At 57.3% G+C, this 57,110-nt stretch carries 52 protein-coding genes, 2 tRNA genes, 3 rRNA genes and 6 pseudogenes (2 of these 63 cut by a window edge); 17 read left to right on the top strand and 46 right to left on the bottom strand.

Annotated features, from left to right (window positions below; genetic code table 11):
• Positions 1-332, bottom strand: the 5' portion of a protein-coding gene (locus MUN79_RS30775) for a penicillin-binding transpeptidase domain-containing protein (RefSeq protein WP_311136692.1). The gene continues 139 nt to the left of window position 1, outside the view; only the first 332 of its 471 coding nucleotides appear in the window; it begins with the start codon at positions 330-332; the stop codon falls past the left edge of the window.
• Entirely contained in the window at positions 221-1,693 is a 1,473-nt protein-coding gene (locus tag MUN79_RS08560; RefSeq protein ID WP_311136691.1) for a penicillin-binding transpeptidase domain-containing protein, read from the bottom strand. The genes MUN79_RS30775 and MUN79_RS08560 overlap by 112 nt, the downstream gene beginning before the upstream one ends.
• A gap of 401 nt (positions 1,694-2,094) precedes the next feature.
• Here MUN79_RS08560 and MUN79_RS08555 point away from each other — a divergent pair, with 401 nt between their 5' ends.
• From MUN79_RS08555 to MUN79_RS08525, 7 genes are all read left to right on the top strand, one after another.
• Positions 2,095-2,262, top strand: a complete 168-nt coding sequence (locus MUN79_RS08555; RefSeq protein ID WP_244677279.1) for a hypothetical protein — start codon at positions 2,095-2,097, stop codon at positions 2,260-2,262.
• The gene (locus tag MUN79_RS08550; protein ID WP_244677278.1) at positions 2,235-2,510 is read left to right on the top strand and encodes a carboxypeptidase-like regulatory domain-containing protein; all 276 of its coding nucleotides are present in this window, start codon (positions 2,235-2,237) and stop codon (positions 2,508-2,510) included. The genes MUN79_RS08555 and MUN79_RS08550 overlap by 28 nt, the downstream gene beginning before the upstream one ends.
• A 352-nt stretch (positions 2,511-2,862) precedes the next feature.
• Complete coding sequence (locus MUN79_RS08545; protein WP_244677277.1) at positions 2,863-3,252, top strand: c-type cytochrome; 390 nt, start codon at positions 2,863-2,865, stop codon at positions 3,250-3,252.
• Between the two features lie 77 nt (positions 3,253-3,329).
• Positions 3,330-3,929 carry a YceI family protein gene (locus MUN79_RS08540; protein ID WP_244677276.1) on the top strand — a complete coding sequence of 200 codons (600 nt, stop codon included), beginning with the start codon at positions 3,330-3,332 and terminating at the stop codon, positions 3,927-3,929.
• 22 nt (positions 3,930-3,951) lie between these two features.
• Positions 3,952-4,860 carry a DUF5777 family beta-barrel protein gene (locus MUN79_RS08535; RefSeq protein WP_244677275.1) on the top strand — a complete coding sequence of 303 codons (909 nt, stop codon included), beginning with the start codon at positions 3,952-3,954 and terminating at the stop codon, positions 4,858-4,860.
• A gap of 12 nt (positions 4,861-4,872) precedes the next feature.
• Positions 4,873-5,304 carry a hypothetical protein gene (locus MUN79_RS08530; RefSeq protein ID WP_244677274.1) on the top strand — a complete coding sequence of 144 codons (432 nt, stop codon included), beginning with the start codon at positions 4,873-4,875 and terminating at the stop codon, positions 5,302-5,304.
• A 43-nt stretch (positions 5,305-5,347) separates the two neighbouring features.
• Positions 5,348-5,854, top strand: coding sequence for a truncated hemoglobin (locus MUN79_RS08525; protein WP_244677273.1), 507 nt, complete (start codon positions 5,348-5,350; stop codon positions 5,852-5,854).
• Positions 5,855-6,010: 156 nt separating this feature from the next.
• On the opposite strand, the gene MUN79_RS08520 is transcribed toward MUN79_RS08525, so the two are convergent.
• The 21 genes from MUN79_RS08520 to MUN79_RS08425 all read right to left on the bottom strand — a co-directional run bounded on the left by MUN79_RS08520 (position 6,011) and on the right by MUN79_RS08425 (position 23,270).
• Entirely contained in the window at positions 6,011-6,544 is a 534-nt protein-coding gene (locus tag MUN79_RS08520) for a hypothetical protein (protein WP_244677272.1), read from the bottom strand.
• Positions 6,541-7,467, bottom strand: a complete 927-nt coding sequence (gene mreC / locus MUN79_RS08515; RefSeq protein ID WP_244677271.1) for a rod shape-determining protein MreC — start codon at positions 7,465-7,467, stop codon at positions 6,541-6,543. Before mreC ends, MUN79_RS08520 begins: the two co-directional genes overlap by 4 nt.
• A gap of 96 nt (positions 7,468-7,563) precedes the next feature.
• Entirely contained in the window at positions 7,564-8,589 is a 1,026-nt protein-coding gene (locus MUN79_RS08510) for a rod shape-determining protein (RefSeq protein WP_244677270.1), read from the bottom strand.
• 444 nt (positions 8,590-9,033) lie between these two features.
• Positions 9,034-10,566, bottom strand: a complete 1,533-nt coding sequence (gene purH, locus MUN79_RS08505) for a bifunctional phosphoribosylaminoimidazolecarboxamide formyltransferase/IMP cyclohydrolase (protein WP_244677269.1) — start codon at positions 10,564-10,566, stop codon at positions 9,034-9,036.
• A gap of 202 nt (positions 10,567-10,768) precedes the next feature.
• Positions 10,769-11,248, bottom strand: coding sequence for a DUF4890 domain-containing protein (locus MUN79_RS08500; protein ID WP_244677268.1), 480 nt, complete (start codon positions 11,246-11,248; stop codon positions 10,769-10,771).
• A gap of 72 nt (positions 11,249-11,320) precedes the next feature.
• Positions 11,321-11,764, bottom strand: coding sequence for a hypothetical protein (locus MUN79_RS08495; RefSeq protein WP_244677267.1), 444 nt, complete (start codon positions 11,762-11,764; stop codon positions 11,321-11,323).
• Between the two features lie 321 nt (positions 11,765-12,085).
• Positions 12,086-13,405, bottom strand: a complete 1,320-nt coding sequence (locus MUN79_RS08490) for a DUF4270 family protein (RefSeq protein WP_244677266.1) — start codon at positions 13,403-13,405, stop codon at positions 12,086-12,088.
• Positions 13,398-14,402 carry a Kelch repeat-containing protein gene (locus MUN79_RS08485; protein ID WP_244677265.1) on the bottom strand — a complete coding sequence of 335 codons (1,005 nt, stop codon included), beginning with the start codon at positions 14,400-14,402 and terminating at the stop codon, positions 13,398-13,400. Before MUN79_RS08485 ends, MUN79_RS08490 begins: the two co-directional genes overlap by 8 nt.
• Before the next feature lie 309 nt (positions 14,403-14,711).
• Entirely contained in the window at positions 14,712-15,455 is a 744-nt protein-coding gene (locus MUN79_RS08480; protein WP_244678294.1) for a LytR/AlgR family response regulator transcription factor, read from the bottom strand.
• The gene (locus MUN79_RS08475; RefSeq protein ID WP_244677264.1) at positions 15,455-16,564 is read right to left on the bottom strand and encodes a sensor histidine kinase; all 1,110 of its coding nucleotides are present in this window, start codon (positions 16,562-16,564) and stop codon (positions 15,455-15,457) included. The genes MUN79_RS08480 and MUN79_RS08475 overlap by 1 nt, the downstream gene beginning before the upstream one ends.
• A 123-nt stretch (positions 16,565-16,687) precedes the next feature.
• Positions 16,688-17,077, bottom strand: coding sequence for a DoxX family protein (locus MUN79_RS08470; RefSeq protein ID WP_244677263.1), 390 nt, complete (start codon positions 17,075-17,077; stop codon positions 16,688-16,690).
• Positions 17,078-17,140: 63 nt separating this feature from the next.
• Positions 17,141-18,304: a BamA/TamA family outer membrane protein gene (locus tag MUN79_RS08465; protein ID WP_244677262.1), complete on the bottom strand. Its 1,164-nt coding sequence runs from the start codon at positions 18,302-18,304 to the stop codon at positions 17,141-17,143.
• Positions 18,305-18,485: 181 nt separating this feature from the next.
• Entirely contained in the window at positions 18,486-19,688 is a 1,203-nt protein-coding gene (locus tag MUN79_RS08460) for a BamA/TamA family outer membrane protein (protein ID WP_244677261.1), read from the bottom strand.
• Positions 19,689-19,783: 95 nt separating this feature from the next.
• Positions 19,784-20,695 carry a geranylgeranylglycerol-phosphate geranylgeranyltransferase gene (locus MUN79_RS08455; RefSeq protein WP_244677260.1) on the bottom strand — a complete coding sequence of 304 codons (912 nt, stop codon included), beginning with the start codon at positions 20,693-20,695 and terminating at the stop codon, positions 19,784-19,786.
• Between the two features lie 143 nt (positions 20,696-20,838).
• A complete protein-coding gene (locus MUN79_RS08450; protein WP_044511773.1) occupies positions 20,839-21,033 on the bottom strand; it encodes a cold-shock protein in 195 nt (64 codons plus the stop codon).
• 129 nt (positions 21,034-21,162) lie between these two features.
• Complete coding sequence (locus MUN79_RS30770; RefSeq protein ID WP_311136690.1) at positions 21,163-21,462, bottom strand: HAD hydrolase family protein; 300 nt, start codon at positions 21,460-21,462, stop codon at positions 21,163-21,165.
• Positions 21,399-21,668, bottom strand: coding sequence for a hypothetical protein (locus MUN79_RS30765; protein ID WP_311136689.1), 270 nt, complete (start codon positions 21,666-21,668; stop codon positions 21,399-21,401). The genes MUN79_RS30770 and MUN79_RS30765 overlap by 64 nt, the downstream gene beginning before the upstream one ends.
• A gap of 46 nt (positions 21,669-21,714) precedes the next feature.
• Positions 21,715-21,954, bottom strand: a complete 240-nt coding sequence (gene iscX, locus MUN79_RS08440; protein ID WP_244677259.1) for a Fe-S cluster assembly protein IscX — start codon at positions 21,952-21,954, stop codon at positions 21,715-21,717.
• Between the two features lie 96 nt (positions 21,955-22,050).
• Positions 22,051-22,380, bottom strand: coding sequence for a 2Fe-2S iron-sulfur cluster-binding protein (locus MUN79_RS08435; RefSeq protein ID WP_244677258.1), 330 nt, complete (start codon positions 22,378-22,380; stop codon positions 22,051-22,053).
• 100 nt (positions 22,381-22,480) lie between these two features.
• A complete protein-coding gene (locus MUN79_RS08430; RefSeq protein ID WP_244677257.1) occupies positions 22,481-23,053 on the bottom strand; it encodes a Rossmann-like and DUF2520 domain-containing protein in 573 nt (190 codons plus the stop codon).
• A complete protein-coding gene (locus tag MUN79_RS08425; protein ID WP_244677256.1) occupies positions 23,031-23,270 on the bottom strand; it encodes a hypothetical protein in 240 nt (79 codons plus the stop codon). The genes MUN79_RS08430 and MUN79_RS08425 overlap by 23 nt, the downstream gene beginning before the upstream one ends.
• 182 nt (positions 23,271-23,452) lie before the next feature.
• On the opposite strand from MUN79_RS08425, the gene MUN79_RS08420 reads away from it, so the two are divergent.
• Together MUN79_RS08420 and MUN79_RS08415 are read left to right on the top strand one after the other, a co-directional pair.
• On the top strand, positions 23,453-25,342 hold the full coding sequence (locus MUN79_RS08420) for an NIDO-like domain-containing protein (RefSeq protein WP_244677255.1): 1,890 nt from the start codon (positions 23,453-23,455) through the stop codon (positions 25,340-25,342).
• 96 nt (positions 25,343-25,438) lie between these two features.
• The gene (locus MUN79_RS08415) at positions 25,439-26,065 is read left to right on the top strand and encodes a hypothetical protein (RefSeq protein WP_244677254.1); all 627 of its coding nucleotides are present in this window, start codon (positions 25,439-25,441) and stop codon (positions 26,063-26,065) included.
• Between the two features lie 110 nt (positions 26,066-26,175).
• Here MUN79_RS08415 and MUN79_RS30760 read toward each other — a convergent pair whose 3' ends face one another.
• From MUN79_RS30760 to MUN79_RS08365, 12 genes and pseudogenes are all read right to left on the bottom strand, one after another.
• Entirely contained in the window at positions 26,176-26,778 is a 603-nt protein-coding gene (locus MUN79_RS30760; RefSeq protein WP_311136688.1) for a heme lyase CcmF/NrfE family subunit, read from the bottom strand.
• The gene (ccsA, locus tag MUN79_RS08410) at positions 26,667-28,769 is read right to left on the bottom strand and encodes a cytochrome c biogenesis protein CcsA (protein WP_311136687.1); all 2,103 of its coding nucleotides are present in this window, start codon (positions 28,767-28,769) and stop codon (positions 26,667-26,669) included. Before ccsA ends, MUN79_RS30760 begins: the two co-directional genes overlap by 112 nt.
• A gap of 84 nt (positions 28,770-28,853) precedes the next feature.
• Positions 28,854-28,949, bottom strand: a complete 96-nt coding sequence (locus MUN79_RS30755) for a hypothetical protein (protein WP_311136686.1) — start codon at positions 28,947-28,949, stop codon at positions 28,854-28,856.
• Positions 28,910-29,278, bottom strand: coding sequence for a hypothetical protein (locus tag MUN79_RS08405; RefSeq protein ID WP_311136685.1), 369 nt, complete (start codon positions 29,276-29,278; stop codon positions 28,910-28,912). Before MUN79_RS08405 ends, MUN79_RS30755 begins: the two co-directional genes overlap by 40 nt.
• Before the next feature lie 135 nt (positions 29,279-29,413).
• The gene (locus MUN79_RS08400) at positions 29,414-29,659 is read right to left on the bottom strand and encodes a CcmD family protein (protein WP_244677253.1); all 246 of its coding nucleotides are present in this window, start codon (positions 29,657-29,659) and stop codon (positions 29,414-29,416) included.
• Positions 29,640-30,310: pseudogene (locus MUN79_RS08395) on the bottom strand (cytochrome c biogenesis protein). The gene MUN79_RS08400 and the pseudogene MUN79_RS08395 overlap by 20 nt, the downstream one beginning before the upstream one ends.
• A 120-nt stretch (positions 30,311-30,430) precedes the next feature.
• A pseudogene (locus MUN79_RS08390) lies at positions 30,431-31,071 on the bottom strand (heme exporter protein CcmB).
• Between the two features lie 193 nt (positions 31,072-31,264).
• Entirely contained in the window at positions 31,265-32,647 is a 1,383-nt protein-coding gene (locus MUN79_RS08385; RefSeq protein WP_244677252.1) for a T9SS type A sorting domain-containing protein, read from the bottom strand.
• A gap of 262 nt (positions 32,648-32,909) precedes the next feature.
• Complete coding sequence (locus tag MUN79_RS08380) at positions 32,910-33,101, bottom strand: hypothetical protein (protein ID WP_244677251.1); 192 nt, start codon at positions 33,099-33,101, stop codon at positions 32,910-32,912.
• Entirely contained in the window at positions 33,059-33,412 is a 354-nt protein-coding gene (locus MUN79_RS08375; RefSeq protein WP_244677250.1) for a hypothetical protein, read from the bottom strand. Before MUN79_RS08375 ends, MUN79_RS08380 begins: the two co-directional genes overlap by 43 nt.
• Entirely contained in the window at positions 33,397-36,120 is a 2,724-nt protein-coding gene (locus MUN79_RS08370) for a TolB-like translocation protein (protein WP_244677249.1), read from the bottom strand. Before MUN79_RS08370 ends, MUN79_RS08375 begins: the two co-directional genes overlap by 16 nt.
• A gap of 23 nt (positions 36,121-36,143) precedes the next feature.
• A pseudogene (locus MUN79_RS08365) lies at positions 36,144-37,237 on the bottom strand (NAD(P)/FAD-dependent oxidoreductase).
• 154 nt (positions 37,238-37,391) lie between these two features.
• Between MUN79_RS08365 and MUN79_RS08360 the strand changes: the two are divergent.
• The 8 genes and pseudogenes from MUN79_RS08360 to MUN79_RS08330 all read left to right on the top strand — a co-directional run bounded on the left by MUN79_RS08360 (position 37,392) and on the right by MUN79_RS08330 (position 45,472).
• Positions 37,392-38,027, top strand: coding sequence for an MBL fold metallo-hydrolase (locus MUN79_RS08360; RefSeq protein WP_244677247.1), 636 nt, complete (start codon positions 37,392-37,394; stop codon positions 38,025-38,027).
• A gap of 70 nt (positions 38,028-38,097) precedes the next feature.
• Positions 38,098-38,832, top strand: coding sequence for a CDP-alcohol phosphatidyltransferase family protein (locus tag MUN79_RS08355; RefSeq protein WP_244677246.1), 735 nt, complete (start codon positions 38,098-38,100; stop codon positions 38,830-38,832).
• Positions 38,833-38,968: 136 nt separating this feature from the next.
• The gene (gene porU / locus MUN79_RS08350; RefSeq protein WP_244677245.1) at positions 38,969-40,075 is read left to right on the top strand and encodes a type IX secretion system sortase PorU, long form; all 1,107 of its coding nucleotides are present in this window, start codon (positions 38,969-38,971) and stop codon (positions 40,073-40,075) included.
• A gap of 468 nt (positions 40,076-40,543) precedes the next feature.
• Positions 40,544-40,951: pseudogene (locus MUN79_RS29950) on the top strand (C25 family cysteine peptidase); the annotation flags it as partial.
• An 80-nt stretch (positions 40,952-41,031) separates the two neighbouring features.
• On the top strand, positions 41,032-41,982 hold the full coding sequence (locus tag MUN79_RS08345) for a C25 family cysteine peptidase (RefSeq protein WP_262923052.1): 951 nt from the start codon (positions 41,032-41,034) through the stop codon (positions 41,980-41,982).
• A gap of 211 nt (positions 41,983-42,193) precedes the next feature.
• Complete coding sequence (locus tag MUN79_RS08340; RefSeq protein ID WP_244677244.1) at positions 42,194-42,403, top strand: hypothetical protein; 210 nt, start codon at positions 42,194-42,196, stop codon at positions 42,401-42,403.
• Between the two features lie 587 nt (positions 42,404-42,990).
• Positions 42,991-44,186: pseudogene (gene porV / locus MUN79_RS31750) on the top strand (type IX secretion system outer membrane channel protein PorV).
• A gap of 9 nt (positions 44,187-44,195) precedes the next feature.
• Positions 44,196-45,472, top strand: a pseudogene (locus tag MUN79_RS08330) (M16 family metallopeptidase).
• A gap of 282 nt (positions 45,473-45,754) precedes the next feature.
• On the opposite strand, the gene rrf reads toward MUN79_RS08330, so the two are convergent.
• The 11 genes from rrf to tsaB form a co-directional block, all read right to left on the bottom strand.
• Positions 45,755-45,866, bottom strand: a 5S ribosomal RNA gene (gene rrf, locus MUN79_RS08325).
• Positions 45,867-45,954: 88 nt separating this feature from the next.
• A 23S ribosomal RNA gene (locus tag MUN79_RS08320) occupies positions 45,955-48,858 on the bottom strand.
• Positions 48,859-49,064: 206 nt separating this feature from the next.
• Positions 49,065-49,141: transfer RNA gene (locus tag MUN79_RS08315), tRNA-Ala, on the bottom strand.
• Between the two features lie 36 nt (positions 49,142-49,177).
• Positions 49,178-49,251 (bottom strand) — tRNA-Ile (locus tag MUN79_RS08310).
• Positions 49,252-49,371: 120 nt separating this feature from the next.
• Positions 49,372-50,885, bottom strand: a 16S ribosomal RNA gene (locus MUN79_RS08305).
• The 16S, 23S and 5S rRNA genes sit together here with 2 tRNA genes alongside, the layout of an rRNA operon.
• 704 nt (positions 50,886-51,589) lie before the next feature.
• Positions 51,590-52,477 carry a serine hydrolase gene (locus MUN79_RS08300; protein ID WP_244677243.1) on the bottom strand — a complete coding sequence of 296 codons (888 nt, stop codon included), beginning with the start codon at positions 52,475-52,477 and terminating at the stop codon, positions 51,590-51,592.
• On the bottom strand, positions 52,420-52,893 hold the full coding sequence (locus MUN79_RS08295) for a hypothetical protein (RefSeq protein WP_244677242.1): 474 nt from the start codon (positions 52,891-52,893) through the stop codon (positions 52,420-52,422). Before MUN79_RS08295 ends, MUN79_RS08300 begins: the two co-directional genes overlap by 58 nt.
• 103 nt (positions 52,894-52,996) lie before the next feature.
• Positions 52,997-54,289, bottom strand: coding sequence for a hypothetical protein (locus tag MUN79_RS08290; protein ID WP_244677241.1), 1,293 nt, complete (start codon positions 54,287-54,289; stop codon positions 52,997-52,999).
• Between the two features lie 81 nt (positions 54,290-54,370).
• Positions 54,371-55,687 (bottom strand): APC family permease, encoded by a 1,317-nt coding sequence (locus tag MUN79_RS08285; protein WP_244677240.1) that lies wholly within the window; start codon positions 55,685-55,687, stop codon positions 54,371-54,373.
• A 128-nt stretch (positions 55,688-55,815) separates the two neighbouring features.
• A complete protein-coding gene (locus tag MUN79_RS08280) occupies positions 55,816-56,331 on the bottom strand; it encodes a DUF2480 family protein (RefSeq protein WP_244677239.1) in 516 nt (171 codons plus the stop codon).
• An 87-nt stretch (positions 56,332-56,418) separates the two neighbouring features.
• Positions 56,419-57,110, bottom strand: the 3' portion of a protein-coding gene (gene tsaB / locus MUN79_RS08275; RefSeq protein WP_244677238.1) for a tRNA (adenosine(37)-N6)-threonylcarbamoyltransferase complex dimerization subunit type 1 TsaB. It continues 1 nt past the right edge of the window; only the last 692 of its 693 coding nucleotides appear in the window; the start codon is cut by the window's right edge — 2 of its three bases fall inside, at positions 57,109-57,110; its stop codon occupies positions 56,419-56,421.

Below are 57,110 nucleotides of genomic sequence, written 5' to 3'. Positions count from 1 at the left end.
TCAATAAACACGGCAATGGCAATCTTAGGGTCCTCGGCCGGGGCAAAGGCGGCAAACGTGGCGTGGTCGTCGCCGTGGGGGTTCTGCACGGTGCCGGTTTTGCCCGCCACCGAAATACCAAACTGGGCCAGGCTGGCGAAGTTGCCGGTGCCCCCGCGCCCGTCTACCACGGCCTGCATGCCCGGAATCACCGATTCGAAGTACTTCGGGTCGACGGTGGTCACGTGGCGCTGGGTGTACTCGGGCAGCGGCCCGCCCTGCCCGATGCCGCGCACGAAATGCGGGGTGTAATAGTAGCCGCGGTTGGCAATGGTGGCCATAATGTTAGCCATCTGCAAGCCGGTAATACCAATTTCCCCTGCCCGATGCTAAGCGAATACACCGTTTTATAGCCCCAGCGGTGGTAGCCATAGGCCTTGTCGTAGAACTCGGGCGAGGGTATCATACCTTTCTTTTCACTGGCCATGTCCACACCCAGCTTCGAACCCAGCCCGAACGACATCACCTGCCGCCGCCATTCGCCCAGGCCCAGGCGGGCATCCTCGAAGCGGTTGGTGGAGCGGCCCCGCAGCACGCTGGCCTTCATCACCTGGTAGAAATACGGGTTACAGCTTTGCTTGATGGCAATGGTCAGATTGCGGGGCGGCTCGTGCCGGTGCGTGCAGCGTACCAGCCGCCAGTTGCAGTCGAAGCCGGTTTCGGGCGTTACCACGCCCATTTGCAGGGCCACCAGCTCGTTCACCATCTTAAACACCGAGCCGGGCGGATAGGTGGCCATCAGGGGGCGGTTGAACAGGGGCCGCTCGGGGTTATTGAGCAGCTCCATGTAGCGGTTGCCCATGCCCTTGCCGGTCAGAATGGAAGGCTCGTACATGGGGGCCGACACCAGGGCCAGAATTTCGCCGGTCTTGGGGTCCAGGGCCACGATGGAGCCCCGCTTGCCCTGCATCAGCATCTCACCGTATTTCTGCAGCTCAATATCAATGCTGGTGTGCAGATCCTGCCCCGCCACCGAAAGCGTATCGAACTCGCCGTTGCGAAAGGCGCCCTTCTCGATGCCGCGCACGTTGACCATGCGGTACTGCACCCCGCGCCGTCCCATCAGCACCGATTCGTAGAACGACTCCAGACCGGTAATGCCCAGGTTGTCGCCGGGCAGGTACTTGGCGTATTTGGGCTTTTCCAGAAAAGCGGGCGTAATGGCCCCCACGTAGCCCAGGGCGTGGGCCATGTTTTCCGTTTTGTAGGAGCGCGCCATCCGGGCCTTGATGCTGAAGCCGGGAAAGTCAATCAGGTTGTCCTGAATAGCGGCCAGTTCGGGCGTACTCAGGTTTTGCACCAGCGGCGAGGCCTTTACCCGCGAGTATTTGCGGGCGGCCTTCAGGCTCTCGCGCACCTCTTCCAGCGGCAGCTGCAAAAGCTGGCAGAAGCGGGCCGTATCAAGCTGCTTTACCTCCCGCGGCACCACCACCAGGTCGTACACGGGTATATTCTGCACCAGCAGCTGTCCGTTGCGGTCATAAATCAGACCACGGTAGGGCACCTGCACGATGCGCTGCAGCGTGTTGCGGTCGGCGGCCAGCTTGTAGCTGCCGTCCAGGACCTGGATGTAGAAGAGTCGGGCCCCAAATACCAGCGCCACGACCAGGAATAAGGCCTGAACGACGTATTTGCGGCCTTCAAGGTATTGCAAAGCGAAAGAAACTGAGGGTACACATTGGCCGACTTACCGGTCGGATTCACAAAGATACGATGGTAGGCTGGGGATTCCCTGAAATGATAAAACCACCGGTAAGGTTCAGTTGCAATGCCTGACAGCGCGGTTCTTATTATGAAGAACGGATGAAGAAATAGGAACCTTAAGCTCAACAGCAGGAACTTTTTCAACTAGTCATATTTGCAGTTCAAATAGCAAATTGCTATCTACACCGTGCAATTATCCCATTCGTTCCATTTTTAGTTAAACCTTACCCCTCAATTAGCAGTTAAAAGGCGTCACTAGATTTTTCTCTTCGACTACTCCCCAAGCCTGAGGCGGCATGTAACCGTCGTGTGCGCTTGCCTGACTTCTATCCCACCCTTTACCCGCTACCTATGCGTAACTTTACTTTCCTTCTCTTTTTCGCTTTCATGACCAGCCTGCAGGCATTTGCCCAGGATCCGCAGCAACGTCTGGCTCTGGCAGAAGACGAAAGCAGCCGGGCTGAAACGCCGGTAAATCCCGTCCGCCTGTCGTGCGCCCCTTGGTCGGCTATGTTGTAGATGCTGAAGGTCAGCCTTTGTCCAGCGCCATGCTGCTGGTGAAGGGCACCCAAAACGTGTATATCACTGACAGCGAAGGCCGCTTTCAGCTTACTTCTCCCGTGTACCAAAAGCAGGTGCTGACGGTAGAGTCGGCGGGCTACATCACCCGCCTGGTACCCTCAACGACTGCAAGATTCCTACCGTGGTACTGGAACGGGACCCGAACGCTAAAATCAAGCGTACGGGCAAGCGGGCCGGGCAGGTGACCCGGTACGGCAATGCTTTCATGCAATAAGGATTATACCTGTAATTTCTTAGCCTGTCTGCCTAGCAGTCAGGCTTTTTACCTGTTGGTGTGGTATAATTATTCTGTTATCTATGATTGACCATGGCTGATAGTACAATTATGCCTAAATTCGACTACAAATATGACATGCCATAAACGTGTCAGAATTCCCACAGAGAGCAACAGTACCTATACCGAGTGTTTTGGGACCTTCAACGAATATCACTATAGATAGCGCCCTTTTCACTCTACCTTTTCACACCCAAAGAGCTTTGTTCTGTCATATTACTATAGAATAGTATAGGCTCTTTCTTCAGCCCATTTCCCGTCTAATGCATAAATTTTTACGCTTGTTTCCGACTCGGGCTTTGGCCGGAGCCGCAGTTTCCCTACTAGCTTTTGTCTCGGCCTGTACCTATTCCAAAGGTCCTGAGCCTAGCCCTTGCAATGACCCTACCCCGGCAACCTACGCGGCGGTCATTTCTCCCATTTTCGATGCCAACTGCCGAGCCTGCCACGGCGCTACGGTGTACCAGACGCTGGGTGGTGGCAACGACTACAGCACCTATGAGGGCATAAAACGGCAGTCGAGCCGCCTGATTATCGGGTGCATCTCGCACGAGGCCGGCTACAACCCTATGCCTAAAGGAGGAGCCAAGATATCAGAGTGCGACATTGCTCAAATCAAGGCCTGGATTGCCGCCGGGCAGCCTAATAACTAGGCGCTACAGCCCAACTATTCCGGTTGCCGGCAGGGCCAGCAACTTTCCGTCCTACTCTCACCTTACGCACCCCTTTCATGAAGAGGCTGTTGTCCTTATTGTTTATACCCTTGCTGCTGGCGACTACCCAGTCGGGCTGGGCGCAGGGTAAATTCATGACCAAAACGGGTCGCGTCACGTTCTTTTCGACTAGTATCCTCGAAGACATTGAAGCCCGCAACACGGCGGCGGCGGCCGTGCTCGACCTAAGCTCCGGACAATTGGCTTTCAGTGTACCCATTAAGGAGTTCATGTTTAAGCGCACCCTGATGCAGGAGCACTTCAACGAGAACTACATGGAATCGGTCAAATTCCCCAAAGCCACGTTTAGCGGGCATTTCATCGGCCTGGATGTGGCCAAGCTAAGTGAGCCAGGAACCCACAACTGCAAAGTGGAAGGCGACTTAACGATTCACGGCGTAACGCACCACATGACGGTGCCGTGCTCCCTGGAAATGAAGAATGGGCAGCTCACGGCCTTTGCCCTTTTCAGCGTGGCTCCGGCCGACTACAACATTGAAATCCCACTGCTGGTACGCGAGAATATTGCCAAGATTGTGAGTATCCGCGTGGGCCTGGCCTGTGACCCGGTCGAGGGCGGAAACACTCCGGTAACGCGCTCAACTTCCCCCAACTAAGTTTTTACGAAGAGTTTCTTATATGAATACACCTCGACACGCTGTTCCTTTTCTGTTCAGCTTAGCCCTGGGCCTGTTGGCTTTTGCGCCCATGGCCCAGGCCCAGACCGACCTGTTGGGTCAGCTGGAAAAAGAAACCGAAGACTCTGCCAAACGCGAAGTGGTAGCTGCCACTTTCAAAGGCACCCACATCATCAACTCCCAGTCGGTAGAAACGCCGGGCAAAGGCACCTTGGCCTTTTTAATTCAGCACCGGTTTGGCACGCTCAACAGCGGCGCCTACAACTTCTTTGGCCTCGATCAGGCCGTGCTGCGTCTGAGCTTTGAGTATGGCCTGACCAGCCGCCTTACCGTGGGCCTGGGTCGCAGCTCCCAGGAAAAGACGTTCGACGGCTTCGCCAAATACCGCGCTATCCGGCAAACCACCGGCGTGCGTCCCATGCCGGTTTCGGTAACGCTGTTTGCTTCCTCGTCTATTACCACCCTTCGGTTCAACGAGCCTGTAGAACGTACCACGGCCTCACGCGTGACCTACGCCTACCAGGCCCTGATTGCCCGCAAGTTCAGCCCGGCCCTGTCGGTACAGCTGATGCCCACCCTGATTCACCGCAACTACGTGGCCACGGCTCCCGAGGAAAATGACGTGTACGCGCTGGGCGGCGCGCTGCGGCAGAAGATTACCAAGCGCACAGCTTTGACGGCCGACTATTACTACCTGTTTTCCAACCACACGGCCAGCAACTTCCGCAATGCCCTGGGTCTGGGCCTCGACATTGAAACCGGCGGCCACGTGTTTCAACTGCACGTGACCAACTCGCTGGGCATGACGGAGAAATTCTTCGTGCCCGAAACCACCGGTAACTTCTTTAGCGGCGACCTGTATTTCGGCTTTACAGTAGCCCGCAATTTCACGCTGAAGCCTCAGATTTAATCGTTTACCCAAGTGTCTCGTCCGTCAATTCTCCGTTTCCGTCCCTGGAAAGCGGGTCTGCTTGCCCTTGTAGTAGCCATACTGGTGTGGAGCAGCTGGGAAGAGCCCAGTTTGCATGAGTACGCCCCTCCTTCGGCTTTTCTGATTCTTAGTGCGCCGGGCTTGCAACCCGGCCCAGGTGCCCAGCAGTTGCAGAACCAAGCTACGGCCTTGCCCGGCGTTACGGCCTGTGCCGTCCGGCCCGAGAAGCAGCTGCTGACCCTGGCGTATAACCCCGACGAGCTTACTGCCGAGCAGGTATGCCAGAAGCTGGCCTTACAGCCCTTGTCTATGCCGGCACCCGACCCTTTGGCGCGGCAGTGCCCGGTGCCGGCCGGCTACATACTGGCCCTGGAGAAGGTGCGCTTTGCCCTGAACCTGCGCCGGCTGCTCGTAAATATTTAGTGTCACCTTCCTTTTTCATTAACCTCTATTACCCTTCACACCTTTGAAGAACTCCGTACTCTTTACAGCCCTTATGCTGGCTGGTGGCCTGTTTGTTAGCTCCTGCGGCAAAGAAGAAGCCGAGGCTACTCCCCCCACCCTGTATGACCGCCTGGGCAAGACCGAAGGCGTAGCCAAAATCGTGGACGGCCTGATTGCCAACGTAGGTGCCGAAACGGCCACGCCTAATTCCGTTATGCTGCGCTCCCACAAGCCCATGCTTGACGCTATAAATGGTGTAAACGGTCAGGCCCCCACCGACCCGACCCGCCTGCAGCGCCTGCGCAACCACGTGGTGGACCAGCTAGGGGAAGCTACCGGCGGCCCGCTGACCTACAAAGGCAAGAGCATGCTGGCCGCTCATACTGGCATGGCAGTTACCAACAACGAATTTGCCGTGTGGCGCACGCAGCTGGAGAAGTCCCTGAACGATAATAAGGTGTCGGAGGCTGATAAGGCCGCGCTGTACGTCATCATCGACAAAATGCACGACGACGTGGTAAACCACTAATTCGGCTGCGCTGGGCAACCAGCTAAAAACTGCCGGCTCAGGCTTTTTTGACTTCTACTGGGTAGAACGAGAAAAGCCTGAGCCGGCGGTTTCGTTTTGGGCTGCTTACAGCACGTATATACTCTGGTGGGCGGCCCGACCTGTCTGCAGCGGCTGCTACCGGCTGCGGCGGCGCGTGGGGAAGAACACCAGTTGGCTGATGAGCAACGTAAGGCTGGTGTAGAGCGTGCTGAGCAGGATTTTGGCTAGCGTGAGGCCAAAGAAGTGGAAGCTGCCCAGCTCCAGCAGGAAAAAGGCGGTGTGGTGAATAAACACCAGCAAGCTCAGGTACACCACAAACCACTGCCAACCCATCTGGTGGATGCTGGCCGAGTCGGCCGAGTCGTAGCCGTCACGCGGGGTGAGCAGGCGCAGCACCCAGGGACGCACGTAGGCCAGCAGCACGGAGGCGGCGGCGTGCAGGCCGCCGGTGTCGAAGAACAGGTCGACGACGAAGCCGACGATGAAGCCCAGCAGCAGCTGCACCACGATGGGCGTGCTGATGGGTAGGAACAGCAGAAACCCGATGTAAAGAATGCACCAGCCCAAGTCGAACAGCACGAAATCGGTGCCGCTGATCAGGAACACATACAGGCCCACGTAGAGCAGGAACCGCAGCAGCTGAATGATGATGTCGCCTACTCCTCTCACGGCTTTTCCTCCTCTTCAGGCTTAATTCCCGTGCGGGTTTCCACCGTGTCGCGCTCCGCCTTAGGCCGGCTGCTGACCACGTACACGTAGGTAAGCTTGGTAAAATCGACAGCCAGGCGCACCCGCACTGTCCAGAAGTTCTTATCGGGCTCCTTTACAAACGACTGCACCGTGCCAATCATGACGCCCTCGGGGAAAATGGCGTTGTAGCCCGACGTAACGACTGTGTCGCCGCGCACCAGCTTGTTCTGGCGCGGAATGTAATCGAGCAGTACCTGGGTGGGGTCGTCGCCGAGCCACTTTATGGTGCCGAAGGTCCCATCACGCTGCAGCTTGGCTGAAATCGAGGTTTTGGAGTGCAGCACGGAGGTCACGGTGGCGTAATGCTCACTGGCTACTTTCACCCGGCCTACCACGCCAGCAGCGGCCAGCACCCCCATGCCCGGCTTTAGCCCATCAACCGAGCCAACGTTCAAGGTGAGGTAGTTATCCACTTTTCGGAGCGAATTGTTGATAACTCGGGCCGGAATCAGTGGATAATCCGGGTCGCGGGCCGGAATCTGGCGCAACCCGAGCAGCAGAGAGTCTGGGTGGGCCAGCGTGCGCAGGCGGGCCTGGCTCAGGCTGTCCTGGGCCACGGGCAGCGTGTCGGCTTCCCGGCCGGCTATATCGGGCCGGTAAAGCTGCTGCCGGAGCATGGCGTTTTCGGCAACCAGGTTCCGGTTTACTTCAAATAGCCGGAAATAGTCATACACCCGGGTCCGGGCGGCCAGCACTTCGCCGGTGTAGGCGTTGGCCGAGTTGAAAAACGCTGCTTTCTGGTACGAGCTGTTGCGCACGTACAAATACAAGCTCAGCACCTCCAATAGTCCGAACACCAGGATGCCCCGGTAGCGGAAAAGGAAGTTGAGCAGGTTATTCATGCGTAAGTTAGTCGGGAAACAGAGAATGCAGAAGGAGGAATGAAGATGTCGGACCAGGTCCCTTCTTCATTCCTCCTTCCACAGTCCGCCTTGTTGTTAGGTCAGCAGTACGCCTTTAAACGCCTGAATGTCCTTGATGGCCTTACCAGTGCCGCGCACCACAGCGCGCAGCGGGTCTTCGGCAATGTGAATCGGCAGCTTGGTTTTCACCGCGAGGCGCTTGTCGAGGCCGCGCAGCAGGGCCCCGCCGCCGGTCAGGTGAATGCCGTTTTCATAGATATCGGCCGAGAGTTCGGGCGGCGAAATCTCCAGGGCCTTCAGTACGGCTTCCTCGATTTTGGCTACCGATTTGTCCAGGGCAATGGCAATTTCGGACGAGGTTACCTTGATAACCTTCGGAATCCCGGTCATCAGGTCCCGGCCGCGCACTTCGAAGTCGGGCGGGGTGATGTCGAGCTCGGTTAGGGCCGCGCCTACTTCAATCTTGATGCGCTCGGCGCTCCGCTCTCCGATCAACAGGTTGTGCTGGCGCCGCATGTAGTCCAGAATATCCTGGTTGAATACGTCCCCGGCAGTCTTAATGGACTGGTCGCAGACGATACCCGACAGGGCAATAACAGCAATTTCGGTGGTCCCGCCCCCGATGTCGATGATCATCGAGCCGATGGGCTGTTCCACGTCGATGCCGATACCGATGGCGGCGGCCATGGGCTCCTGAATCATCCACACTTCCTTGGCCCCGGCGTGCTCGGCGGAGTCGCGCACGGCGCGCTTCTCTACCTCCGTAATGCCCGAAGGAATGCAGATAACCATGCGGTGCGAGGGCTGAAACAGACGACGACGCGTGTCAATCATCTTGATCATGCCCTTGATCATTTCCTCGGCGGCGTGGAAGTCGGCAATTACGCCGTCTTTCAGGGGCCGGATTGTTTTGATGTTGTCGTGGGTCTTTTCGTGCATTTGCTGCGCTTGCCGGCCCACGGCAATTACTTTATTGGTTGTACGGTCTTTGGCGATGATGCTCGGCTCATCCACGACGATAATATCGTTGTGAATAATGAGCGTATTGGCCGTCCCCAGGTCAATGGCGATGTCGCTGGTAAGGAAGTTGAAGAAACCCATTGAGTAGCGGCAATTAAAAGAGAATGCACAGTTTAGCTCCGTGCAAAGTGGGCGCAAAAGTACACAAGTTTCAGCGAAGCACCACCGGTATAATCATGGCATGCTGGCAACAGCGGCACCAAGGTGAAGGCCGAGCTACGACCCGCCGCGAAGCAGTGCCACCGCTGAAACGCACCAAACGCTGATTCCGCTACAGCATTGCCCGCCGAGCTTGTTTTTCGTTGGAAAACCCCGTGTCATGGCGAGCGAAGCGCGGCTATCCGTCCTCTGAAATGTGCGGATTTCTTTAAAGTAAAAAGCCCTGACGTTACGCTAACGTCAGGACTTTCTGGTTATAGGAAGTTGGTCACTAGTAGAGGACGGATTGCTTCGGCTTACGCCTCGCAATGACACAATCCCGCATTTCTCATATTGCCCACATTAGCACATCAGCACATTAAAGACCTAGTGCTTGAAGTGACGCACGCCGGTCATGACCATGGCCATGCCGAGCTGGTCGCAGGCGGCAATGCTGTCGGCGTCCTTGATGGAACCGCCGGGCTGCACCACGGCGCGGATACCGGCGGCACCGGCAATTTCCACGCAGTCGGGGAAGGGGAAGAAGGCGTCGGAGGCCATAACGGCGCCTTGCAAATCGAAGCCGAAGGACTTGGCTTTCTCAATGGCCTGGCGCAGGGCATCGACGCGGGAGGTCTGGCCCACACCCGAAGCCAGCAGTTGCCCGGCCCGGGCCAGCACGATGGTATTGCTCTTGGTATGCTTGCAAACCTTGGCCGCGAAGACCAAGGCCTCCGTTTCCTCAGCCGTAGGCGCCGACTGCGTTACCACTTTGAAATCCTCAGCCGTTTCGGTCTGCCGGTCGAAGTCCTGCTCAATCACGCCGTTGAGCAAAGTTTTCACCTGCTTCTTGGGGAATTCTACCGGCTTCTGACGCAGCAGAATGCGGTTTTTCTTGCTTTGCAGAATGGGCAGAGCCTCGGCTTCGAATTCGGGCGCAATCAGCACTTCGAAAAACAGCTTGTTGAGATCCTGGGCCGTAGCCTCATCCACGGGCTTATTGACGATGATAACGCCGCCAAAAGCCGATACCGGGTCACAGGCCAGGGCATTGAGGTAAGCTGCGTGCAGGGTTTCGGCCTGGGCCACGCCGCAGGCATTGGTGTGCTTCAGGATGGCGCAGGCCGGCTGGCCGTCCTGAAATTCCTGCATCAGCAGCACCGCCGCGTCCACGTCGACGAGGTTGTTGTAGCTGAGCTGCTTGCCGTGAAGCTGGTCGAACAGGGCCGACAGGTCGCCGTAGAAGGTGCCCGCCTGGTGGGGATTTTCGCCGTAGCGCAGGCTGGTGGCGGGCTTCTGGCTTACTTTCAGGGCCGTGCCATCCACAGTGGTGCCTTGGCTGAGGTAGTTGAAGATGTGGGTGTCGTAGTGGGAAGTGGCTTCGAAGGCGGCGGCGGCATAGTGGCGGCGGTCCTCCAGGTCGGTGGCCCCGTTCTTTTCGCGCAGCAGTTCGGTTACGGCCTCGTACTGGTTGCGGCTGCTGACCACGAGTACGTCGCGGTAGTTTTTGGCCGCGGCTCGCAGCAGGGAAATGCCGCCGATGTCAATTTTCTCGATGACGTCGGCTTCGTCGGCACCGGAAGCTACGGTTTCTTCGAAGGGGTACAGGTCCACAATTACCAGGTCGATGGGCGGAATGTCGTGCTGCTCGGCCTGCTCCAGGTCAGAGGCCTCGTGGCGGCGGTGCAGAATGCCGCCGAATACCTTGGGGTGCAGGGTTTTGACGCGGCCACCAAATACTTCCGGGAAGCCGGTCAGGCTTTCCACGGCCGTCACCTCGGCGCCCAGCTCCTGGATGAACTTCAGGGTGCCGCCCGTGGAATACAGCTGCACGCCGTGTTCTTTCAAAAGCGCCACCAGCGGCTCCAGACGGTCTTTGTAATAGACGGAAACGAGGGCGGAGCGAATGGGCTGCGACATAGCAAGAAAGGTTTTTGGTCTGAACGATTGACGGCGCGAAGGTAACCTGCCCGCCGCCGCGGAGCCAACCAGCCATATTACCGAATTGTTATGCTGACATAACCGCTCCGGCACCCTCGGGCCGGGCACGGACGCGGGCATAGACAAAAAAGCCCCGACCACAAATGGGTCGGGGCTTTCTGTTAGGCACTAAGGAGGCGGTTTAGCTTTCGGTGGACTTCACCTTTACTTTGCCTTTTCTGGCTTTTACCTTACCAACCTGGGCGCCATCTTTGCCTTGGCCACCGCGCTGCTTACGGTCCTGCTGCAGCTGGGTGAACTTGGCGTACTGGTCAGCCGTCAGCACTTCTTTAAACTGAGCCTCGTACTTGTCGCGGTTGGCCTTCATCTGGGCTCCCATTTGTTCGCGGGTGGCACCTTCGGGGCGGCCCTGACCACGCAGAGCCTGACGCTCCTGCTCACGGGTCAGCAGAATCTGCTTGATTCGGCTGGTCTGATCGGCGCTGAGGCCCAGCTGTTTGGTCATTTGTTCGCTCTGGCGGGTGGCGCGCTCATCGGGCGAGGCCTGCTGGCGCATTTCACCGCGGCCTCTAGTGGCCGGAGCAGAGGTGGTAGTTTGGGCAGCAGCGCTACCAATGGTCAGGGCGAAAGCGGCCAGGAGAGAAAGCAGGGGAAGTTTCATCGGAGAAGAAGGAAATTAAAAGGGATTATGAGACTTTGATGGCAGGGTAAGGGAAAGGTTTAAAGCAGGCGACTAGCGGCGGCCATCGTAGCGGTTATCGTTACGGTGCTGGGCTTCCCAGCGGGCCCGCTCGGCGGCTGTCACGCGGTGGCTACGGTCATAGCCGTAGTTGAAGTCCCCGTCGTTGCGGTCGTTGCGGCGGCGCTCCTCTTCCTGGCGGCGCTGGGCTTCGAAACGCTCCCGCTCCAGGCGGGCCCGGTCGGCCGAGCTGATGTTGTTTGAGCGGTTGTTATCGTTGCGGCGGTAAGCGGCTTCCCAGCGGGCCCGCTCGGCGGGGGTTACACGGTGGCTGCGGTCGTAGCCGTAGTTGAAGTCTTTATCGTTACGGTCGTTGCGGCGGTCATCTTCGCGGCGGTCGTTTTTCCAGTCGGGGCCGGCGGTGGGAGCAGCGGCAAAGGAGTTGGTCGAAGCCAGAAGGGCAAAAGCGGCGGCCAGGGAAAGCAGGGACGTTTTCATGTTCGGGGAAGGAAAGTAGCAGTGAAAAGAAAGGACTGCCGCGCCTGGTCAGGTGGAGGGCAAGCCGGTGAAAAGTTTGTTTCAAGCGCTTGATTCCCTCTTTGCAAGCCAAGTGCCACCTCCTGCCCAGCCGCCGGGCCGAGCCGCTTTCATCGGCAGAAGCCTTACTTCCATCGGCCGCCCCCGCGATTCACCCGACCAGAACCAGCCGTTTATTCCCCGAATTCCGCCGCTTTTCAAGCTTTACAGCCCCTATTACACGAAACGGGCACCACCTCTCGCTTGAAAAGTGGTGCCCGCCGAGTATATCAGATTAGCCGCCTAAAGCACGACACGGGTGTAATAAATGCGCAAACGCAGCGAGTGAGCCGTATTCCGGGCGCTACCCAAGACGACCTGCTCGGTCGTGGCCTGGCTTTCACTGCCCAGCAGAATGCCTTGGTTCACCAAGGTGCCGCGCAGCACGTTCTGCACGTAGGCCGTCATGCCCAGCGTATAGCGGCCCTGATCGAGGCCGGTACGCTCCGACACGCTCCGCTGGTAGCTCATGGCCGCTACCGACCCGTCGCTGGCCAGAAAGAAGGCTCCGTTGCGGTTAGCCCGGTCCGTGAGGCGGGCATACAGGGCGCCGGGGGGCGGCCAGAACCGGTTTTCGGCGCTACTCACCGTTTCAAGCATGAGCTGGGCCGAGTTGATGACGATGGTGCCGCCCAGTTCCTTGAGGTGGGTCAGGTAGGGAAACTCCAGCTTGGTTTTAAGCCCCAGACCGGCCTGAATGAAGGCTTCTTCCTCGGTAGCGGCGCTGCTCACACTCTGCCGAATGTCCGTTAGCGCGGCCAGCTTGGTGCCCGTGCGGTCGGCCTGCAGCTGGAAAAAGTGGGTAAAGTCGCCGCCCAGCACAATCGGGTAGCTCAGCGCTTCGGTAGGCGCGACCGGGTCGTGGTAATAGAGGAGCATTGTGGCACCGGCGCTCCAGCGCAGCAAGGCAGCGTCATCGGTTTCGGCGGGCGTGAGTGCCAAGCCCGGCAAGCGGCTTTGCAGTTCGCCGAGAGTGGTCAACTGGTTGTTTTGCCCGGCCTGCCACAACTCCTGGCCCAAGCTGTTTTCCAAGCGCACCCGCAGCGTGCCCAGGCCGGCTCGGGCTCGAAACGAGCGGCGGCCCAGCGCCGGGGCGGCGTACGGCAGGGCGTCGTTGGCAAAGTAGGTTTTGTTGGCCTGAAAACCCTGCTGCAGCCGATGGACCTCCACTTGCTGGGTGCGGGTGGTGTCGCCGTAGCGGTAGGTATCGGCCGTGAGTACCAGCACCAGGGAATCATAGCGCAGAACGGGGTCGGGCGTGAAAGCCGCCGTGATGCCCGCCTGCAGGTAGCTGCGCCCCGTGATGGTGCCCAGGCGCGCATCGTGGTAGCGGCCCAGCAGCAGGTAGCTCGTAGTTGCCGAGGGCACCGAGTCGGTGAGCACCGTGCTGGCCCGCACCGTAACGGTATCGGTATAGGTGGCGTCCAGGGCTACCGAAGCAGGGCTGGGCAACTCTTCGCCCAGGTCTTCGGGGTCGGTGCAGGCTCCCAGCAGCACCAGCAGCAAAGGCAGGGCCCGGCTCTGCAACCAGCTCAGAGCAGCGTAGCAGCGCAGCTTATTCATTTTCCGCGTCGGGGGCCAGCTCCCAGGTATCATCGAGGCGGGTGCTGCCCGAGTTGCCCAGGGCCACGTAGCCCCGGTCGCCGAGGGCAAAGCCCACCGGATACGTGCGGCCCGCGCCGGCAAAGGCCGTTTTCACCGTCCAGGTATCGGCGGCGGGGTTGTATTCCCAGCAGTCGGTTTTGTTGCCGCTGTTGGCTCCCAGGGCCACGTAGCCTTTCTCACCAATCACAAAGCTGGCGGCATTTTGCCGGGGCAAGGCGCTATAGTCATAGTCCAGGTCGTCGTTGCTGTCGTCGTGGTACACGAGGTCCTTGTGCTGGGTCCAGAGCTCCGTGGCGGGGTCGTACGACCAGATATCGGTCTGGGCAATGCCGTTGTCGGCGCCCAACAGCAGGTAGCCGGTGCTGCCGATGCTGAAGGCCGTGGCGCCCATGCGCTTGTTGCCGCCGAAGCTGGGCTTCTGGGTCCAGGTGTCGGTAGCAGGGTCGTACTGCCAGAAGTCTTTCTTGGAGTTGCCGTCGTAGCCGGTACCCACGTAGCCTTTGCCGTTGATGGTCATGGCCGCAGCGTTGTAGCGGGCCGAGCCGCCAAAATCGGCCTTGCGGGTCCACTGGTCGGTGCTAGGGTCGTACTGCCAGAAGTCCTTGAGCCGGTTTACCCCGTCGTAGCCCGTGCCCACGTAGCCTTTACCATCGGCCGCGAAACCCACGGCCAGGTAGCGGCCCACGCCGGGAAAGTCGGCCCGCTGCCGCCAGGTGTTGGTCGTGCGGTTGTACTCCCAGAAGTCGGTAAACTTGTCGATGCCGTCGGTGCCCAAACCCACGTAGGCTTTGTCGCCGATGGTAAAGCTGACGGCCGAGTTGCGGGCCAGGCCTTCAAACTGGGAGCGGCTGGTCCAGACGCCCCGCACTTCCACGGTGGCGTCGTCATCTTTCGAGCAGGAACCCAGGCCCAGCGCCAGAGTCAGCAGCAGGGCCAGCGAGAGTAATTTTTTCATAAAAATGAACAGCAAACAGTTAGTTGATTTGTAGCAGGAGGAGCCGCCAGAAGGCCGTAGCGTTGCAGCGCCCGGCCTTCTTTCCGCTTTTATTCACTCACTGAGACAAACCTAGCGGCTGCCCGGGCGGGTGGCTACCGCACTCGGCCACCGGCCCGACTTCCTAGACCAACCGCCCGATTGTATCGGTTGAGCTTTGCGCCTTTTGGCGGCTTGCGCGCCGTTTTTACCGAACTAGTTGGGCAATAAAAAAGCCCGGCCGCGCCTAAAGTGCAACCGGGCTTTTAAGCCAAAAAGTAGGATTCAAAATCAGGTCCAGCGGCTCAGAAACTGCATAAAGGCTTCCTTGTACTGGTCACTGACGGCCAGCGTGGCCGGGCCAATTTGCACCGTGTTGCGGCGCACCGCCTCAATCTTGTCGAGGGCCACGATAAAGGAGCGGTGAATGCGCAAAAACCGGCGGGCGGGCAGCTTTTCCTCCATGGCTTTGAGGCTCATCAGGGAGAGCAGCGGCCGGGGCGCGCTGCGCAGGTGCACTTTCACGTAATCCTTAAGCCCTTCCACGTAGAGAATGTCGTCGAGGGACACCCGAATCAGTTCATATTCTACTTTCAGAAAGATAAAATCGTCCTCGGCGGCAGCTGGCGCGAGCGGTGCCGCAGCCGGCACCTGGTGGTGCTCGGCGTAGGCTTTGGCCTTGGTGGCGGCCCGCAAAAATTCCTCGTAGCTGAAGGGCTTGACCAGGTAGTCCAAGGCATCGACGCGGTAGCCGTCGAGGGCGTACTGGTTGAAGGCGGTGGTAAAAATGATGCGCGGACCGGTACCAGGCGCCCCCCGGTCCAGTACCCGGGCCAGCTCCAGGCCGGTCAGCTCGGGCATCTGAATATCGAGGAAGAGCAGGTCCAGATCGGGGTGCTCGTGCAGGCTGCGCAGGGCTTCCACTCCGCTCGAATACTTGCCTACCAGCTGCAAAAAGGGCGTTTGCTCGATAAAGGCGGCCACCATGCCCAGGGCCAGGGGCTCATCATCGACGGCAATGCATTTGAGGGTAATCATACGGTGTGCAGGGTTAGGGTAACGCAGAATTCGCCCTCGGGCGTGGCTTCCTCTACCTGCAGCACGTAGCGGCCGGGGTAGAGCAAATCGAGGCGGCGCTGGGTGTTGGCAAGCCCGATGCCGCTGCCTTCGTCGAGGCTGGTAGCCGGGGCGGCAAAGCGGGTGTTGCGCACTTCCAGCTCCAGCACGTTGGCCGAAGGCTGGCGCACGGCCACCCGAATCCGGCTGGGCTGGGTGGCACTCACGCCGTGCTTGAAGGCATTTTCGACGTAGGGCAGCAGCAGCATGGGAGCCACGGGCACGTCGCGCACGGGCTCGGGCCACTCCAGCTCCACCCGCACCCGCTCGGTCAGGCGCAGCTTCATCAGGGCCACGTAGTCCTGCACAAAAGCCAGCTCCTTGGCCAGGGACGTTGTATCGGCCGGGGTTTCGTAGAGCACGTAGCGCATCATGCGCGACAGGGTATGAATGGCCTGCCGGGCCGCGGCGGCATCTACCACCGTCAGGGCGTAGATGTTGTTGAGCGTATTGAAGAAAAAGTGCGGGTTGATCTGGGCTTTCAGAAAGCTCAGCTCGGAATGCACTTTCTGCTGCTCCAGCTCCTGACGGCGCTGGGTGTCGGTTTGCCACTTCTGCACCGCCGCAATGCTGGTGCTGATGCCCAGTACCAGCAGCGTGGTGAGCATGCCCACCATGTCGAAGCGCCGGGGCCGGGGGCGGAAAGCACCGGGACCAGGTCCCCGGCCCGGGCCTGGGCGGAAGCCGCCATTGGGTGGCCGCAGGTGCTGGTCCATGAGCGTCTGCAGGTTCAGCGCCGATTCGGCCAGTTGAGACAAGCCCATGACCACGGCAGCCGTGAGCAGAATGACGAGCACAAACCAGCCCACGTGCCCGCGAAACAGCAGGCGCGGCACGCTCACGTAGGCCGTCAGGTAAAAGGCGGCTACCCACAAGGCAAACACCAAAGCCTGCTTGGCCCAGAACTGCCACGGCAGCTCGAAGCGCCCCAGCAGCGGGTTGAGCAGCACCAGGCTTAGGCCAAAGAGGCCCCACATCAACACGTGAATCAAGGGCGTCAGATAACGCCGGATTGGAAATGCAGCCATGCAGGTCAGCCCAAGTTAGAAAAGCTCAAACTTACTACGCCGCCGGCCCTTCGGGGCGAGTAATGGACTGCCGCGCGCATTGCCTCGACTGGCCCGCCGCTTTCATCGACCAGCCGACAGGGGCTAAGCTGCCGTGCGATTGGTGCGCAGGCTGTCCAGGCTCCAGATGCCGGACCCGTAGGCCGCTATAAACAGGAACACAAAACAGTACACCACAGCCAGTTCGCCCTCGTTGATGATGGGCAGCGGATGCTTGGGGAAGTGGGCCATAAAGTAAGCAACTGCCATGGTGCCGCTGGCTATAAAAGCCGCTACGCGAGTAAACAAGCCCAGCATGATAAGCAGGCCGCCTACCAGCTCGATAATACCAGCCACACCCATCAGGGACGCCAGCGGCATACTGGCCCCGTCGCCGGGAAAGCCCAGCAGCTTCTGGCTGCCGTGCATGGCGAAAAGCAAGCCGACTACGATGCGGAGCAGGGCGTAGGCATAGGAAGCGTAGGAGGAGTTCATAAGACGCAGAAAAAGTGAAGTCTTTTCTACGCGGCCTCTCCCCTGCTAGTTAATCCCCAGCTGCTAGAAGGCCTCCCCGATGCTGAAGTAAAAGCCCGTCGAGCCGTCGCGGGCCACGCCGTAGTCGAAGCGGATGTTGAGCCGGTCGCGCCGGTTATACTTAAAGCGAATACCGGCCCCGGTGGTGGCTTTCAGCGAATTGCGGCCCAGGTCGCTCACCGTGTTGCCCACCTGGCCCAGGCTGCCGAAAATGGCTCCGTTGAAGCGCCAGAACAAGAGCCGACGCAGCTCAGCCTGCAGGGCCACCAGCTGCCGGTCACGGTAGCGACCTTCGTAATAGCCGCGCAACGTTTTGTCGCCGCCCAGGTTGGCCAGCTCCCGAAATGGCACGTGCCCGCTCTGAAACTGCCCCAGCAGCTGGGTAGCCAGAATCGTTTTGCTGTTGGCTCCCAAGGGCTGGTAGTGGCGGGCATCGAGCAGGTAGCGGCTGAAGCGAAAGTCGCTGCCCAGGGCGCGGCCGTTGAACAAAGCCGACAGCTCCAGATAATTGCCGCGGTAGGCGCTCAGGATATTGTCGCGGCCATCGTAGAGAAAGGCCGGCCCCACGCCCGACGACACGGTACTGGCTTGCAGCTCCTCGGCGGGCCGCTGCAGGAGCAGGCTGGGGCGCTGCTGCGGGGTGCCTTCGTCAATATTTTTGCGCACCTGCACGTCACGCAGGTTGGTCAGGCGGTATTGCAGACCTGCAAACACGTTGCGCTTTACCTGGCGCAGCACCCGTTGGTTGACAATGACCAGCTTGTACTCAATGGTCGATTCGTCGTCGCGGCTCGTGCGGGGACCAAAGCCGTAGTAGTTGATGGGGTATTTGTAGAAGTAACTTAGCTCGCCATTAACCAGGAATTTCTCGCCGGGCGTGAAGACGTTGTGGGTCAGCTGCACCAGGCTCTGGTTATTCTGGGTGCGCCACACTACCAGGCGGGCATTGGACTTACGTACGGTGGTATCCTGCCCGAAGCGCCAGACCGGCAGCATTGCCAGCCCATAGCCGACGCCGGTTTCGGGTTGGGAAAACACAATCGGGAAAGGCAGAAAGCTGGGCTTGGCCGGTTTGGGAGCCGCCACCGCCGGCGTGACGGCCTTAGGTACGGCAGCAGAATCCGGTGTTTGCGAATAGGCCCGGGTAGCCAGCAGACTACCCAGTAGTAAGGAGTAAAAAAGACGCATGCAGGAGAATAGAGCGGTGGGGCTTATTGCCAAATAAGCAACAAATTATCCTATTTTATGCACGCCTTACCGAACTTACTATCCCGCATTTACTACCACAGCAAACCAGGCTCAAAAAGCCAGCAGCCCCGCCGAGAAACTCAGCGGGGCTGCCCAAAGTTAGCGCTGACTATAAGCCGGCTTAGAAAGCTTCGCCCACGGCGAAATAAATGCTGGGAGCCGTGTCGGTGCCGCCGGCGTAATCAAGGCGGATGTTGAGCCGGTCGCGGCGGTTGAAGCGGAAGCGTAGGCCGGCCCCGCCCGCCAGCTTGGTGTCGCCGAAGCTATACTGCCCTACTGTATTACCGACCTGCCCCGCACCCAGGAAGGCAGCGCCGTCGAGGCGCCAGAACAGGTGCTGACGAATTTCGGCCTGGGCCGTCATCATCTGCCGGCCCCGGAACCGGGCTTCGTAGAGGCCCCGCATCAGAGCAGCGTTGTTGTACTGGGAGCCGCCCAGGTTAGCGCCCAGGCCGCCCAGCTCCCGGAAGGGTACGCTGCCGGAGTGAAACTGCCCCAGGTACTGGAGGGCCAGAATGGTGTTGTTAGAGCCCAGCAGCGGACGGAAATACCGCAAATCGAGCTGGTAGCGCTGAAACGTGTAGTCGCTGCCCAGGCCTTTGCCCGTGAACAGCGCATGCGCATCAATGTAAATACCGCGGTAGGTGGCCAGCACATTGTCGCGGCCTTCGTAGAGCAACGAAGGGCCAAGGCCAGAAACTACACCGCCTTCCTGCTCTTTCTGGGGCAGGGTGCGAAACAAACTGGGCTGAGTTTCGCTGATATCCTCAATCACGCGCACCTTGCTGGTATTGGTCAGGCGGTAGCGCAGCCCGCCGTAGAGGTTATGGGCCGTGATGCGCCGCATGAACTTCTCGTCGAACACAAACAGCTTGTAGCCAATAGTGGACTCGTCGCTGGATTTGGTGTCGTTGCCCAGGCCGTAGTAGAAAAACGACAGGTCGTACTGGCTTAGCTCGCCGGCAAAGTAGAACTTCTCGTTGGGCGTGAAAACCGTGTGGGTAAGCTGAATGGTGCTTTGCTTTTTCTGGGTGTACCAGGCAATCAGGCGGGCGTTGGATTTACGCACGGTGCTGTCCTGCCCAAAGCGCCACACGGGCAAAATGGCCCCGCCATAACCAAAGCCGGTTTCCTGCTGATAGAACAGCACCGGCACGGGAATAAAGTTGGGTTTATCGGCCGGGGTGGCAATGGCGGGCGCGGCGGTGGCTCCTACTGAGGTGGGCGCTTCCGGCACGGCGATATCCGGAATAACGGGAGCAGTCTGGGCGCGGGCGGCAGCAGCAAGCAACTGCAGGCCCAGCAGCGGGTATAAGAAACGCATAGTATACGATTGAGGCAGAAATGGATAGCAGGTAAGCTGAACACTTACCGTTCAGCTACTCTAGCTACCCTAACGCAACCTCGTCCCCTACGGTTTTAGTAGAGCCGCACTAGTAGCATCGAAAGCACCCCGGCCAGCATTATCCATTTGCACCACGCGCTGAGCTGCGCAAAGTCGCGGCGACGGTCGGCGCGGGCCAGGTAGCGCCCCACGCCGAAGGCCGGCACCAGCACCGTAAGCAGCAGCCAGCCGCCCAGGGCCCAACGCTCCTCGTGCAGACTGTGCAGCACCCCGCCGGCCACCAGAATGACCAGATTGAGTAGAAAAAAGCCGACGGCCCACTTGGTGCGGGCCACGCCCCACACGATGGGCAGCGTGCGGCAGTCGTGCTCGGCGTCGCCGCGCATGTCCTCCACGTCCTTTACAATTTCGCGCACCACGGTCAGCAGAAAAGCGGCCAGGGCGTACACCCACACGTTGGTTTGGCCGGTACGCAGCTGCAGCTCGGGCAAGAGCACCAGGGCCGCCGTAAGCAGGGCAATGCTTAGGTTGCCGACCAGGGCAAGCCGCTTGAACCGGGCCGAGTAGCCCCACAGCAGCAGGGCCGAGCCCATATTAACCGCGCCCAGCACCGGCGACAACAGGGCGGCCAGGCCCACCCCTAGCCCCGAAAGCAGCAGGTGGGCCAGCATGGCGTGCCGCCGGTTGACAACCCGCCCCACCACGAGCCGGTCGGGCCGGTTGATAACGTCAATCTTGACGTCGTAGTAGTCGTTGATGATGTAGCCGGCCGCGGCAACGCTGATGGCGGCCACGGCCAGTACCAGGAAGTGCCCCGAGAGCAGAGCGGCAACCGGGTCGGCGGGCCGTAGCAGGCAGCTTTGCACCAGCGCCAGGCACAGGGCCATAATCAGCAGGTTCGGGAAGCGGATCAGGCGCAGCAGCGATGGCCAGCCGCCTGCGCCGCCCGCTGCCGCTGCTACCGGCCGGGGAGTAGAACGAGCCATGGATACACAGAGAAAAGCTGCCCCAAAGATGGGCTAAAAGCAGCGGATAAGACCGTACGGCCGGGTTTGCCAGTCACCAAAAAGAAAGCCTCTCCTACGGGAGAGGCTTTCTAAAAAGCAAAAAATCTAATTAGGCCAAAAGCCTACAGCTTCTTTACGTTTACCGCATTAACACCCTTGCGGCCTTCCTGCGTGTCAAACTCCACGCGGTCATTTTGTTGGATCTGGCCCCCGTTAAGGCCGGTTACATGGACGAAGAAGTCTTCCTTCGTGCCATCTTCTGTAATGAAGCCGTAGCCCTTCGACTCATTATAGAATTTTACGGTTCCTGTTTTCATGTAACTAAAAAAAAGAAAATGGATGAATGGATGTTTGGGTAAATATAAAGGGAATTTGGAAAACCACAATTACGCTTTTCCCCTCTCAATTCCCATTATTATTGCCCAACAGCCTGTCACTAAGACCGGTTAATACCAGGTTTTTTGCTCCTTCATCACGGCTTCCACCAGCTCGCGCACGGCACCATGGCCCCCGGGCAGGGCCGAAGTATAGTTGCTGATGCGCTGCACGTCGGCGGCGGCATCGGCGGGGCAGGCAGCAATAGCGCAGCGGCGCATCACTTCAATATCGGGCATATCGTCGCCCATGTAGGCAATGTGGGCCGGGTCGAGGCGGTACGTATTAATATAGGTATTGAAGATCTTCATCTTGTCGGCCACCCCCAGGAAGATGTCGTGCACGTCCAGGGACTCCAGACGGCGGCGCACGCCTTCTTCCTCCCGCCCCGAGATGATGATGACGCGGTAGCCGCGGGCCAGGGCATGGCGAATGGCGTAGCCGTCGCGAATGTGAAAGGCCCGGGCCTGCTCCCCGAGTTCAGGGCCAGCAGGGTGCCGTCGGTCAGCACCCCGTCCACGTCGAAGATAAACGCTTTAATAGCAGATAAGTCCGGACTAGTACCGTTTGCACTCATAAGTAACAGGTCAAGAGAGTCGAGGGCCGCGCCCTCGGGTAGACGCTTAGTTTTGATTGTCGCGCCACTCGTATACCCACTTGGCCTGAATCTGCTCCAAGTGGCCTTCGGTGGCCTGCTCGCGGGTACCTACGAAGTTGGGCAGGCTCAGGACCCAGTCCAGCAGATCAGTAAAGCGGATGCGGTAGATTTTTGCTTCGTCAAAAGAGTTCCCGAACTTTTCGTACAAGGCCATAGCGATGTCCTCGTGGTCATTCCAGTGGATAGGCAGCTCAAAATGGGCCATTGGGCAGAAGGTAATAAATGTGGGAAATATGCTGAACGGGAAGCTTCCTTCAGGTGCCATGATACAACACATCAGGCACAGTCAACACATTAGGTATTAGTGACCCAGGAATTCCTGGCGCGGTATCAGGATTACCACGTCCTCGTTGCCCTGCATCACGCACTGGCAGCCCAGGCGGGAGTTGATGCGCGGGTTGACGGCGCGGTCAATGAAATCTTCTTCTTTGTCACTGATTTCGGGCAGGTCATTCTCGCCCTTGAGCACGTACACGTGGCAGGTAGAGCAGCCACAAACGCCGCCGCAGTTATGCTGCAGCTGAATTCCATTGTTCAACGCTACGTCCAGCACCGATTCGCCTTCCGCTGCTACGTGCGTCTGGTCGGGCTGGCCGTCTTGAAACTGGAAGGTAATATTGACGACTTTCACGGAGTAGAAACTTGAGCAGGGCAGAATTTGGGGCAAAGGTACGCACCCGAGCCCGTAAGTAAAGCGGCGGACCCAACGGGTTGTTTGCCGGCCACCTGCTTTACGTAGCTTGTATACTGGCTGTTAGCTGGTTATAAATCTGCTGCCACTGCGGATGCTCCAGGAGCAGGGCCCGATGCCGGTCGAGCGTGGCCGTATCGTGGCGTACTGCCGGGCCGGTCTGCACCGTAAAGGGAGGCTGAGCCAGCGCTTTCTGTACGGTTTCCTGAATCAGGGGCTCGAGCAGGGCAAACGGCAGGCCCGCCTCCTGCAGCAGGGCATGCCCGATACCCAGCAGGTGATTGGTAAAGTTGCAGGCAAAAACAGCTCCTACGTGAATAACCTGCCGCTGGGGCGTAGCCACTACTTCCACCACGTTGCTCAGGCTGCGGGCCACCTGCTCCACCAGCTGCTGATCAGCGGGCGTGCCGGCCTCCACGCAGATGGGTACGGTTGTCCAGTCGATAACACGGCCAGGGCTGAAGGTTTGCAACGGGTAAAGCACGCCGCCGCGCAGGTTGGCGTACGGCGCAAATACATCCAGCGGCAGGGCACCGGCGGTGTGTACGACCAAGGCGCCGGCCGGAAAAGCAGCTTCCGCCAGCACCCGGCTACGGCTCCATCGGGAACGCACAGAATATACAGCTCAGCGGCCGGCAGCGCCGGCAGGTTGAGGCTGGTGATGGCAGCGCCCCAGGAATCTGGTCAGCTACCTGCTGGGCTGAGGTTAGCGTGCGGCTCCAGACGTGGGTTACGGCATGTCCGGCGCGCCGCAGGGCAGGCCCCAAATGCTGGGCTACCCGGCCGGCTCCCAGCAGCAGAATCCGCTGCCCGGTAGGAGGATAAGACATTGAAAGATGAAATGAGTCAGAACGAAGCGGGAAGGTACGCAGGGCCAGGATTGTTTTTTAGGGAGTCTGTTTTATCAGAGTTTTTTAGCACCTTGTACATTCATAACCAGCGGATGTAGTACATTCCAGCCACAAGTCTTTCCTTAAAACCTTTCACACTTTTCCTTACCAACTCCTACTTTATGACAAACTGGTACAAAACGGGTGGTGCAGCACAACACTGGCGGAAGCTGGCTCTGGCCGCACTGCTGGCCGGCGGATCCGCTGCGGCCCAAGCCCAAGGGCTGGACTATGCAGCCTCAGCTGCGCAAAACCTGGCCGGCACTTATACCGACCTGGGCACGACCGGCACTGCAATTACGATGGCTAATAATGATGACGCCAACTCGGCAGTCATTCCAATCGGCTTCTCGTTTACCTTTAACCGGACGGTTTTCACGGATTTCACCGTGAACACCAACGGCTTCATCAAGATGGGCACCACCGCTCCATCGGCTGCTAACATCACGAACTACATTGCCGCTCCTGACCTGAACATTATTGCTCCCCTGGGCGGTATTGACCTGGCTGGTGCGCTGAACCAGACGACTTCGCCTACCGAATTCCGGGTAGCCACCACGGGGGTCGCCGGCAGCCGGGTTTGCACGATTCAGTGGGAAAACCTGGCCGATAAAACGGCGCAGTTTGCCACCATTCAGTTCCAGGCTAAGCTCTACGAAGGCACAAACCGCATCGAGTTTGTATACGGCACCTGGACGGCCGGCACGGCTGCTCCACTTGGTGTAGGCTTCCTGGTAGGCCTGAAAGGCTCCAGCTCCCAATTCACGGACCGTCTGTTTGCCCAGAAGGCTTCCAGCGCCACGGCCTGGACGACGACCGTTTTCGCTACGGAGTCGGGCGGACTTATTCCTTCGCACTTTGCCCGCAACACCTTCTTGCCTGATGCGGGCCGTACGTACCGCTTCACCCAGGTGGCTTGCGCCCCTGCCGCTGGCGTGTACATTACTCCCACTGCTACTACAGCTCAGGTTGTGTTCAGCGGCCCCAGCAATGGCGCTGGTTACTCGCTGATCTACGGTCCTACGGGCTTCAACCCGGCCACGGGCGGCACGACGGTAGCCGCTACGGCTTCGCCTGCTAACCTGACGGGCCTCTCCCCAGCTACGAGCTACCAGGTATATATCCGTACCAACTGCAGCGCTACCGAGCAAAGCCCACTGGCAGGTCCTTTTGCCCTCACCACGCTTTGCTCGCCGGTAGCAGTTACTACCTTCCCCTACACCGAGAACTTCGACGGCGTAGCTAGCGGTACCCTGCCCTGCGGTATTGTAGTAGCTAACACCAACGCTGACTCGGTATCGTGGAAAAACCGCCGCACCGTACCCGGTGGCGCGGGCCCAATCGTAGTGGCTGCCTCGGGCGTTAACGGCCTGACCTACTACTACAATGAGGATGGCGCTACCCCCGGCAACGACTGGTTCTACACGCCCCCACTGTTGCTGCGCACCGGCAACCGCTACCAGCTCTCGTTTAAGTACCGCAACAGCGGCTCTAACTACACCGAGAAACTGGAAGTAAAGTATGGCACCTCGGCCAGCCCCGCCGGCCAGACCGCCACGCTGTGGAAAGACGAGGCCATTGCTGCCCCGGCCTTCCTGACGGCTGGTGCTACGAGCACGATTCCCGTAGTGCCTATCGTACCTACGGCTACCGGCAACTACTACATCGGCTTCCACGTGTACAGCGATGCTGACAAGTTCTTCCTGGCTATCGACGACCTGCAGGTGACGGCTACGGCTATCACGGGTACTTCGGCTGCTCTGGACTACGCCATCAATGTATTCCCGAACCCTTCGGCTGGCTTCTTCAACGTAGAAATCAAAGGCGCTAACGCCAAAGGTGCTATGCAGGTAGAAGTACTGAATTCGCTGGGCCAGATCGTGCACTCGGCTTCGGTACGCGACAATCAGCTCAACAAGCTGGACCTGTCGAACCTGGCTGGTGGCATGTACGTGCTGAAAGTGAAGTCGGGTAACGACTTCTCGGTTCGGAACATCTCGATCCAGAAGTAATTTTTCCGAATTCGGAACACGAAAAGGGCAGCCATAGGGCTGCCCTTTTTTATTGGATGGTTTGCCCCGCCTTCTTCAGTTTCCTTCTGCCCTCAGATGAAATACAACCTACTGCTAGCCCTGCTCTTCTTGAGTTTGTCAGGCTTCGGTCAGGGTAAGACTGTGCACATTACCCTTGATAAAGCCCGCTCAAGGTATTTCGACCCGCAGTACACCGCTTGTGTTGACAGCGCATTGGCCATTATGAATGCCGTCTTCTCATCAGCCGAATTCCAAACTCGTTACGCAGACGCCTCTTTTCCCAAAATCAATTACTGTGACGAGCAGGCCCGGGAAAACCAAGCTTCCGACTTTATCACCGGGCCACAGATGTACAGCACTTTATTTCAAGCTGCTCAAGCATCCTGGGCCGTGAAATTGAAGAGAAGAGGCCCGGCTTTAGGAAGCACGCTGCCGCATACCGGCATCACCACTGCCTACTACAAAAACATTCGCGCCGACATGCCTGAGCTTCCGCGCGCCTACGCCCTGGCGGTGAACCTGTGCCACGAGTACATGCACGAACTAGAGTACTGCCACCGCTCAAACCGTTTCAATGAGCCCGATGCTGCCCATCCCGACCCGGAAGGCTATCAGAAGGATATTGCATACCGCGTTGGCTGGGACGCCTTTTACCAACTGGTAGAGTGGGTTAAGCAGGGAAAACCCATACCGGACTTATAACAGTCAGCTAATCATTACGCACTCCATAGAGGCGACCTGACGAAGAATGCCCACAAAAAAGCCCCGACTAGTGTTAGTCAGGGCTTTTTTGTGGGCTTAACACCAGCAGCTTATGCTGCTTGAGCTTTGGCTTTCCGCACCTTAACCGGAGCTGCCAGTGGCGTCTTAGCCTCGGCTGAGCGGGCTTCGCGGCGGCGCTTGACCAGAGCCATACCAAAGCCCACAGCCATGAGCAGCGTGCCGCTCCAGAGCAGGTTGATGAAGGGCTTTTCCATGGCTTTGAGGATGATGTAGTCCTTCTGGGTGGTACTCACACCGAAAGTGAATTTCTGCTTGGTGGGGTCCACATTGATAAACACCAGCCGCAGGCCCAGATCTTCTACCTCGTCGGAAACCCGGCCCACCTGGTTGTTGCGCACCACAAACATGGGGTGAACGTGGTACTGCTTTTTCTCTCCGAACACCAGGAAGTCACCCTGAATGGCCAAGTCACCTTTGGCCAGGCCGAGGCCGGCCGTTTCGTGGGCCGGCTCCACGCCGCGGAACACAGCGAAGTAGTCGTTCAAATAAATCGTGTCACCGACCGACAGCACGTGCTCTTTTACCTCGCTCCAGTCCTTTTCCTTGCTGGGGTCGGGCACGGAGCTGATGTGGGAATAAATGTCGTGGCTGGCGAAACGCTTGATGTCGGGGGAAGCCAACAGGCCGCCCATTTCCTCGTTGACCTGGGCCCGGGATACAGCGTGAAGGTATTGCCCGACTCCTTTTCCTTGTAATCCACCTTATAATAGGTGTTTTCGGGCAGGATTTCTACCGTGTCGCCGGCTTTATAGTACACCTTGCCTTCGGCTTTGATGTCGGCGCGGGCCAGGGCCTTGTACTCGTCGTCGGTACGGAAAAGCAGCTCCTTGTTGACATAGCCGGGCACGCCGGGCACATCGTAGTACTGGCCGGTGTAGCTGATGTCGTAGCCGCCCATCGGGGCCGACTCGTTGCGCCACAGCAGCACGTTGTCACGGTTCAGGTCTTCGGGAAACTCCTTGGAATACACCATGCCCGACACGTTCTTGGAAATGATGTTGGAGTAGCCGGCTGAGGCCAGAATACCCAGCAGCATCAGCGAAATACCGATGTGAGCAATACCGCCACCCGACAGGGCCACCCGGCGGCGCAGCAGGGTGAGTACCACGCCCAGGTTAGCCAACACGCCAAACAGGCCCGTGGTGAGAAGCACGATGTAGACCGGGCTCATCTGCAGCTTGTTGTAACGCACCAGCAGGATGACCAGCGCCGCGCTGAGCAGCGTAATCATGCCGGGCACGGCCAGGGAGTTGGTAAGCGTCTCCTTGTCATTTTTCTGCCACCACATGATCTGCGCCAAGCCGGTCAGGAAAGCCACCAGCACGCCCATCCACAGCTGGATTTTGGTGTAGTGCGCAATCTGGTCGGCGGGCAGGGCCAGGTTCGATTTGATGCCCAGGAAGCCCAGGAAGGCATTATATACCGGAATGCTGGTCGTGAACAACACCTGGAAAGCACCTAGGCAGAGCACCGTAGCACCCACGAATACCCACAGTTCGGGGTTATAGGTGGTCAGCTCTTTCTCCGATATTGGAATTGATTTCCAGCGCGCTACCAGCAGCCAAATAGCCAGCACCACAAACGCCATCAGGTAGATTAGCAGCTGACCCGAGAGGCCCAGGTCGGTGAAGGAGTGCACGGAGGCATTGCCTAGCACGCCGCTGCGGGTCAGGAAGGTGGCGTAGAGAATAAGCAGGAAGGAAGCAATGACCAGCACGAAAGAAGTGCGCAGGGCCGTGCGGCTGCGCTGCCACAGCACCATGCCGTGAATAGCGGCCACCAGCACCAGCCAGGGAATGTAGACGGCATTTTCAACCGGGTCCCAGTTCCAGTAGCCCCCAAAGTTCAGTGTCTCGTAGGCCCAGTAAGCACCCATCATTACGCCCACGCCCAGTACCAAGCCGCCAAGCAAGGCCCAGGGCAAGGAAGGCTTAACCCACTTCGTCAGTTCCCCTTTCCAGAGGCCGGCAATGGCAAACGCAAACGGCACCAGCGTCAGGGCGAAGCCCAGAAACAGCGTGGGCGGGTGAATTACCATCCAGTAGTTTTGCAGCAGCGGGTTCAGGCCAGTACCATCCTTGGGAATAAAGTTGGGGTTGGTCTTAAACACCGGCAGATCCACCAGGAAGTCACGCAGCAGGATAAAAGGCGACGAGCCCAGCTTCATATCCAGCACCACCACGCCCAGAATCATGGAGGTGAGGAAGAGCTGCACGAAGGCAAAGACGGCCATCACCGGGGCTTCCCACTTGCGGTGGAAGCGCATAATGGCCAAGCCCAGCAATACGTGCCAGAAAATCCAGAGCAGGAAGCTGCCCTCCTGCCCTTCCCAGAAGCAGGAAATCATATAGTACACCGGTAGGTGGTTGCTGGAGTGGCTCCAGGCGTAGTAGTACTCGTACCGATGCGTGTAGATGATGGTAAACAGACAGGCAATGATGGAAATCACTGCCACGCTGTGCACCAAAAAGGCGGTGCGGCCAATGCGCAGCCACGACCCATCGGCTTCCCCGAGCGGCCGGTTGCGGGCCGCCATGTAATAGGAGTAAGCCGCTACCGTGGCGGCCACAAAAGCCACGATAACACTCAGGTGCCCCAGGTCGCCGATGAAGGTATTAAGCATGAGCTTGGTATTAGGTAAAGGTAGTGCAGAAGAGAAATCGGCAAGACGAGGAGAAGTTTCGAGGCCTTGCCGCCCAGCTTCCGCTTAGCGCGACGCCGTAGCGCCTTTGATGTCCTTCTCCACGTACTTGGAAGGGCACTTCAGCAAAATCTTGTCGGCCACGAACACGTCGTTGCGCATGGCTCCGGTAATGACCACCTGCTCCGACTTGTCAAAGTCCTGGGCTTGGGGTTGAAATAAATCACGCGCTGGGCAATGCGGTTGGTATCCACTAGCGTGAAGGCGAAGTAGTTGGGGTCTAGCGTGGGGTTGTACTCCAGGCCCATAATGTTCTTCTGCCCATCGCGCGGAAGGCGGCCTACCACGTGAACTTTGGTCAGGTTACCGTCGGCGGCCCGCTCCCGGGCCTCGCGGAACGAGACGTACACGCTGGCATCACCCACGGTGCTCATGATGATGACAATGGCCACGGCAATGATGCCAATGACGAAGAGATGAGATTTTTTCATGATGTTTCAACGGTGCCGGGCTGGTAGGCCGGCTTTACTGAACAACCAAAGGTGCCCGAAAAATCCGTCGGGCCGGAATTCATTTTGTATTCAGCCACCTGATCTTTGTCAGGTAGCGAAATTGACTTTTTCGGCTTACTGATCCTTCAGTTCCCGCTCCAGACGGCCCACCTTACGGTCGAGCGACACGAGGAAGGCTAGCAGACCGGCCAGAACCACCGTAATAACGGCTACCACCACGTAGATTTTGCCGTTCTGGCGCAGGGTATCGGCCATTTCGGGCGAGTCGGCGGCCGACTGGGCAGCGGCGTGCAGCACGGGCAGCAACAGGGCCAGCAGCACGAGCAAAGCCGAGCGGAGCTTAGGCAAGCTGTTTTTCATATACTTTTTGTTTGAGCAAAGCAATGCGGCTGGCTACCTGAGCCAGCCAGAAGGCCAGCAGCGTCCAACCAATAACGGCCGGGTAAAACACCAGGCGCATGTTGTCGTCGAGGTCGTATTTGGCAAAAGCCGGGTTGCCACCGGCCCCGGGGTGCAACGAATCGGTGAGGCGGGCAGAATGTAGAACAGCGGCATGGCCGTGGCGAAGGCGAAGATGTTGTAGATGGCCGAAATGCGGGCCCGCTGCTGCTCGTCGGTAAAGGAAGAACGCAGCACTAGATAAGCCCCGTAGATCAGCATGGCAATGGCCGCGCCGTTGAGCTTGGGGTCATTGGTCCACCACGTGCCCCAGGTATACTTGGCCCAGATGCTGCCCGTAGCCAGCCCCACCACACCCATCAGAATACCGGTGCGGGCCGCCTCGTGGGCCCGAAGGTCGAGCTCCGGCACGGGGTTGCGCAGGTAGCGCACCGAGTAAACCACCGAAGCAATCAGGATAAAGGTCATGCCGAACCACATCGGCACGTGGAAGTACAGGTTGCGGATGGTTTCGTTTAGAATCGCCAGCCGGGGCACCGGCACGAGCAGGCCCGCAACTGCCGTATACAGCAGCAGCACCACGGCCAGGGCTTTCCACCAGTTGTTTTTCATGAGCAGCAATAGATAAGCTGCGCCGGGCGAGCCAGCACAGAACGCAGGAATAACAGGCAAGCCAGTTGATTTGTCACAACCCCTGAGCCAGATTTATCGTTTAACGCCCCCGCTTTTGTATTAGCTGCGCCATAGGAAGGGAAACAACAGGTACGACACGGCACTCACAATCATGTTCAGGGCTACCAGCGTGAGCAGGGAGCTGCGGCTGGCATCGAATTCCAGGCCGTCCAGGGCATTTTTCGAAACTTTAATGAGCAGCAGCAGCATGGGCACCATCAGGGGAAGCCCAGCACAGCCATCAGCGTGCTGCTATTGGTAGCCTTAGCCGCAATGCCCGACACCAGCGTCAGCGTGGAGGCGAAGCCCACAGCGCCCAGCACCACGTTGGCCAAAAAGAGTGGCATGTTCTGCACGGGGTTGCCCAGCACCACGGCGTACAGACCGAAACCAGCCAGCGCCAAGCCTAAAAGCAGCAGCGCGTTATAGACAATCTTGGCCATGATGACGGCCTGGGGCTGCACCAATGTATAGTAATAGAGCAGCCGGCCGCGGCTTTCCTGCAAAAAGCCCTTTGCCACGGCATTGACAGCCGTGAAGAGCAGGATAATCCAGAACAGGGCATTCCAGGCGGGTACCGGTAGCTCCCCACCCCGCAGGGCAAAGCTCAGGTAGCACACAAACACGGTACTGCCCACGTACAGCAGCATGCCGCTCAGGGCAGCGCGCTGCCGCCATTCCAGGCGGAAGTCCTTCTGAATCAAATACCAAATCTCGCGGAGGAGCAACACGGTACAGCGGCTGGTGAACAGGGCCGCAAAGATACAACCCAACCTCCGGATAGGCCTCACCTAAGTTGATTATTCGCCACGGGGCTACCGGCGAGGCAAGTACTGCGCAAATAAAAAAGCCTTCTGCGGGTGGCAGAAGGCTTTTTTTGGAATACAGTCCTACTTACCTAGCTACGGCAAACTTCCCGGTAGCGGTAGCACTTTCCTGGGTCAGCTGGTAGGTGTAGAGGCCCGGAGCCAACGCTTGGGTGCTGCACACCAGGCGGCCATTCACGGGTTTGGCCGCGTAGGTAGCCACCACCCGGCCCGTCAAGTCCAGCACGCACAACTCGGCGGCAGCAGCAGATTTGCTTAGCTCAAAGGTGATGAAGCCGGAAGCTGGGTTGGGATACACAGCTAGGTGCAGTTTCTGCTCAGCTGGCTGGGCTGCGAGTACAGTGCTACGAAACGGCAGGTAATCAACCAGGCCCAGGGCCACATTGTCGGGCTGGTGGAAGATGTGAGCCTCAATTTCGGCGGCCGAACTGGTGCCCCAGTCGTTGTTTTCGGCCGTGATGCTGGCGGGGGTATTATTATAGATGTCGTACACCTGCCCGCCGTTACCGTTGTCGGCCAGCAGGTTCAGGCCCACGTCGGTGCTGTCGGTGCTGGCCAGGTTGCCAAAGCTGATGCGGGGTGGCTGCGCCGTGGTGCTGGAGCGCTGCAGCGTAACGCCGTAGAGGTTGCGCCGGACAATGTTGCGCGACACCACGCCTACCTGCGTCGCGGTGCCGTTGAAGTTCAGCCCGCTGCCGCCCGTCTGGGCGTTGGGGTTGATGTTGTTGTCAGTAATGACGTTCTGGGTGATGTAGCTGGTAATGTTGCCTCCCACAATAGCAACCCCGAAGCGGTTGTTGCGCACGATGTTACGCCGGATCTGCACCTGACTCACGGCACTCGTACCCAGCAGGTTGGAAATGCTGATACCACCGGCCATCAGGTAGCGTCCTACCACCAGATTGCCCTGAATGATAATTGGCGTAGTTCCGCCAATGCCCAGGTTGATCTGGGGCCAGTTGCCATTCTCGGTGCTGTTGGCTACCAGCACGTTATTGCGGATGATGGGCGAAGTGGGCCGGTTCGAGGGGCTCAGAATGCCGGAGCGGGCGTTGCCGTAGATGCGGCAGTTGGTGATGCGCGGCGTCCCGCCCGACAGGCTGATGGCGCCGCTATTCGTGGCTTTGGTCCCAATGGAAGCCACCTGGTAGCGCACCACGCAGCTGTCCAGCTCCAGGCTGGCATCCACTACTTTGATACCGCCGCCGTACTCTACCACGGTTTTGCGCAGCCGGGAGCCTTCACTCGTGGCTGAAAACCAGAACCCCTGAAAGGGCTTGGTGGGGTCCACTGCCGTGATTTTAACGGAGTCGCGCGGGTTGATGAGCAGCACCCCATCCACGTAAAACAGGGCCAGGGAAGCCATTTTGATAGTCGCGTTGCTGCGAATGTCCAGCGTGTCGCGGGCCGACAGTCGAATGGTGTCGTTTACCTGAACCGTGCCGCCCACCGTGGTGACGTAGCCCCGGAGGCCGCTTGCAGTTGGGCCAGCGTCCAGTGCACACCCGTGCCCGGGTGCGGTACTGCGCTCGGACAGGCAGCCAGGCACCCATAGTAAGCAAAAGCAGGAGTAAGTGTTTCTTCATAGAAAACGCAAAAAAGGAGTTCGGAAAGGAAAAGGAAGATAGAGCTAAAAACCCAAATGAGGCACCCAGGTTGCCCCGAGTGCCTCATTTGGGTCTGCATGGCGGATTTTAACCAGCCAGGCCGTTTTAGAAATCGTAGCCGAGCGTGAAATAGAATTTGGGACCTTTCTGCACGTAATCCTCCTGCCCCCAGGCCACATCGGCTTTGCCGTAGAAGCCCAGTAGCGTGGTGCGCATGCCGAAACCGTAGCCAATCAGCAGCGGGTTGCGGAAGTTCACGACCGTAGCCGTGAAGCCGTTGCCGTTGCCCCCGCGCACCTGGGTGTTAAACGAGTTGTTCTCGTTGAAGGGTTGGAGCCAGAATAAGCCGAGCCAGCATCACCGAAGGCCGTGAGCTGCAGGTTGCGGAAGAAGCCCGAATAAATAGGCTTGCGCGTGAGGTACTGGATGATGGGCACGCGGAATTCGGAGTTGAACAGCACGTAGCGGGGTCCGTTACGCTTGCTGTAGTCGAAGCCGCGCAGGTTGGTCACAAACTGCTGGTAGAACACCTGCGTCGGGTCGCTGAGCAGGGCGTTGGTGGGCGTCAGGCGGGGGTCGTCGTAGCGGGCATTCAGCCAGTTGTCCATGCCCCGAGGCGGAAGGTCTGGGCGGAAGTGCCAAAGAAGGACCCGAAGCTGGCCCGGTTGGCCCAAGTAATCTGCCGGTGAATCTTCTGGTAGTGCCGCAGGTCGATGTAGATTTTACCGAAGTTCTGCGACCCATCGTCAATGCCGTTGAGCTTGAGCAAACCAATTTTCATGCGGGTGCCTTCCATCATGTTGACCCCGGTGGAAATGGCATTGTCAAACACCAGTTCTCCACTTACTCCGATATAGCTGCGGTTGATATCGTCCTCGGTGCTGAATTTGCTGATGACCGTGCGGTTCACGTTCACGAAGCGTGGGCCGCCGCGTACGCTTAGGTTATGGGTCAGCGGGTAGGCAATAGTGGGCGACACCTCGTGACGGCCAAAGCGCAGCCGCTGGTTTTCGGCATCGAAGAAGTAGGCTTGCTTCTGGTAGCCGATGCTCCAGTCGTAGCGCTTCTTCAGGTTGGTATACTCCGCGTAGATATTGCTGGTGCGCAAGTCGGTGAGGGCAAAAATACCGGCCCGGACGCGGTGGTCCTCAAACAGGTCCGACATGTTGGCCTGCCCGATCAGGCCCAGACCCAGCAGCGGGTCGGCGTAAAGCGACGATACCACATTGTCGATACTGAAGCGCTTGTCATACTTATAAGGACCAGCCACCGAGAAAGCATCGGCCGGCGGGGCCGTGGGCAGAGCCGCAACTACGTCGTTCCGCCTGCGGCGCGGCGCGTTGGCCCGGCTGGGCACATCTTCCTCAAACTGGTAGTCGCTGGTGTTGATTTGCTGGTCGTTCTTGCTGGGCGCCACGTTGTTATCCTGGGTATCGGCGGCCACGGGTGTAGCGGGCTGGGTTGCGGCCCGCGCCGGAGCCTTTGACCGGTCTTCCAGGGTTTCCTGCCGCGCAGTTTTGTACAGAACCAGATTTTCGGGCAGCGGGTACGTGGGGTACAGATACACAAAGTCGCGCGACTTGTCGGCCGCTACGAAGCCCAGCGTGCTGGTGGTGGCGTTGTAGTCGAAGTTCTCGATGTTGGGCAGGAAGCTGCTGACCGGCACGTGCCGCTTGGTCTTAAACGAGTACCGGTAGATGCTGCGCACTCCGCTTTCTTCGCCCAGAAACAGAATTTCGTCGTCGGAAATGGCCCGGGGCCTTCCTTCGTTGGAAATGGTGCTGACCAGGGTTTCTACCGGCTGCGTCCGACCGTCGAGGTGGTAGATAAACAGGTCGTAGTTGTTGACCACGTTGCCAAACGAGCCTTTGGCGGTACCGGCCGAATCCAGCCAACGGTTAGAGCTGAATACGATGCCGCTGCCGTTGGGCAAAAACACCGGCTGCACATCATCGAATACATCGTTGGTAAGCTTTTCGGGCGTACGGGTACCGGCCCGCAGCACGTACAGGTCATTCTGCCCGTTGCGCACCCCGCTAAACACCAACGACTTGCCATCAGGCGAGTAGTTCAGGTCCAGAATCTGCGAGAAAGGCTTGAAGATAGACGACGAGTTGCGGCCAAAAATGGCGTCTACAAACTGAAACACGAAGTTGGTAGGACCAGCGTCGGCCGAAACCAGGCTCAGGTTCATGTTGCCTTTGTATTCGCCGGCCACGGCTACCTGGCTGTTGCTGCGCCAGGCCAGGGCCGGCAGGCGGGTTTCCACTTGCTGATCCGGAGTCTTGTAGCCGCCCCGGTAAATGGCGTGCCGGCCCGAACCATCCCGGTTGGCTACCATCACCCGGTACCGGCCCCGCTCGTTGGACACGTAGGCCAGACGCTGACCATTGGGGCTCAGCACCGACTGGGAGTAAATGAGGCTTTTACGGTTGTTCTTGACGACCTGCCGGCTTTCCTCGGGCAGCACGAAGGCCGTCTGGGGCTGTACGTTGAGCTGGCGGTAATACGCCACCCAGTCTTTCAGGAACACCTTATAAGGCACGTTCAGCGAGCTGCTGATGCCTACTTCCACGTCGCGGGTGATGCGCGTCAGGTTCAGAATGTTCTGAATGGTGGTGTAGCCGTAACGCTCGGCAATGTAGTTCCAGATGCTCTGGCCGGCCAGTTCGGGGTTGCGCACGAAAAACTGAGCGGGACGGTTTGACTCCACTTTCTGGGTCATGTCCCGCATATAGTCGTCCATGTCCACGCTCCAGCCCTCGGATGCATAAGCTGAGGCACCCGACACAAACCAGTCGGGCAGCTGCAGCAGGTAGCTGCTCTGGATGACTTCCTTCAGGCTGCCGCCGTACATCATGTCGTTGAGCAGCACCTTGGTAATCTGGTAGCTCAGGTCGCGCTTAAACAGGGTTTGCTGGCCCTGGAAAGCCAGCTGCACCTTGCTCATGCGCAGCAACTCAGTTTCGCCGCCGGTCTGGTACTTATCAGTGTCCAGGCCCACGTTGCTCTGCCGCAGGTCGCCCACGGAGTTATAGAGCATGATGGTGGTCTTGGAGTAGGGGTAGTAGCCAATCAGCGAAGTGATGCGCTGCAGCTCCTTTTCCGCGTACTCAGCCGCTCGGCGGGCCGCTACCTCTCCGCCGGCGTAGTAATAGATGTTAAAGTTCTGCGTGCTGAGCTGCTGCCAGGTGAAGTCCTTGTACTGAATACGGACCCGCCCAAACGGCTCTTGCGCCGACTGGGCCTGGGCTGCGTCTCCTCCCGACAGCACCAGAGCTGCCGATAACGCCACGAGTAAGGATACGTGCTTCATAGAGAAGGCAAAAAGCGGAGAAATCAGGAAGAAAAGCCGGCCTCGGAAAGGCTAGCTAAGTATAACGCAGAATACCGCTCGATATTGACCTCGGACCATAATTCCGCGGTGCCTTCCAGCACATCGGCAAAATGGGCGGCCAGCCGCGGAGCAATCATTACTCCCTTGGAGCCGAAGCCATTACATATACTCACAACCGGCCAAGCCGGATGCGTACCCACTAACGGTTTTCGGTCGGGCACGGTCGGACGCATTCCCATGCGCTGACCGGTTACCGAAAACGGCTGGTCCGTCATAGCGCTCAGCTTTTGACTGAGTTCCTGCCGGGCTTGCTCCGTAATATCCGCCGCAAACGGGGCCGCCGGTATGTGGCGCCCACCCGAAAGCGCTGCTGCCCCAGCGGCACCACATAAGCGCCCCGGTTGAGCACCTGGGCTTCGGATAAGCCCGGGCATTCCACGTCGAGCACTTCTCCCTGGTTGGGCCGCAGCGGCAGCCAGTTAAAGTACGGATTTTGCGTCGCCGCGCTGCCTTCGCAAAAGATAATGTGCCGGGCACGCACATCTTTGCCATAAACAACGCCGCTGTCGTCGACAACAAGCTGTTGCGGGTCAAAAGTTTCGCGCCGCAGCCACCCATTTTGCCGGCCCTCGGCAGCCAGTGCTTCCAACAGCTCACGCAGGGCCACGTAGCCGCCCCGCCGAATCGTCACGCCCCCGAATTCCTGCCTCAAACCGGCCTGGGGCGCCGGGTTCAGGTTAATGTCGGTCACGAAATCCTCCCACGGATTATCGGCGCTGCGGGCCAGAATGGCGTTTTGCTCGGCTACCGAGGAGAGTAGCTTCAGAATGGGTACCTCAAAAAAGAACTGCTGGCCGAAATGAGCCTCCAGTTCCCGGTAAAAAGCGGCAGCTGCCGTCAGCAGCTCGTCGGCCCGCCAGGTAAGGGCGAAGCGCTGCCCGGCTACCGGGTTCATCAGCCCGGCCGCCACGTTCGAGGCCGAATCCGGCTGGTAGACATCCAGCACCAGCACGGCATGGCCCCGGCGGCGCAACTCGTAGCTCAGCGCGGCCCCGGCAATACCGTGGCCGACAATCAGGTAATCATAGCTCGTCATGAGTGGCAAGGTAAGAGGAAAACAGCGGGGCGGCGGGGCCACAAAGCGGAAGCAGACCGCGGCGCATGCGCGCTACTATGCATGTTCGGGCGAAGACTCGTAACTTACCTCCCCATTCTCTCTGGCGGCTGCCAGGTTTATTTTAGCAAGCTTCATGACCGTTTCTGGTTTTACGTTCAACGCCTTTTCCGAAAATACCTACCTGCTCCACGATGTCACCGGCCAGTGTGTCGTCGTAGACCCGGGCTGCTACGACAAGGCCGAGCAACAGGCGCTGCGGGCCTTCATCGAGGCGCAGGGCCTGCAGGTAGTATTGCTGGTAAACACCCATTGTCATATCGACCACGTCTTTGGCAATGCGTTTATCCTGGATATATATAAGGTGCCGTTCCTCATTCACGAGGCCGACCTGGCGACGCTGCGGGCCGTGCCTACGTACGCGCCCAGCTACGGCTTTGCCCAGTACCAGCCGGCCGAGCCCACCGGCTTTCTGACGCCGGGTACGCCGCTCACCTTCGGCGACACCGAGCTAGAAGTGCGCTTCGCCCCGGGCCACGCTCCGGGCCACGTCGTGTTTTACCACGCCCCCACCCAGGTGGTCGTTGGCGGCGACGTACTGTTTCAGGGCAGCATCGGCCGCACCGATTTGCCCGGCGGCGACTACAATACGCTTATCAACAGTATCCGCACCGAGTTGCTTACCCTGCCCGACAGCGTGACGGTGTATCCAGGTCACGGCCCGGCCACTACCATTGGGGCGGAGCGAGTTGGCAATCCGTTCTTGCGCTAACCGAGTACTTACTCGCTCGGCAGCGTCTTGCTTCCTATCCAAACCCTGATTTTCAATCCCAGCTTTCTACTTGAAAAAGCACCTTCCCAACGCGCTGACCTGCCTGAACCTGCTCTGCGGCTGCCTGGCCCTAACGCTTATTCTGGGCCTAGACTCTAAAGACGACCTGTCCTCTTCTTTTTCCTGGCTGCCGCTGAAGCAGGCCTCCTACCTGATTGGACTGGCAGCCGTAGCCGATTTCCTGGACGGCCTGGTGGCCCGGGCGCTGCACGTTTCTTCCCCCATCGGCAAAGACCTGGATTCGCTGGCCGATATGGTTTCGTTTGGCGTGGTCCCCGGCGCTATTCTGTTCAAACTGTTGGAGCATGCTCTACCCTCTACCGGGCTGCCGTCCTGGCTGGCCTACCTGGCTTTTACCGTCAGTATCTTCTCGGCCCTGCGGCTGGCGAAGTTCAACAACGATACCCGGCAAACCGACTCTTTTATCGGCCTGCCCACCCCGGCCTGCACGCTGGTGGTAGCCGCTTTGCCGCTTATCCTGGTTCACGACTCGTTTGGCCTAACAAACTTTATCCTGAATCCGTGGGTGCTGCTGGCCCTGACGGTACTGCTTTCTGGCCTGCTGGTGGCCGAAATTCCGCTCTTCGCCCTTAAGTTCAAGAACCTGACCTGGCAGGACAACTCCCTGCGCTTCATCTTCCTGCTGCTGGCTGTCGGGCTGCTGCTGGGGCTGCAGGCCGCCGCTATTCCGCTGATTGTGTTGTTGTATGTGCTCCTTTCCGTGGTGCGGCCGGCTCACGGCTAATATTTTGGATAGTAGCTCTGCAATATTTGTTCTTCATGGTAGTTAAGTAGCTGGTGTAGTGATGAACCGCTTCTATAATGAGTGTGTTGCAAGCTCATCCCTGTTTCTGCTCCGCCTATTGCCCGAATCTACCTCTATGCGCTACTCTACTTTCCTGGTTGTTTTATGGTATTCTATTGCTGGAATTCTGGCCCCGGCGCGTGCTCAGCAACCCGAGCAAGTGGTCCGGCAACAACTCGCCTGGAACGGCCACATCGAGGCAGCAAATAAAGTAGGACAGCTCCGGAGAGTGCCCACGTTTGAAGGTGCTATCTTCCGGCTTGCCGACCAGTACCCCAGCTTTCAGATCCGCGTACCGGGTCAGGTTGGCCAAGGCAGCGTACGCAATGCCGTGTACGAGCCTTTTTCCCCTGCCGACGCCAAGCTGCTTGCTACGATCAACCTACCCACTACGGCCACGGCTGAAGTAGTGACCGGCACCGAGCAACGCCGGAAGGTCAGCTTTGCGCTTATTCCGGCGGTGCGCCGCAATGCCCAGAGTGGGCAGGCCGAAAAGCTGGTTTCCTTCGAATACGCCTACTCCCTGACTTCCGAGCAAGGCCGCCCCGCCAAGATTAAAAAAGCCCGCACCTATGCCAACTCCTCGGTTTTGGCCCAGGGCGACTGGTATAGAATCGGCGTGGCAACCAGTGGCATTTACAAGCTGGACAAGAAGGCCCTAGAGAGCATGGGCATCAGCATGCAGGGCCTTGACCCGCGCCGCCTCAAGATTTACGGCAACGCTATGGGCACTCTGCCCCAAGCCAACAGCGCCTACCGCCCTGATGACTTGGCGGAAAATGCCATTTTCGTGGCCGGCGAGGCTGATAATTCCTTTGACGATGCCGACTACGTTCTCTTCTACGCCCGTGGCCCTCATACTTGGAGCCTGGATACCAGTGGTATAGCTCCGCGGTTTAAGCACGACCTGAACGTTTACGCCGATACGGCTTATTACTTCGTCACAGTAGGTAGCACGCCTGGTCTGCGCGTAGGGGCTCCCCGCACCATTAGTGGCAGACCCACAGCGACTATCAATCAGTTCCTGGACCGGCAGTTCCACGAGCATGAATTGATAAACCTCGGCAAATCGGGTCGGCAGTGGCTGGGCGAAGGGTTTTCCAAAGACGGCTCGCCCGGGAATTCACCATTCCCACGCCTGATCTGGTGCCTGGTGCCACGTTGCAGCTTACTTCGGAAGTAGTGGCGTCATCAGCCGTAAAGACTGACTTCTTGGTCGCTCTGAATGGCTTACCCTTAGGCACGCAGACTGTTGAACGCATTAGTGGCACCAATTACGCGGAAATAGCTAATTCCGACTTACATACTTTTTCTTACCCGATTCCGGCCGTGCCGCCGACAGAAGCCAAGATTCGACTTGCCTTTAGCAGCCCTAACGACGCTGCAGCTCAAGGCTACCTTGACTATCTGGAAGTGAATGCTCCCGCCGGCTGCGGCTGACAGGCAACTTCCTGGAGTTTAACTCCCTGCCCGGAGTACCATTCAGCGAGTTTCAGCTGGGGGCTAGCAGTGCGCCTACCGTGTGGAATGTGAGCAATCCTCGCCGGCCTTACGCGCTGGCCCTGAATAGCAACGGCAGTTTTGTGGCCCCACCGACAGCGTCGGGGAGTTTGTAGCCTTCACAGGCAGTGAATTTCCGGCTCCACCGCGTTTGTTCAAGGGCCGCCTAGCTAATCAAAACCTGCACGCCCGTCTGAACCGGAACGGGCAGTTAGATCTGGTCATTGTTACCTACCCGCCCTTCAAACCCGAAGCTGACCGGCTCGCCGCACACCGTCGCTCCCACGACAAATTGAACGTGGAGGTCGTAACGACGACTGAAGTGTATAATGAATTCAGCTCCGGGGCCCAGGATGTTACGGCTATCCGCGACATGATGAAGATGGTGTACGACCGGAATTCTAGTGGCAAGCAGAACTACCTGCTGCTATTCGGCGACGCCTCCTACAACTATAAATCGGACCCAGCCAACGATTTGGACAAGGTCCCTAGCTGGTGGAAAGAACGGTCACCGCTGGAAGCGGATAAAAACGGGCAGAATTACGTTCCGACCTACGAATCTCGTGAGTCTTTCTCCCTTACGTACTCCCGCCCGCAGAGCAAGGGTATGTTACCTTCTGCTCCGACGACTATTTTGGCCTGCTCGATGAGGAGGAAGGTGAATGGAACGAAAACTACAGTAATGACCTGCTTGACATCGGTATTGGCCGCCTGCCCATCCGCACTCCCCGCGACCAGCCCCGTTCCCTGGCCCAGGCAACGCTGGTAGTCAACAAGCTCATTCGCTATGACGAGCCGATCAGCTTTGGTAAGTGGCGCAACCGCATCACGTTTGTAGCCGATGATGGTAACGGCGCTATCTTTATTACTGAGGCCTGCGAACCTCAGGCCGCCAGCATTACCGCTGACCACCCGGAGTTCAACGTGCATAAGGTCTACCTGGATTTGTATCCTCAGATCATTGCATCCGGGGGCCAACGCTCTCCCGAGTGCAACCGAGCTATCGATGAATCCATTGAGCAAGGCTCCCTTATTACGCACTACAGTGGCCACGGCGGCCCCTCGGGGTGGGCCGATGAGCAAATCCTGACCAAGCAGTCGGTACTGGCCTTGCAAAACCGCAACCGTCTTACCTTCATGGTTACCGGAACCTGCGATTTCAGTACTTATGATAACCCCGAAGAGGATTCAGCGGGCGAACTGGCCCTAACCAATGTGGAAGGCGGAGCCATAGGCTTGCTTACCACCACCCGGCTGGCCTTCGCCGATCAGGCAGTTAGTATAACTAGCCCGCTCTACAACACCATCTTTAAGCCAAACAATGGTCAGATGCCACGCTTGGGAGAAATTACTCAGTTCTCCAAGAATAATGGCAACCGCAGCACCACCACCCGCAACTTCATACTGCTTGGTGACCCAACGACCCGCCTAGCGGCTGCCCAGCAGGAAGCCGTTATTGATTCTGTGAATGGCAAGCTGGTTACCGCCGCTGCCCTCGACACGCTGAAAGCCCTGTCTAAAATCAAGCTTTCGGGGCCGTTAGAAATGGTCAGACAATTAACGGTCAATTTTCCGGGCAAGCACACGTAACGGTATACGAGAAGCCTACGACGGTTAATACGCTGAGAAATGAATCTGACGACTTAGAGGTAATCAAGGTTCCCATTCAGGAAAACATCATCTACGACGGTCAGGCAACGGTAAAGAATGGCCTCTTCACAATCAACTTCGTAGTCCCAAGGATATCAACTATAGCATCGGCTTAGGCAAGATTCAGCTCTATGCCAAAGATTCCGTCCGCGTGGTTGATGCCAAAGGCTACCGTCCCACGTACGTAGGCGGGGCCGATGCACTTACCCTGCAAGACACTATTCCGCCCCTTATCAAACTGTTTATGGACCGGGAGTCATTCGTGTTCGGTGGGATTACGAATACCACTACCACACTTATCTCCCACCTCTCCGATGCCAGCGGCATCAATACCGCCGGGCTGGCATTGGTCACGAAATAACGGCGACCCTCGACAACGACCCTACCAAGCTGACGGTACTCAACGATTTCTACACCGCGGACGTCGATAGCTACCAGTCGGGTAAAGTCCGGTATCTGTTCAAGGACCTGGCTACGGGCCCGCACGTACTGCGGCTCAAAGCCTGGGACACCTTCAATAACTCGTCTCAGCAGGAAATTGAGTTTATTGCAGCCAGCCAGGAAAAACTGGCATTAGAGCACGTATTGAATTATCCGAACCCATTCTCCACCAAAACTACATTCCAGTTCGACCACAACCACGCGAACGAAGACTTGGATGTTCAGGTACAGATCTTCACAGTTTCGGGCCGTTTAGTGCGCACCCTGCGCACCACTGTACTTGGCAGCAGCCCGCACGTTGGCCGCGACTCTCCAGAACTGACTTGGAACGGCCGCGACGAATATGAAGATCAACTAGCCCGGGGCGTCTACGTTTACCGGGTCAGTGTGCGCTGCCCAGGTCATAATAACTCCGCTTCTAAGTTCGAGAAACTGGTTATTCTTAATTAAGCTTTCCGCATCCTTCGCCTTTTTTAGTTTCTCTTTCGCTTTTCTTGTTCTCCTTTTATGACACTGTTGAAGCTGCCTTTGCGATTAGCGCTCCTCCCCGGCTTGCTGGGCGTCTCTATCGCAGCTCAGGCTCAGAGTTCACCGAATACCATCACAACTGCCGTTCCGATTCTGACTTTGAGTCCTGATGCTCGTTCGGCAGCCTTGGGCGAGGCGGGAGTAGCCATTTCACCCGATGCCAATGCCTCGTACCACAATGCTGGTAAATTGGGCTTTGTCACTAGCAAGTATGGGGTGTCGCCTTCTTACTCTCCGTGGCTGCGCAACGTAACCGACGATATGGGTCTGGCCTACTTGTCGGGCTTCAGCAAGCTCGGGCAGCGCTCAGCTATTTCGGCTTCGCTGATGTACTTCGATTTGGGCACGATTTCCTTCCGTGACGAGAAGAACAACCCTAAGGGCGACTTCAACCCAAGGAATACGCGGTGAGTGTGTCCTACGGCCAGAAACTAAGCGAGAACTTCGGCGTGGGCATCACTGCCCGCTACATCCGCTCCAACCTAACGGGCGAAACCATCAGCGGCAAGCCCGGCAATGCCGCTGCCGTTGATCTGGGTGCTTACTATACCAAGGATCTGTCCATCGGCCCCAGCGACTACAACCTGGGACTTGGTGCCACTATCTCGAATATTGGCAACAAGATGACGTATACGAACCCGCTGCAAGCCGACTTTTTGCCCACAACCCTGAAGCTCGGAACAGCCCTTACCCGGGAGCTAGACGCTTACAACAAGATTACCTTGACCGTTGATGCCAGCAAGCTGTTAGTACCTACCCCTTACTATATGGAGGGTGACACGGTAGGTTTCGGCAAAACCATTAAGACCAAAAACGAAGAAATTCGCGCTAAGGGTATCGTAGGCGGCATCGTAGGTTCGTTCAGTGATGCTCCCGGCGGCTTTAGTGAAGAGCTAAAGGAAATCAACATCTCGGCCGGCCTAGAATACTGGTACAATGATCTGCTGTCTGCCCGCGTAGGTTACTTCTACGAGAACCCCGTGAAAGGTGACCGGCAGTACCTAAGCTTCGGCTTAGGTGTGCGGTACCAGGTCTTCGGAGTAGATGGTACGTACTTGGTACCCAACCAACGTGCCAACCCCTTGGCTCAAACTATTCGCGTATCCTTGCACTTTAACTTTAATAAGTCAGAGGAAGCCTTCGGAACCGGCGACGGTTCCGCTCCAGTCAACTAACCTGTTTCTATGCTCGACCGTCAAGTCGCTCCTCCCGTTCAGCCGCTGGCCAGCGTTACGCTACCAGCGGCTGACGTGTTTTCGCTCCCCAATGGAGCCCGTTTGCACGTCATCCATAACGACGCCCAACCAGTCGTCCGTCTGCAGTTGGTTTTCCCGGCTGGTAAGTGGTATGAACCCACGTCAGGATTATCCATGCTCACTGCGCGGATGGTACTGGAGGGTACACATACCCGTACTGCGCGCCAGCTGGCCGATGAAGTAGCCTTCTACGGGGCTTCCTTGGAGTGTGAGCAGGGTTTCGACCAAGCTACCCTAACGCTGTACTGCCTGAGTCGTCACTTGGAGTATCTGCTGCCTGTTATCACAGATGTCGTTTCTGCGGCCTCCTTTCCTGAAGTGGAATTAGCCCAGCTCAAGGCTCGCACTATTCAGAACATTCGGATTGAGCGGCAGAAGACAAGCTACCTAGCCTCTGAACACTTTTCGCGCACTCTATACGGCCCTAGCTACCCTTATGGCCGCATGTTCGATGAAGCAATCGTGCAGGAGGTAGCACGTGAAGAGCTGCTTCGCTTCTATCACGCAACTTACCAATTGTCCAAGGCTGAAATTTTTCTCTGCGGTGATGTCAGTGAGGCCCATGTTCAATTGGTAACTAACTCAATCGGGCAACTCGACAGCTTTAACTCTGTGGAGCCGACCGTAACAGAAGAGCTACCAACTCCTTTAGCATCTGCCAATGAATACGTTCATATCTCGGAAGCTATGCAATCCTCCTTGCGGATTGGACGCTTATGGCCTAACATGAGCCACCCTGACATGCACAAGCTACAAGTGCTCGTAAAGGTCCTAGGGGCTATTTTGGCTCCCGATTGATGAAGAACATCCGCGAGGATAAAGGCCTCACCTACGGTATTTATGCAAGCATTGGTTCTAGGGAGCATGCCAACAATCTTGTTATCGGCACCGACGTGAATGCAGCATCTACTGCAGTAGCAGTTCAGGAAGTGTACAAAGAACTATCTGCGTTGCAAACAGAAGTCATTCCGTCTGAGGAATTGCAAACAGTCAAAAACTACATGACCGGTAAGTTTGCAAATGAGTTAAGCACTGTTTTCGAGCAGTGTGACAAGTACAAGAACCTTATTTTCCTTGGGCTTCCCTCCTCCTACTATTCAGACTTTGTAAGGGAAGTCAATCAGGTAACTGCAGAGGAGCTACAAGCATTAGCTCAGGAGTACCTGAGCCCATCCTCTATGACCGAAGTAATTGCTGGACCATAAATAACCAGAACCAACAAGAAAGGCCTCGTTAGTAGATCTAATGGGGCCTTTTTTTATGAGTCAGTAGGTAAAAGAAGCCCACATAGGTCATTCATCATGCACAACTGATAGCTGTTAACTACATATCCTAAGCTATTAGTCTAGCACAGGAAGCCAGTAGGCCGGTTGCAGGAGAACTAAAATGTAGGAAACTGAGCAGCGCGAGGCAGCTGGGGCCAGGGCGGGTATAAAACGCGACTGCCCCTCGCAGCACGAAGTCGCGAGGGGCAGGGCTTGGAAAAAGGTTGGCGGCGACCGACTCTCCCGCCGGTGAAGGCAGTACCATAGGCGCTACGGGGCTTAACTGCTCTGTTCGGAATGGGAAGAGGTGAACACCCGTGCTAAAGCCACCATTACTGGTGTCAGGATCACATGCTAGTGAAACTGTCAAATCGTTGACGCAGGAAACGGGTAAGAAGAAAAAGAAACAAAAGAGCTTGGTCTACTAGAAGCGCTCGAGTCATTAGTACTGCTCGGCTCGGCCATTTCGGACCTTCGACCTGCAGCCTATCAACGTGGTAGTCTACCACGACTCTTATTATGGGAGATCTCATCTTGAGGTGAGTTTCGCACTTAGATGCTTTCAGCGCTTATCTCATCCCAGCGTCGCTACCCGGCGCTGCAACTGGCGTCACAACCGGTGCACGAGCGGCTGGTCCAACTCGGTCCTCTCGTACTAAAGTCAGGTCCTCTCAAATCTCCAACGCCCACCACAGATAGGGACCGAACTGTCTCACGACGTTCTGAACCCAGCTCGCGTGCCACTTTAATCGGCGAACAGCCGAACCCTTGGGACCTTCTCCAGCCCAGGACGTGACGAGCCGACATCGAGGTGCCAAACCTCCCCGTCGATATGAGCTCTTGGGGAGATCAGCCTGTTATCCCCGGCGTACCTTTTATCCTTTGAGCGATGGCCCTTCCATGCGGAACCACCGGATCACTATATCCGTCTTTCGACCCTGCTCGGCTTGTAGGCCTCACAGTCAAGCCCGCTTCTGCTATTGCGCTCTGCGTACGGTTACCAAGCGTACTGAGCGGACCTTTGAAAGCCTCCGATACTTTTTTGGAGGCGACCACCCCAGTCAAACTACCCACCAGACACTGTTTCCCGGTTAGAGATTAGGCGCCAAGCAACACAAGGGTGGTATTTCAACGTTGACTCCACGATGGCTAGCGCCACCGCTTCACAGTCTCCCACCTATCCTACACATGTGTTACCCAGCGTCAATGTCAAGCTATAGTAAAGGTGCACGGGGTCTTTCCGTCCCGTGGCGGGTACTCGGCATCTTCACCGAGACTACAATTTCACCGAGCTCACGGCTGAGACAGCGCCCAAATCGTTACACCATTCGTGCAGGTCGGAACTTACCCGACAAGGAATTTCGCTACCTTAGGACCGTTATAGTTACGGCCGCCGTTTACCGGGGCTTCGATTCAAACCTTCGCCTTGCGACTAAGTTCCCCTCTTAACCTTCCGGCACCGGGCAGGTGTCAGACCTTATACTTCCTCTTACGAGTTCGCAAAGTCATGTGTTTTTGTTAAACAGTCGCTTGGGCCTTTTCACTGCGGCTTCTTGTATTGCTACAAGGAAGCGTCCCTTCTCCCGAAGTTACAGGACCATTTTGCCGAGTTCCTTGGCCGTGATTCACTCGAGCACCTCAGGATTCTCTCCTTGACTACCTGTGTCGGTTTGCGGTACGGGTTACTTCATTGTTAAAACGCTTAGCAGGTTTTCTTGGCAGTCTGATTAGGTACACTATCCCGTTGGCCGAAGCCGCCAGGTACTATCATGTTTCAGCAAAGTCGGCGGATTTACCTACCAACCCTATACCTACGCACTTCAACGGGCACTTCCGTCCGCCCGCGGTACTTTCACTTCTGCGTCACTGCATCACTGAATGAAGTAAGTGCTGGAATATCAACCAGCTGTCCATCGACGTAGCCTCTCGGCGTGGCCTTAGGTCCCGACTAACCCTGATCCGATTAGCGTTGATCAGGAAACCTTAGTCTATCGGTGGGCGGGTTTCTCACCCGCCTTATCGTTACTCATGCCTACATTTGCTTTTCTGGCCGCTCCAGCATCCCTGACAGAACACCTTCACCGCTGACCAGAATGCTCCCCTACCACTTACGCATAGCGTAAATCCATTGCTTCGGTACCGGACTTGATGCCCGCGTATTATCGATGCCCTCTCGCTCGACCAGTGAGCTGTTACGCACTCTTTAAAGGAATGGCTGCTTCCAAGCCAACCTCCTGGCTGTCAAAGCAAGTGGACCTCCTTTGTTCAACTTAGTCCGAATTTAGGGACCTTAGCAGATGGTCTGGGTTCTTTCCCTCTCGGCCTGGGACCTTAGCACCCCAAGCCTCACTGCCGGCTATATTACTAGGCATTCGGAGTTCGTCAGGATTCGGTAGGCTATGACACCCCCTAGTCCTATCGGTAGCTCTACCTCCTAGTAACTCAACGCCGACGCTGTACCTAAATACATTTCGGGGAGTACGAGCTATTTCTCAGTTTGATTGGCCTTTCACCCCTACCCTCAAGTCATCCAAATCCTTTTCAACGGAAACTGGTTCGGACCTCCAGTTGGTTTTACCCAACCTTCATCCTGCTCAAGGGTAGATCACAAAGTTTCGCGTCTACCTCCTCTGACTCTGCGCCCTATTCAGACTCGCTTTCGCTGCGGCTCCAGACGTCAACGTCTTTAACCTTGCCAGAGAAGAGTAACTCGTAGGCTCATTATGCAAAAGGCACGCCGTCAGCCCACTAAAGGCCTCCGACCGCTTGTAAGCACACGGTTTCAGGTTCTTTTCACTCCGGTATTCCCGGTTCTTTTCACCTTTCCCTCACGGTACTAGTTCACTATCGGTCTCTCAGGAGTATGTAGCCTTAGCGGATGGTGCCGCTGGATTCAGACGGGGTTTCTCCGGCCCCGCCCTACTCAGGAATCCTCTACCGTACACTACCAGCTCGCTTACCGGACTCTCACCGTCTATGGTTGACTTTCCCACGTCATTCAGCTAAAGTAATGTAATCAGATGTTGAGGTCCTACAACCCCGGACTGGCCGTAACCAACCCGGTTTGGGCTCGTCCCCGTTCGCTCGCCACTACTTGGGGAATCATTGTTATTTTCTGTTCCTCCGGGTACTTAGATGTTTCAGTTCCCGGGTTTGCCCCATTCCGTAAACGGATGGTCTCTACGCTTCACGTAGAGGGGTTGCCCCATTCGGAAATCTTGGGATATAACGGGTATGTGCCCCTCCCCCAAGCTTATCGCAGCTTATCACGTCCTTCATCGCCTCTGAGAGCCTAGGCATCCCCGTGTGCCCTTCGTTACTTCTGTAACTTCCTGATTGCTCAGGAAGAGCTCTTACGGCTGCTGTCGGCTTGCGCCCACAACAGCGATGTTGTTTTCTTCTTACTCGTTTTCCTACGTCAAAGAACTTATGAAGCACATTCTGCTTCAAAGGGGAAGCTGTTTGTTACCAAACAGGCTTCCTAATACATTTTATTCTCACCGATGAACACTCATTTAGTGTTACACCTTAATGGTGGAGAATAACGGATTCGAACCGTTGACCCCCTGCGTGCAAGGCAGGTGCTCTAGCCAGCTGAGCTAATCCCCCGTTTCGTGTCCAATTGGCAATCCCAACTGTTGACTGTGGGCCTGCCTGGACTCGAACCAGGGACCTCTACATTATCAGTGTAGCGCTCTAACCACCTGAGCTACAAGCCCGGTTCCTAACCTGAAAACAGATTAGCTCCGATAAAAACGTTGAATAGTGGAAATGACTAATAGGTAATCATTGAAGTCGAGCAACAAAGGAGGACTCACTCACGAGTCGGACCGCTCCAGAAAGGAGGTGATCCAGCCGCACCTTCCGGTACGGCTACCTTGTTACGACTTAGCCCCAGTTACTTGTTCTACCCTAACTGGCTTCTGTGACGAGCACCAGCTTCAGGTCTACCAAACTTCCATGGCTTGACGGGCGGTGTGTACAAGGCCCGGGAACGTATTCACCGCGTCATTGCTGATACGCGATTACTAGTGATTCCAGCTTCACGGAGTCGAGTTGCAGACTCCGATCCGAACTGAGAACGGCTTTGTGAGATTGGCATCACATCACTGTGTAGCGACCCTCTGTACCGTCCATTGTAGCACGTGTGTAGCCCTAGGCGTAAGGGCCATGATGACCTGACGTCGTCCCCGCCTTCCTCACTGCTTGCGCAGGCAGTCCTATTAGAGTCCCCGGCATAATCCGCTGGCAACTAACAGTAGGGGTTGCGCTCGTTGCGGGACTTAACCCAACACCTCACGGCACGAGCTGACGACGGCCATGCAGCACCTTGCTTTGTGTCCCGAAGGAAAGGCTCATCTCTGAGCCGGTCACGCGCATTCTAGCCTAGGTAAGGTTCCTCGCGTATCATCGAATTAAACCACATGCTCCACCACTTGTGCGGGCCCCCGTCAATTCCTTTGAGTTTCACTCTTGCGAGCGTACTCCCCAGGTGGGATACTTAACGCTTTCGCTAAGTCACTAACTGTGTATCGCTAGCAACGAGTATCCATCGTTTACGGCGTGGACTACCAGGGTATCTAATCCTGTTCGCTCCCCACGCTTTCGTGCCTCAGTGTCAGTACCAGCCTAGTCAGCTGCCTACGCAATCGGGGTTCTGGATGGTATCTATGCATTTCACCGCTACACCATCCATTCCGCCAACCTCGTCTGGACTCAAGCCCGTCAGTATCCAGGGCAGTTCCACTGTTGAGCAGTGGGCTTTCACCCCGGACTTAACGGGCCACCTACGCACCCTTTAAACCCAATAAATCCGGACAACGCTTGCACCCTCCGTATTACCGCGGCTGCTGGCACGGAGTTAGCCGGTGCTTATTCCTCAGGTACCGTCAGTTTACCACGCATGGTCTTTTTCTTCCCTGAGAAAAGCCGTTTACAACCCAGAAGGCCTTCATCCGGCACGCGGCATGGCTGGGTCAGACTCTCGTCCATTGCCCAATATTCCCTACTGCTGCCTCCCGTAGGAGTCTGGCCCGTATCTCAGTGCCAGTGTGGGGATCACCCTCTCAGGTCCCCTAGCCATCGTCGCCTTGGTGGGCCGTTACCCCGCCAACTAGCTAATGGCACGCAACCCCATCTACATCCAATAAATCTTTACCAGTAAAGCGATGCCGCTTCAGTGGGTTATGCGGTATTAATCCGCCTTTCGGCGGGCTATCCCCCAGATGTAGGTAGGTTGGTTACGCGTTACGCACCCGTGCGCCACTCAAGGTATTGCTACCCTGCGTTCGACTTGCATGTATTAGGCCTGCCGCTAGCGTTCATCCTGAGCCAGGATCAAACTCTCCATTGTATAAATTCCTACACTTACTCGAAAGTAAGCTGATGTCGAGTGCTGATCCGACTCGTATAACGAGTAAGTCTCGTTTCGTTGTCGCTTGTTTTGCTCTTCCCTGTTACCAGAGAAAAGTCTTACCTATTTGTCATTTCCAACTATTCAAAGAACGTGTGTTACAACCTGTTGTCGTAACCGTGTACTGGCTAAACCAGCGTCTTTTCTTCTTACTGTGCCGAGCGTCGTTCCGTTCGGGGTTGCAAAGGTAAGAAGCTTTTTCGTTTCGGCAAGCACTCGTGAAAGTTTTTTTTTCAGCGAAGTAGCTCGTTTTCGTTTCTCATTCCCCTCTTCCTCTTGAAGCGGGTTGCAAAGGTAACAACCTTTTGTTTTACTTTCCAAACAAACTCGAAAACTTTTTTCTTCGTGGTTCGTAGCCCGCTTCCGTTCGATTTGGGAGTGCAAAGGTAAGAACCTTGTTTGCTACTTTCCAACTCCAAGCAAAAACTTTTTTTTCGAAGACTTGTTTCGTGTGTCTGTGTCCCTCTTCCGTTCGATTCGGGAGTGCAAAAGTGCAGCATTCTGCTTTTACTTCCAAACCCGAACCGCAACTTTTTCGTTGAAGGCCGGCGCCATTAAGTAAGCGCGTTTGGTTAGTAGGCTGTGGCGTAACCTTTTGCAGCACGTAGTTAGTTCACGATAAAGCTGTTTTTTTTGCTTACTGGCTATTCACCGCTACTGCTTGGGAACAGGGACTCTAGCTGAGGCGTGTTGCTACGAGGCCTATTTGCCTCATACTGGTAGACTCTTCGTCCTAATTGCTGAAGGAATGGCAGTCCGATAGAAGCATACTCGTAGGTTCCGTCGTTGAGGATGCCGTCCTCGTTTACATAGACAACTGCACTCAGCATGAACTCAGAGCGGTGAGTGGAGTCGGCAAAGTAAGCTACATCGGCTAAGTAGCCGTGCGACATGCCTACGATGTTATATATATGGAGGCCGGGCTGGGCAGCAACGTCAGGGTTGCGTCCATAGTAGAGGTACTTCTTATAGGCATCGTAAAAACGACTCGACTTGTAGAATGTGAACTTGGAGGCATGGGGAGTATAGCGTAAGTATTGCTGCAGAAAGGCATAATCCTCCTTCGCCAGGTTGAATTGCTGCTTAGCTGGAACGCTCGAGGGAAAGAGCACGGCCTTCAGAATGTCTGTTATTGTCTGAAGAGGCAGGTAATTGGCCGTGGTAAAATCGTAAGGCTCCCGGATGATGCGGCCTCCAGCCTGGTAGCCACGCCCCTTGGTAATGCGCCCCAGCGGAAAGTCTAAGGGGCGCGAGTTGACAGCGGGGGGCTGCTGATAAATAGGCTGCCCCTGTTGGTTATAGAACGTAAATGGGTTGGTATGCCGGTTGGCAGCTGTGTCGCAGGGGGCAAAACGGCGTACAATACGGGTTTCGGGGTAACCCAAGCTCCAGAGCCGCTCGTTGAGCGGGCGTTGCCCGAGAAACTCGTACAGCCTATTGTAGGCACCATTGTCGCTAACCAATAGCATGCGCTTCACATAATTGCCGACGGTGTTGAGTTGGTCGGAATCAGGGGAGGTGACGTAGGGCACCGGGTTTGGCAGCGGAAAGCCGTACCGATGGACAAGGGACTATTGCGGGTGAGACCAGGCTGGTGCAGCTGGTTAAGCTTTTCCAGGGCCAAGGCAGCAACCGGGAGCTTGACTAAGCTGGCAGGGTTGAAATACTGGCGTTCATTGAGGCGGAAATTATGCTGAACGAAATGGGGCCGGTTCTGAGCGTCGCGGTTTATCTGAGTATAAATTATCTGAACTTCATAGGCAGCAGCCCGCTTGATAACCGGGGCCAACTTGGGGTCGGAGCGCAGCAGGCTATCCAGCAGGGGGCTGTCGGCGGAGGATGGCAGGCGAGCGGGCTGGAATTTGGAAGCAGCGCGCAGCCACGGGAGCAGTGCCAGGCTCAGGAGAAGCAGCAGGCCAAGACGGGGCGCGCAGAATAAGTTGGTCATCTCCTATGTATATAGAACGGTCAGGAAATTTCTTGGAAGGCTACAAACAAAAACGGGGCCCCAACAGCATGGTTGGAACCCCGGGCTTTCTTTTAAGTTGGAATTAGCTGGCTGGAGCAGTGCGCCGCTTGGCCAGAAGCAGGTTAGAATCGTTTTGGCGCCAGTTGTAGCCGGTACCAAAAGGGAGGGGACGGGGCTTGTGCACCGAATCGGCGTAGGCCCGGGTGAGGGCCGGCTGGTACTGCTTGGCAAAAAGGCTGATAGGCCGCTTGTAGGTGCCATAGTAAGTAAACTTCCAGTCGGCGGGCCGGAAATACTTCATGGCAATACCGGAGTCGTCCTGCAAAACATAGTTGCTGCGCTCCAGAATAACGTTGCGCACTTTGGAGAAGTAGCTTTTGTGCATGAGGTAGGTAGCCGACTTCACGTAGGTGGTAAATGGGCCGAGGCTGCGAACGTACTTCAGTGCAGCTTCTTTGGTAACGCCCAGCTTCCAGTCGCTGAGGTCAGCAGAGAGGTACACTACCGTTTTCTCAATTCCGTCTTTGCTGCGCAGCTTCATTTCTACCCCGGGCACCACATTGAGTCCCGGTTTCTGGGCCGATGCCGAATCGGCTTCGGTAAGCTGGCCTTCGGGTGAAAGGACCACGTAGCGCAAAGCCTCTACTTGGTGGTCGGTGCGGGCGGCAAACAGCAGCAGCAACGGAACTACCCCGCCAATATTCACGCGCTGGTTGGTTTTGGCGGCCGTTTTCAGGATAGAATTAGCCTTGCGCAGCGCATTGCTGTCTGGTTTTTTGGTGTTCAGCTCCACGGCCATATCATTGGTGCGGAAAAAGCTGAAGTTGAGTACCGACCACAAAGAGGCTTTCAAAGCCGGATACAGCTTAGGATTAGCCAATGTACCAGCATCAGGGACCGTCCCAATTGGCTCTAGGCCCATCAGCACGTAAGTCTGACTGGTGGGAAACATCGTCACGACGTTGAGAAAGTCGGGGCCGCTGAAGGGGTAAAAGACGGTGGCGCTGGCGGCACGCACCGAATCCAACTCGCTAGCAGCCCACTGCTGAATCTTGCTGGTGCGGGTCTGATGGTATTTCTCCCAGCTTTTATCGGCGTCGGCAGCGTAGTATTGCCAGGCGGGCGTCGAGGTCAAGTACCGTAGCTCACTCTGGTGGCTTACCCGACTGCCAGCCATATAGGCGGCCACATCCTGCAGCTTGGTCGTGTCGCGGGCGGGAGCCGGGGCAGGCTGCGGAGTGGCGGCCGTGTCGGGCTGGGCAGGCGAAGGTGCGGTTACGGGAGCCGACGTTTCAGCGGCGGGCTTTTTTGGTTCGGAGCAGGCGGCCAGCAGCAGAAAAAGGGCCGGCAGCACCCGGACGAAGGATAAACGCATGGGAAAACGAGAAAGCGGGAGCAAGAAATATATGACAAGGCAAATGTATGGGGTTCGGCAATAGCAGCCGAGCTTGGTGCCTTAGACTTTGCGCTGCCGCAGTCCCACAAAATACACCAAGCCACCTACAGCCAATGTCGCCAGGCCGTAGCGTGACTCCAGCGGCTTGTCGCGCAGAATGAAAACGAGCGTCCAGCCGCTGAGCGCCAGAAACACCAGCGGCGTCAATGGATACCCCCAGGCGCGGTATGGGCGGGACAACTCGGGGCGGCGCACACGCAGCACAAATAGGCCCAGTACCGTCAGGAAAGTAAACAGGCTTAGGATAAAGCCTGCGTACAGCAAAACCTGCTCAAAGGTCGAGGTCAGAATAAAAATCAAAGTCAGGGCGGTTTGCAGCAGCAGGGCCCGCACCGGAATGCCATTTTTGCTGACCACAGCCAAACCGCGCAAGGCGGGCAGGTCCTCCCCCATCACCTGAATAATGCGGGGTCCGGCAAAAATCATGGAGCTGACGGTGGACACGAGCAGCACGGCAATAACGGCCCCCATCAACCGGCCTACCCCGGCTCCAAAGATTTCACTGGCCGCCACGTAGCCTACTTCGAGCTGCCCGGCGAGCTTGGGCATGGGCGTTCCGTTAAGGAAAACAAAGTTGAGGCCCACATATAAAAAGAGCACCACGGCGGTACCGGCAAGCAAAATGCGGGGCAGATTCCGCTGCGGGTTGGCCACTTCCCCGGTCAGGTACACGGCAGCATTCCAGCCCGAGTAGGCGTACGACACATAAATAAGCGAAATGGCAAACGCCGGGCTCAGCAGCTGCTGCCAGTCCAGGTTGCCTTGGGGCAGAAACGCAAGGGGTTGGGGAGTGGCCACCGCCCAGCCGGCCCCGATGAAGATAACCAGCACGCCGACCTTTATGGCCGTAACCACAACCTGCAGACGACTACCGGCCCGGCTGCTGGCCCCGTGCACGGCCGTAAGCAAAAGCACCACCAGGATGGATAGCCACTGAGGCGACACGGCCGGCCATACGCTGGCAGCATATTTACCCAGGGCCATGGCAGCTAAAGCCGTGGGCGCCGCAAAGCCGACCGTGGCCGACACCCAACCGGAAAGAAACCCCAGTACCGGATGGTAAATCTGGGACAGGTAATGGTACTCGCCGCCGGAGCGGGGCATAGCTGCGGCCAGTTCGCCGTAGCACAAGGCTCCGCACAGGGCAATCAGGCCGCCGACCATCCAGAGCATGAGCAGGGCAAATCCACTTTGAATGCCCAGCACCTGAAATCCCAGACTGGTAAAAACTCCGGTGCCGACCATGTTGGCAATAACAATGGCAGTGCCGGTCAGGAAGCTAATTTTGTACGGTTGACTAGTGGTTTGCTCAGGCATGCAAATGGCGAATGGGTAGCCAAAGATGCATAATCCGGACGCTTTCAACTCCTCGCCAGTACCCCCAGGACGCAAAGAAGCCGGCAGCGGGGGCTGCCGGGCTTCTTTTTGGGAGACTAAGCCTTGGGCTAAGCCTGCACTTTGGGGCGCTTGTAGAGGGGCACGGTGCTGCACGGCTCCCCGTACATAATGCTGGACGCCACGGGCAGCAGTTTCTGCATAATGGCCACGTAGGCGTAGGTCGGTACGGGAATATTGCCGCAGCCTTTAATAACCAGCTTGGCGTCGCGGAAATCCTCGGGGTTGATGCCGGCAATGGCCTCGTGGAAAAGCTCCTGCTCCAGAGCTTCCAGGTTGCCGAACACGTAGCGGTGGGCGTGGTGCTGGAGCTTGGAGGCCAGCAGCATGTAGGCCCAGGTGGGCACAATGGCGTCGGCCGAGCAGATGATGGCCACGTTCTTACCGTCGTACTGGCTCCAGTCGTGGGTTTTGATGAATTCCCGGAAATCCTTTTCGCGCAGCATCAGGCCGTGAAAGAGGTTTTCCTTGATGTCATACACGACCCGCTCCCCAGGATGAATAAACTCCTCCAGGTTGAGCGTGGTCAGGGCGCTTTGCGCAACGCGGTTGACGAAATCTTCCATGTTTATATATGTAAGAGCTCAGAAATAAGAGCGTAGACAGCTTTTTAAGATGGCGAAGTCTAGTAGCTCTACGTTCTGCTTCAGAATCTAAGCTCTAGCCTTGGGCGTGGTGGTGTGTACTTCCTTTAAATAAAACGGCTCGTAGTAGGCCACGTCCCGAAAATCCTGCCGCTGGAAAGCCTGATAAGCCAACGTTCCGACGGCAATGGCCGACGGCTCGATAGCAGTCAGGAAACCCGCGTGGGGCGTATTCAGAAGCGGGGCGAATTTGGCGGCACCGTTACCAAAGAATAACAAGCGGTGGTGGGCTAATTGTTCGGCCAATGTTTCAGAATCCAGAATAAGCGGGGCCGGCGCCAGCACCTCCTGCCCTTCGTGGGTATAGAGGGCACTGTAAACTTCCATCCGGCGGGCGTCGAGCATGGGGCAAAACAGCACGTCTTCGGCCGGCGGTGTAAAGGCGGCTACTTGCTGGGCCAGGGCCTGCAGCGTACTCACGGCAATGAGGGGAATATCCAGGGCATAGCATAGGCCCTTGGCCGCGGCCGCCCCAATGCGCAACCCGGTGTAGGAACCCGGCCCGTCGGACACGGCCACGGCCGACAGATTCTGTAAGGTCGAGTTGGTATTATCCAGCAGCTGCTGAATCAGCAAGCTCAGGTGCGAGGAGTGCGACTTTTCCAGCCGCAACTCCGATTGACCCAGCAGCTGCCCGTCGCGGTGAAGGGCTACGGAGCAGACTGGAGAAGATGTTTCCAGGGAAAGAATGAGCGTGGACA

The sequence above is a fragment of the Hymenobacter cellulosilyticus genome, from assembly GCF_022919215.1.
Classification (GTDB): domain Bacteria; phylum Bacteroidota; class Bacteroidia; order Cytophagales; family Hymenobacteraceae; genus Hymenobacter; species Hymenobacter cellulosilyticus.
The sequence above is the reverse complement of the archived record's forward strand: the minus strand, read 5'-3'. Positions and strand labels throughout refer to the sequence as shown.

Excerpts from the sequence above, each read along its gene's own strand:
- MUN79_RS08495 (WP_244677267.1), bottom strand. The coding sequence starts at position 11,764 with ATGAAAACGTCCCTGCTTTCCCTGGCCGCCGCTTTTGCCCTTCTGGCT.
- purH (WP_244677269.1), bottom strand. The coding sequence starts at position 10,566 with ATGTCGCAGCCCATTCGCTCCGCCCTCGTTTCCGTCTATTACAAAGAC.
- MUN79_RS08375 (WP_244677250.1), bottom strand. The coding sequence starts at position 33,412 with ATGGACAACTGGCTGAATGCCCGCTACGACGACCCCCGCCTGACGCCC.
- MUN79_RS08370 (WP_244677249.1), bottom strand. The coding sequence starts at position 36,120 with ATGAAGCACGTATCCTTACTCGTGGCGTTATCGGCAGCTCTGGTGCTG.
- MUN79_RS08360 (WP_244677247.1), top strand. The coding sequence starts at position 37,392 with ATGACCGTTTCTGGTTTTACGTTCAACGCCTTTTCCGAAAATACCTAC.
- MUN79_RS08425 (WP_244677256.1), bottom strand. The coding sequence starts at position 23,270 with ATGTCTTATCCTCCTACCGGGCAGCGGATTCTGCTGCTGGGAGCCGGC.
- MUN79_RS08545 (WP_244677277.1), top strand. The coding sequence starts at position 2,863 with ATGCATAAATTTTTACGCTTGTTTCCGACTCGGGCTTTGGCCGGAGCC.
- MUN79_RS08280 (WP_244677239.1), bottom strand. The coding sequence starts at position 56,331 with ATGGAAGATTTCGTCAACCGCGTTGCGCAAAGCGCCCTGACCACGCTC.
- MUN79_RS08290 (WP_244677241.1), bottom strand. The coding sequence starts at position 54,289 with ATGCGTTTATCCTTCGTCCGGGTGCTGCCGGCCCTTTTTCTGCTGCTG.
- MUN79_RS08470 (WP_244677263.1), bottom strand. The coding sequence starts at position 17,077 with ATGAACTCCTCCTACGCTTCCTATGCCTACGCCCTGCTCCGCATCGTA.
- MUN79_RS08555 (WP_244677279.1), top strand. The coding sequence starts at position 2,095 with ATGCGTAACTTTACTTTCCTTCTCTTTTTCGCTTTCATGACCAGCCTG.
- MUN79_RS30760 (WP_311136688.1), bottom strand. The coding sequence starts at position 26,778 with ATGGGCGGCCTGTTGGCTTCCCCCGACATCAAGCGTTTCGCCAGCCAC.
- MUN79_RS08415 (WP_244677254.1), top strand. The coding sequence starts at position 25,439 with ATGAAATACAACCTACTGCTAGCCCTGCTCTTCTTGAGTTTGTCAGGC.
- MUN79_RS08295 (WP_244677242.1), bottom strand. The coding sequence starts at position 52,893 with ATGACCAACTTATTCTGCGCGCCCCGTCTTGGCCTGCTGCTTCTCCTG.
- MUN79_RS30755 (WP_311136686.1), bottom strand. The coding sequence starts at position 28,949 with ATGCGCAACGACGTGTTCGTGGCCGACAAGATTTTGCTGAAGTGCCCT.
- MUN79_RS08420 (WP_244677255.1), top strand. The coding sequence starts at position 23,453 with ATGACAAACTGGTACAAAACGGGTGGTGCAGCACAACACTGGCGGAAG.
- MUN79_RS08485 (WP_244677265.1), bottom strand. The coding sequence starts at position 14,402 with ATGAAAAAATTACTCTCGCTGGCCCTGCTGCTGACTCTGGCGCTGGGC.
- MUN79_RS08450 (WP_044511773.1), bottom strand. The coding sequence starts at position 21,033 with ATGAAAACAGGAACCGTAAAATTCTATAATGAGTCGAAGGGCTACGGC.
- MUN79_RS08285 (WP_244677240.1), bottom strand. The coding sequence starts at position 55,687 with ATGCCTGAGCAAACCACTAGTCAACCGTACAAAATTAGCTTCCTGACC.
- mreC (WP_244677271.1), bottom strand. The coding sequence starts at position 7,467 with ATGAATAACCTGCTCAACTTCCTTTTCCGCTACCGGGGCATCCTGGTG.
- MUN79_RS08465 (WP_244677262.1), bottom strand. The coding sequence starts at position 18,304 with ATGCGTCTTTTTTACTCCTTACTACTGGGTAGTCTGCTGGCTACCCGG.
- MUN79_RS08475 (WP_244677264.1), bottom strand. The coding sequence starts at position 16,564 with ATGGCTGCATTTCCAATCCGGCGTTATCTGACGCCCTTGATTCACGTG.
- MUN79_RS08510 (WP_244677270.1), bottom strand. The coding sequence starts at position 8,589 with ATGGGTTTCTTCAACTTCCTTACCAGCGACATCGCCATTGACCTGGGG.
- iscX (WP_244677259.1), bottom strand. The coding sequence starts at position 21,954 with ATGGCCCATTTTGAGCTGCCTATCCACTGGAATGACCACGAGGACATC.
- MUN79_RS08490 (WP_244677266.1), bottom strand. The coding sequence starts at position 13,405 with ATGAATAAGCTGCGCTGCTACGCTGCTCTGAGCTGGTTGCAGAGCCGG.
- porU (WP_244677245.1), top strand. The coding sequence starts at position 38,969 with ATGCGCTACTCTACTTTCCTGGTTGTTTTATGGTATTCTATTGCTGGA.
- ccsA (WP_311136687.1), bottom strand. The coding sequence starts at position 28,769 with ATGCTTAATACCTTCATCGGCGACCTGGGGCACCTGAGTGTTATCGTG.
- MUN79_RS08460 (WP_244677261.1), bottom strand. The coding sequence starts at position 19,688 with ATGCGTTTCTTATACCCGCTGCTGGGCCTGCAGTTGCTTGCTGCTGCC.
- MUN79_RS08540 (WP_244677276.1), top strand. The coding sequence starts at position 3,330 with ATGAAGAGGCTGTTGTCCTTATTGTTTATACCCTTGCTGCTGGCGACT.
- MUN79_RS08535 (WP_244677275.1), top strand. The coding sequence starts at position 3,952 with ATGAATACACCTCGACACGCTGTTCCTTTTCTGTTCAGCTTAGCCCTG.
- MUN79_RS30765 (WP_311136689.1), bottom strand. The coding sequence starts at position 21,668 with ATGAGTGCAAACGGTACTAGTCCGGACTTATCTGCTATTAAAGCGTTT.
- MUN79_RS08500 (WP_244677268.1), bottom strand. The coding sequence starts at position 11,248 with ATGAAACTTCCCCTGCTTTCTCTCCTGGCCGCTTTCGCCCTGACCATT.
- MUN79_RS08405 (WP_311136685.1), bottom strand. The coding sequence starts at position 29,278 with ATGAAAAAATCTCATCTCTTCGTCATTGGCATCATTGCCGTGGCCATT.
- MUN79_RS08455 (WP_244677260.1), bottom strand. The coding sequence starts at position 20,695 with ATGGCTCGTTCTACTCCCCGGCCGGTAGCAGCGGCAGCGGGCGGCGCA.
- MUN79_RS08400 (WP_244677253.1), bottom strand. The coding sequence starts at position 29,659 with ATGAAAAACAGCTTGCCTAAGCTCCGCTCGGCTTTGCTCGTGCTGCTG.